This window comes from Thioalkalivibrio sp. ALJ15, from assembly GCF_000383695.1.
Taxonomy (GTDB): Bacteria; Pseudomonadota; Gammaproteobacteria; order Ectothiorhodospirales; family Ectothiorhodospiraceae; genus Thioalkalivibrio.
Genome location: NZ_KB912058.1, coordinates 1 through 55030, shown reverse-complemented (window position 1 = coordinate 55030; position 55030 = coordinate 1). Strand labels below are relative to the sequence as shown.

Below are 55030 nucleotides of genomic sequence, written 5' to 3'. Positions count from 1 at the left end.
GATCCAGACGCGCCGGCGAGATCTGCTTGAGCGAGGCGTCCAGCGCGCTCAGGGCCTTCTCCAACAGGCGCTCGCCGAGGGCCCGGGCCTCGTCCGACTGCATCGACTTCAGGCAATGCCGGATACCAGAGCGGGCCTTTCCGGTGACGACGAAGGACAGCCAGGCAGGGTTGGGGCGCGCGCCAGGCGCGGTGACAATCTCGACCGTCTGTCCACTCTGAAGGCGTACCGAAAGCGGCGCCAGCTGGCGATCGATCTTCGCGGCCACGCAGCGGTTGCCGACATCGGAATGCACCGCATATGCGAAGTCGATCGGGGTCGCATCGCGCGGTAGAACCAGAATGTCGCCCCCGGGGGTGAAGGTGTAGACCTCGTCCGGGAACAGATCGACCTTCACGTTCTCCAGGAACTCAATGGAGTTGCCGACGCTGTTCTGGATCTCCAGCACATCCTTAAGCCACTCGCGGGCCCGGCTCTGCGCGGTTCGCGCGGACTCGCCCCCGGCCTTGTACTGCCAGTGCGCGGCGATCCCGCTCTCGGCCACGCGATCCATCTCGGTGGAGCGGATCTGCACCTCGATCGGGATGGCCTGCGGCCCGAACAGGATGGTATGCAGCGACTGGTAGCCGTTCGACTTGGGGATCGCGATGTAGTCCTTGAAGCGCCCCGGCACCGGCTTGTAGAGGTTGTGCACCACGCCCAGCGAGCGATAGCAGGTGTCGACATCGTCGACGATGATGCGGATGGCGAAAACGTCGAACACCTCCTCGAACGAGTGGTGCTTGTCGCGCATCTTGCGATAGATGCTGTACAGGCTCTTTTCGCGCCCGGAGATGCGCCCGACGATCCCCGCCGCCTCCATGCGCGAGCAGATGGCCTGCTCGATGTTCTTCATTGGCTCGCGCCGGTTGCCCCCGGCCCGCTGCACGGCGCGCTCCAGCACGGCGGCGCGCCAGGGATGCTTGGCGGAAAAGCCGAGCTGCTCCAGCTCGCGGCGGATCGCGTTCATCCCCAGGCGCTGGGCGATCGGCGCATAGATCTCCAGGGTTTCCTTGGCGATGCGGCGGCGCTTGTCCGGGCGCATCACGCCCAGGGTGCGCATATTGTGCAGGCGGTCGGCCAGCTTGATCAGGATCACCCGGATGTCGCGGGTGATCGCCAGCATCATCTTGCGGAAGTTCTCCGCCTGCGCCTCGGCCTTGGACTGGAACTGCAGGTGGGTCAGCTTGGAGACACCATCGACCAGCTCGGCCACCTCCTCGCCGAACTCGGCGTGGATGCGGTCCTTGCTGGTGGCGGTGTCCTCCATGACGTCATGGAGGATCGCGGCGCAGATGGCCTTGTGGTCCATCCGCATCTCGGCCATGGTCCGGGCCACGGCCAGCGGGTGGTAGATATACGGCTCGCCGGTCTTGCGGGTCTGGCCTTCGTGGGCCTCCGCGCCCAGCAGATAGGCGCGATAGACCTCCTCGACTTCGTCCGGCTCGAGATAGGACTCGAGCTCGGAACACAGATCGCTGATCAGGAATCGGGTCGAGTCACCGGGAACCGGCGATGCGGCCCCGGGCGCGGCTGGCTGCCCAGCGGCCATGAGTTATCGATCCCTAGCGTTCGTCGGCTTCCAGCTGCTCCAGATGGCGGATCGTGCTGAAGTCCAGCATCTGGTTCTGGGGCCGTTCATCGTGCTCGTCGAACACCTCGGTGCCGACCAGCCCCTCGGCGATCTCGCGCAGGGCGATGACCGTGGGCTTGTCGTTGTCCTCGGATACACGGGGCTCCTTGCCGTGTGCGATGTGACGGGCCCGGCGGGCCGCCATCAGCACCAGTTCGAAGCGATTGTCCACTTTTTCGAGGCAGTCCTCGACGGTGACGCGTGCCATGGGTACTCCGGTTATGAGTCGTTAATACTGCATGTTACGCCGTGCCCGGCGTGCTCGCCAACAGATTCCGTATCGTCGATGCGGAGCGTATCTCCTGCTCTACCGTGCGCAGACGGTTGGAACGGAAGATGCTGGCCAGATCACTGACCGCCCGCTCGAAATCCGAGTTGACGACCGTGTAGTCATATTCACGGAAATGCGTGCAATCAGACTCCGCGTCGCGCAGGCGCCGCTGGATAACCTCTTCGCTGTCCTGCCCGCGTCCGCGCAGGCGGCGTTCCAGCTCGTCGCGCGACGGCGGCAGAATGAAGATCGAATGCGCATCCGGCACCGCCGCACGCACCTGACGCGCACCCTGCCAGTCGATCTCCAGGATCACGTCCATGCCGGCATCCAGGCGCTCTTCGACGCTGGCGCGTGCGGTGCCATAGAAGTTGTCGAACACCTTCGCGTGTTCCAGCAGCTGGCCGTCCTCGATCATGCCGAGGAATTCCTCGGCCGAGACGAAGTGATAGTGCTCGCCGTCAACCTCGCCAGCGCGCGGCTTGCGCGTCGTATGCGAGACCGAGACCTCGACCTGCTCCACCCGCTCCAGCAAAGCGGCGACCAGGCTGGTCTTGCCTGCGCCCGATGGCGCGGAAACGATGTAGAGGGTGCCGCGAACGGCCTGGGAAGTGGCGGTCATGAACGCGTCCGCAGGAGCAGAACAGGAATGGAATCATTGGCTGGCTGCCGGCCAGATACGACCCGGCACACCAGGGAAATAGAGTTGGTCGGAGTGAAAGGATTCGAACCTTCGACCCCTGCCTCCCGAAGGCAGTGCTCTACCAAGCTGAGCTACACTCCGAACCGAGCCCGCTATTATGCCGAGCCACTCCGGGCGTGTCCATGCCCTCGGCCAACGGAATACGTGATCCGGGCAACGCCCGATGCGCTTGCGCGGCCGCGAGTGCACCGACCCGCGGCCGCGCCCGGTCAGTGATCGCGGCCTACCGCGAAGCGCGCGAGGTCGATCAGGGCCTGGCGGTGTGGCGACTCGGGGAGCACGGACACCGCGGCAATCGCTGCCTCGGTCTCCGCGGCCGCGCGTTCGCGGGCGTAGTCCAGGGCCCCGGTGGCGTGGACAACCTCGAGTACCGCATCCACCTGTTCGCGCCCGCCGTCCTCGATCGCCTGGCGCACAATGGTCTGCTGCTCCGGCGTACCGACCCGGATCGCCTGAATCAGCGGCAGCGTCGGCTTGCCCTCGGCCAGGTCATCGCCCATGCGCTTGCCGGTCACGGCATCGTCGGAGGAGTAGTCGAGCACGTCGTCGATCAGCTGGAAGGCGGTACCCAGATGCATACCATAGCGGGCGAGCGACTCTTCCTCGGCCCGCGGACGCTCGCCCAGGATGGCGCCCAGCTGGCAGGCGGCCTCGAACAGCTTGGCCGTCTTTGACTGGATCACGTTCATGTAGCGCGCCTCGTCGACATCGGCATCGTGGCAGTTCATCAACTGCATCACCTCGCCCTCGGCGATCACGTTGGTCGCGTGGGCCAGGATCTCCATCACCCGCATCGAACCGACCTCGACCATCATTTCGAACGCGCGCGAGTAGAGAAAATCGCCGACCAGCACCGCGGCCTCGTTGCCAAAGATGTGGTTCGCAGTCTCGTTGCCCCGGCGCATCTCGGAGGCATCGACCACGTCGTCATGCAGCAGGGTCGCGGTGTGGATAAATTCCACCACTGCGGCCAGCACCACCGGCTCCTCGCCCTCGACCGCGCAGGCGCGCGCCGACAGGGTCGCCAGCAGGGGCCGCAGGCGCTTGCCCCCGGAGTGGATAATGTAGTGACCCAGCTGGTTGATCAGCACCACCGGCGAACTGAGCCGGTCACGGATGCACTGGTCGACCGCCTGCATGTCGTCTGCAGCCAGCTCTCGGATTGCGTTGATGGACATGCGGGTAGGCGCGCCAGTAGGAGGAAGTTGGTAGGCGCTGGCATGCTAGGAAGGCCCCGGTGGGGTGTCAAGCGCGCACCGCCGAATGGCATTGACCCGAACGCGACTCGCTGCTAGCATTTCCGCCCTTTCGCGAGACCGGTCTTCAGTTCCAGACTTTACGGGCCGGTCCACACAGGTATCGCAACGGAGTCCCAGGGAAATGTACGCGATCATCGCAACAGGTGGTAAACAGTACCGCGTCGCCGAAGGTGACGTGATCCGCATCGAAAAGCTTGAGGCCGAAGCCGGCTCCGAGGTCGAGTTCGACCAGGTGCTGATGGTCGGTTCGGGCGACGATGTTCGCGTCGGGGCCCCGCTGGTCGACGGCGGCAAGGTGACCGCGAAGGTCGAGGACCATGGCCGTGCCAAGAAGGTCCACATCATGAAATTCCGGCGCCGCAAGCATTCGCAGAAGCAGATGGGGCACCGCCAGCACTACACCACCGTGCGCATCACCGGCATCGCCGGCTGACGCGCCGGCGCACTTTTTCAGGAGAACGAATCCATGGCACATAAAAAGGCAGGCGGGAGTACCCGCAACGGGCGCGATTCCGAGAGCAAACGCCTGGGCGTAAAGCGCTTTGGCGGCCAGGTCGTGCGCGCCGGCAACATCCTCGTCCGTCAGCGCGGGACGCAGTATCATCCCGGCGAGAACGTGGGTTGTGGCAAGGACCACACGCTGTTCGCGAAGGTGGACGGCCAGGTCGTGTTCAAGGTCGGTGGGCCGAACAACCGGCGCTTTGTGAGCGTGCAGCCGCAGCAGTAAGCGGACACGCCACTGGTAGCGCCAAAAGCCCCGTTCCGCGGGGCTTTTTTATTGTGCGCATCAAGAACGGGAACCAGGAAGAAGCGGCATGAAGTTCATCGACGAGGCAACCATTACCGTGAAGGCCGGCGACGGCGGGAACGGCTGCGTGAGCTTTCGCCGCGAGAAGTTCATCCCGTTTGGCGGGCCGGACGGCGGTGACGGGGGCGATGGCGGCTCTGTGTGGCTGGTCGGCGACGAGGGGCTCAACACCCTGGCCGACTTCCGCTACCAGCGCCGCTTCGACGCCCAGCGTGGCGAGAACGGCATGGGGCGCCAGCGCACCGGTGCCTCCGGCGCGGACCTGGAGATCCCGGTCCCGGTCGGCACCCAGGTCCGTGACGCCGATACCGACGAGGTCCTGGGCGATATCACCCGCGACGGCGAGCGCCTGCTGGTCGCCCAGGGCGGCTTTCACGGGCTCGGCAACACCCGCTACAAGTCCTCTACCAATCAGGCCCCGCGCCAGAGCAAGCCCGGCACGCCGGGCGAGCTGCGAAAGCTGGCGCTTGAGCTGATGGTACTGGCTGACGTGGGGCTCCTGGGCCTGCCGAATGCCGGCAAGTCCACCCTGCTCTCGCGCGCCTCGGCCGCACGCCCGAAGATCGCGGATTACCCGTTCACCACCCTGATCCCGCAGCTGGGCGTGGTGCGCATCGGACCGAACCAGAGTTTCGTGATGGCCGATATCCCCGGCCTGATCGAGGGCGCGGCAGAGGGCGCCGGGCTAGGCACCCGCTTTCTCAAGCACCTGGCGCGCACCCGTTTGCTCCTGCACGTGGTCGACGTGGCCCCGCCCGACCCCGAGGCCGATCCGGTCGCAGACATGCAGACCGCGCTGGGCGAGCTCGAACGCCACAGCGATGAACTGGCCGGCCGTCCGCGCTGGATCGTGCTGAACAAGAAGGAACTGCTGGACGCCGAGGCCCTCGAGACCCTGATCACGAGGGTGCGCGAGGTGGCGGGCGGCGAGCGCCCGGTGTTCACCATCTCCGCCGCCACCGGCGACGGGGTGGACGCGCTGATGCAGGCCGTCATGCGCCACATCGAAGCGGCCAACCAGGAGCCCGCCACGGCCCCCACGGCGACCGGCGAGGCCGGGGAGGATCACGCGTGAGCACCCGCGCCCTGCGCGAACTCCCGGCCATCCGCCGCGTGGTGGTCAAGATCGGCTCCGCGCTGATCACCGCCGATGGCGCGGGCCTGGATCGCCCGGCGCTGGAATCCTGGGCTCACCAGATCGCCGCGCTGCGGCGCAAGGGGCTGGAGGTCATCCTGGTCTCCAGTGGCGCCGTGGCCGAGGGCATGCGCCGGCTCGGGATGAGCGAGCGCCCGCACCAGCTGCATCGCCTGCAGGCCGCCGCGGCCGTGGGGCAGATGGGTCTGGTGCAGGCCTACGAGCGGGAGTTCGCAAGCCACGACCTGCACGCGGCACAGGTCCTGCTGACGCATGACGACCTCGCCGATCGCTCGCGCTACCTGAATGCCCGTTCGACCATGCAGGCCCTGCTGGAGATGGGGACCATCCCCGTGGTGAACGAGAACGACACGGTCGCCTACGAGGAGATTCGGCTGGGGGACAACGACACCCTGGCGGCCCTGGTCGCCAACCTCGTGGTCGCAGACCTGCTGCTGATCCTGACCGACCAGGACGGCCTGTTCGACCGTGATCCGCGCCAGCACGCCGACGCAGAGCTGATCCACGAGGGCCGCGCCACGGATACCGAACTGCACCGCTTCGTGGCTGCCGATTTCGGGCGCCTGGGGCGCGGCGGCATGGCCACCAAGCTCAAGGCCGCGGAGCGCGCCGCGCGCTCCGGCACGCATACCGTGATCGCCTCCGGGCGCGAGGCCCAGGTGATTGGCCGCGTGCTGAAGAACGAGCGCCTGGGCACCTGGCTAAAGCCCGACCGCGAGCCGCTGGCCGCGCGCAAGCGCTGGCTGGCCGACCAGCTGCATTCGCGCGGCGAACTCCTGCTGGATGCCGGCGCAGCACGCGTACTGCGCGAGTCGGGCCGCAGCCTGCTGCCGGTGGGCGTGGTGGGCCTGCGCGGCGACTTTCGCCGCGGCGAGGTCGTGACCTGCGTCGACCCGGACGGCCGCCCGGTCGCGCGCGGGCTGACCAACTACGCCTCCAGCGAGGTGGAACGCATCCGCGGCCTGCGCGCGGACCATGTCGAGGCGGAGCTTGGCTACCTCCTGGAACCCGAGCTCATTCACCGCGACAATCTCGTTCTCTTGTAGATGCATTGCCCCGGCGATCCCACCGCTCGACGAATGCGGTAAGGTGCCCGCATCCCGAATCACCGACCCGAGCCAAGGAGCCCGCATGTCGCGCGAAATCATCCAGACCGAAAATGCCCCGGCCGCGATCGGCCCCTACTCCCAGGCCGTGCGTGCCGGCGACACCCTGTACCTGTCCGGCCAGATCCCGCTGGACCCGGCCACGATGGAGCTGGTCGACGGCGGCATCGAAGACCAGATCCACCGCGTGTTCGACAACCTGAAGGCCGTGCTGGAGGCCGCCGGTGCGGATTTCTCCGACATCGCCAAGCTGAACATCTTCCTGATCGACCTGACCCACTTCCCGCTGGTCAACAAGATCATGAGCGAGGTCTTCGCCGAGCCGTACCCGGCCCGCGCCGCAATCGGCGTAGCCGCCCTGCCCAAGGGTGCGCAGGTGGAGATGGACGCCATCGCCTGGTGCCCGCGCGGCTGATCCGCGCGCGGCGACCGCGGTGGACCTGCAGGCACCGCTGACGGGGTTCAAGGGCGTCGGCCCCGCAGTGGCCGAGCGTCTGGCCCGCCTGGGCCTGGAACAGGCCCGCGACCTCCTCCTGCACCTGCCGCTGCGCTTCGAGGACCGTACCCGGCTGACCCCGATCCGCGCCCTGCGCCCGGGACTCCCCGCCCTGTTCGAGGGCCGGGTTACCCATGCCGAGGTCGTCCATCGCCGCCGACGCATGCTGGTGGTCACGCTGGAAGAGGACGGCGCGTCCATCCTGCTGCGATTCTTCCATTTCGGCAGTGGTCAGCAACGCCGCCTGAGCCCGGGCACGCGCATTCGCGCCTTTGGCGAGCCCCGCGGTATGCCCGGCGCAATGGAGTGCGTGCACCCGGAACTCCAGGTGGTGGGCACGAAACCGCCCGTGTTGGAGACCCACCTCACTCCGATCTATCCCACCACCGAGGGCATCTCGCAGAAGCTCCTGCGCCAGCTGGTAACCGAGGTCCTGCCGACGACCGGGCAGCTGCCCGACCTGCTCCCGGAGCTGAACCAGCGCCAGCTGCCCGGGCTGCACACGGCCCTGCAGCAGCTGCACCACCCGCCGGCGCGGGCCGAGGCCCTGGATGCACTGGACACCGCCGAGCAGCGCGGGCCCGCACGCACCCGCCTGGCCCTGGAGGAGTTGACCGCCCACCAGCTCGCCCGCATGGAACAAAGCCGCGCCCCGCAGGATACGCGCCGCGCGCCGGTCATCCGCCCCGAGGGCGCACTGTGGCGACAACTGCGCGACCAGCTCCCGTTCGAGCCCACCGGCGCACAGGACCGCGTGATCCACGAGGTGCGCGAGGACCTGGCCCGCCCGGCTCCGATGAACCGGCTGGTGCAAGGCGACGTCGGCTCCGGCAAGACCCTGGTCGCAGTCGCGGCCGCCCTGGCGGCGGTGGAGGCGGGCCATCAGGTGGCATTCATGGCCCCCACCGAGCTGCTCGCCCGTCAGCATGGGCGCAATCTCGCCATGTGGCTGGAACCGCTGGGCGTGTCGGTGGCGTGGCTGGGCGGACGCCAGGGCGCCAGCGAGCGGAGCCAGTTGCTTTCGGAACTGGCCAGTGGTCAGCGCCAGGTCGCGATCGGCACCCACGCCCTGTTCCAGGAGGAGGTCCGCTTCCAGCGCCTGGGGCTGGCGATCATTGACGAACAGCACCGCTTTGGCGTGCACCAGCGCATGGCCCTGCGCGACAAGGGCAACGGCCAGACGCCGCATCAACTGATCATGACCGCGACCCCGATCCCGCGCACCCTGGCCATGGCCCTGTACGCCGATCTGGACAGCTCGGTCATCGACGAGCGTCCACCGGGGCGCACACCCGTGCGCACCGCACTGATCAGCCACGAGCGCCGCGACGAGGTGATCGAGCGCATCCGCGCCGCCTGCGGCTCCGGCACCCAGGCCTACTGGGTATGCCCGCTGGTGGAGGAATCGGAACAACTGGAGGCAGAGTCCGCGGAGGCGACCGCCGAACGCCTGCGCGAAGCGCTGCCGGAGCTGAACATCGGGCTGGCCCATGGGCGCATGAAGGGGCCCGAGCGCGATACGGTGATGGAACGCTTCCGCGCCGGCGCGCTCGATCTGCTGGTCGCGACCACGGTGATCGAGGTCGGCGTGGATGTCCCCAACGCCAGCCTGATGATCATCGAGAACGCCGAACGCATGGGGCTGTCGCAGCTGCACCAGTTGCGTGGACGTGTCGGGCGCGGCAACACCGCCTCCGCCTGCGTGCTGCTCTACCGCCCGCCGCTGGGCGAGACCGCCCGCGAGCGCCTCGAGGCGATGCGCCGCACCGACGACGGCTTCGAGATCGCGGAGGTGGACCTCCGGTTGCGCGGCCCTGGCGAGCTGCTGGGCACACGCCAGACGGGCGACCGCAGCTTCCGCGTGGCCGACTGGTCACGCGATCAGGACCTGCTGGAGGAGGCCACGGAACTGGCCCTGCGCGTGCGCGAGGACCGGCCGCGTGCTGCGGCCCTGATCGAGCGCTGGCTGGGCAGCGCCACGCGCTATGCCACCGTCGGCTGAATCCGGGCCGCACGGAACGCCCGTCCCCGTCATCCATCAGACAAGAGAGCAAAGGAGTACTCAATGCCCGTTGAATCACTGTTATTGCTGCTGCTGGTCGGCGGCATCGCCGGCTGGCTCGCGGGTTTGCTGGTCCACGGCGCCGGCCAGGGCATCCTGCTGAACATCGTGATCGGGGTCATTGGGGCGGTGCTGGGTGGCTGGCTGTTCACCCAGCTGGGGGTACCGACGGCCGGCCTGATCGGGACCCTGGTGGCGGCCACCGTCGGGGCGATTCTGCTGCTGGCGCTGCTGCGTCTGATCGCACCACGCAAGTGGTAAACGAACCGCATGGAGGGAGACGCGATGATCCAGATCCTCGGCATTGTCCTGCTGGTCGGTGGCCTGATCGCGGCCATCGTCGGACTGCAGGACAGCTTCGGCCTGCGTGAACGGGCCGCCCGCCTGTTCTTCGGCCGCTTCACCCGGCGCACGCTTGCCCTGCTGATCGGGGGCGTCACCGCCGCGGTCGTGGGGCTTGCCCTACTGCTCTGACTCCCCCGCAGTCATCCCCCAGCGTATGACTTTTCCAATGCTCTCACCCCGAAAAAAGGTTGGCGCATATCGTCCAACCCGGTAGGGTCCGGACCGGGAGCAGGCGGTCACCCCGGGACGGGGGGCACGCCCTGCCCCGACCATAACAAGACCCCGGGGGACCGCATGACGCACTATTCCACGCGCCGACTGGCGCTCAGTGTGGCCGTCGCCGGCGCCGTGTTCGCCGCGCCGGCCACCCTGCTCGCAGCGGGGTTCTACATCCAGGAACAGGGTGTCACCGGCCTTGGCCGAGCCTATGCCGGCGAGGCCGCCGCCGCCAATGACGCCAGCACCATCTACTTCAACCCGGCCGGCATGACGCGTCTGCAAAGCGGCGAGTTTCAGGCCAACGTGCACCTGCTGATGCCGCGCACACGCATGAGCGACCGGGGCTCCTCGGCCACCGGCGCCTTCGGCGAACAGGCCACCGACGGTGGCAACGGCGGCAACCCGTACGAGCCGACCCCCGTCCCGAACCTCTACTGGGCCGAGCGCTATGGCGAGCGCCTGTGGCTGGGCGTGGGGCTGACCGCACCCTATGGCCTGGCCAACGACTACGACGACGACTTCTTCGGCCGCTACGACTCCACCGAGACCGACCTGAAGGTGATCAACCTGCACCCGTCGATGGCCTTCGAATTGAGCGAGCGCGTCTCCATCGGCGGCGGCCTGGACCTGCACTACGCGAACGCCACGCTGCGCAGCGCCATCCCCTCGCCCGCGGGACCGGATCCGGACACCGATGGCGAATTCAAGCTGGAGGGCGACAGCTGGGATGTCGGTTTCAACCTGGGCCTGCAGGCCGACCTGACCGACGCGACCCGGCTGGGCCTGCACTACCGCCACGGGGTCAGCCAGAACCTGCGTGGCACCGCAACGATCACGCCCCCGGCCGGGACCGGTGCGGATACCAACACCATGTCCGCGCAGGCCGAACTGAAACTGCCGGATATCGCGAGCGTCGCCCTGTCGCACGAGTTCGATGCCCGCTGGACCGGGCTTGTGCAGTACACCTGGTTTCGCTGGTCGAACTTCGACGAGATCGATGTTCGCGGCAGCGGTGGCGGTTCCATCCAGACCCTGGATCAGAACTATCGCGACAGCTATACGATCGCCCTGGGCGCAGAATATCAGGCCAACCCGCAGTGGACGCTGCGCGCCGGAATCCAGTACGACCGCACACCGACCCGCGACGGATTTCGCAGCACGCGCACACCGGATGGCGACCGCACCTGGTACACGGTCGGCGCCAGCTTCCGCGCCAGCGATCGCTTCAGTTTCGACTTCGGCTATGCCTATATCGACGTTGGCAGCGAGTCGATCGAGCTCGAATCGGAGTTTGCCAATGTCGGGGTAACCACCGAGACTCGCGGGCGCACGCGGGGCGATGTACACGTCCTGTCGGCCGGATTGCGCTACCGCTTCTGATGCCTGCCGGGGCGAGGGATCGCGCCCCGGCCCTTCACGGCTTCACCAGCTCCACCCCGCACGACTCCACCAGCGCGGCACGATCCGCCGCGGCCAGGTCCTCGCGGCCCGCGTTCGCGGGGCCCAGCTCCGCGTGCATGACCGCGGCGGGGTCATCGACGTGCCCGATCCCCAGCGCATGGCCGAGCTCGTGTGCCAGCGTCAGGCGCAGTTCGTCAAAGTCGCTCGCCTTGTAGACCGTGATGCTGCGACGGTTGCCCTGCTGCTGGTAGATCGCCATGTCGAAACCGCTGCCCGCAGCCGCTGTCCGGTTGAACTGATCGACCTGCTCATTGAAGGCGGCGATCTCGCGTTCCAGGTCGCGACCGGCCGCGTTCAGATCCGACCGGCGATCCTCCAGCCCGCGGCGGCGCTCTTCCAGTCGTTCGTGCTCCTCGCGCAGCTCTCGCGCTTCCCGTTCCAGACGCTCGCGGGCCTGCGCACTGCGCTCCCCGCGCCCCGCATTCCAGTCGGCGACCCGGCCTTCGTGCGCACGGCGGCGCTCGTCGAACCCGCGCACACCGCGTTCGTACAGCTCGACGTCGGCGTTCAGCGCCGAGCGATGGCGGTCCAGGCGCTCCCGGGCATCGTCGATATCCGCCTGTGCCTGATCCAGCTGCGCACGCGAGCGCTCCCGCGCCATGGCGCCGGCCTGACGTTCGTCGAACACCAGCCGCACGGCCATCCCTTCACCGTCGCGGGCGGTAAACAGCCGTTCTTCGGTATGGGTCTCCCACATCGCCACCGCGGCATCGAGTGCGCGGCGCACTTCGTCGGGCTCCAGCTCGAAGCGCGGGTCGATCTCGCCCAGATGCATCTCCACCGGAATCGCACAGCCGGGAGCGGCCGGATGCCCGCCGCCCGCCAGGAAATCGCGCGGATCCCCGTCCAGCAGCACGGCGCCGCCCAGCACCACGGCACCCGCACCGCCCAACACCCATAATGGTATGGCCATGCATCCCCTCCGAGACCCCCAACCGCAACATGCCACCGATCAGAGACATTCGCCAATTTGCTCCCCTGCAAGCGCCAAGGCACCATGAACCGCACACATTTCGCAGGGAGAGCCCCATCATGATGCCTCGTTCCAGCCTTTACAGCCTGCTGGCCGCCGTCCCGTTCGCGTTCCTGCCACTGGTGGCCCAGGCCGAAACACCGAATATCCAGCCGGGCGAGTGGGAGTACACGAACACCACCACCATGGACGGCGCGCACCAGATGCCGGAGCAGACCGAGACCTACACCGAGTGCGTGACCGAGGACGACCTCGCGCGCGGCGAGGAGATGATCGAGGCACCGGACGGCTGCAGCGTGGACAGCATGGACATGCGCGCGGACGGTGTGGACTACACCATGACCTGCACCGATCCCGACGGCACCAGCATGGACATGCAGGGCTCAATGCAGTTCATGGGGGATCGAGCGGAGGGCGAGATGAGCAGCGAGATCGACTCGCCGATGGGTCCCATGTCCGTGCGAATCTCGGTTGAAGGCCAGCGCATCGGCGACTGCTAGGGGGGGCGCCTGCTGACCGTATCTGACCGGCCCAGGCGATACCGGGCCGGCATTCTCAGCGCCTGACGGTCGCGCGCAATGCCAGGCGCACCAGCGTCTCTACCGAATCGGCCTGATCGCGCACGGCGGCGACCATCTTCTCCGCGCTGGCGCGCTGATAACCCAGCGACTCGAGCGCCGCCAGGGCCTCGCCGTCCATCGCGGCGGCCGGGGCATCGACCCCTGCGCCGGCGTCACCCGGCGTGGCCGCGAATCCCATCTCGGCCAGTCGCTCGCCGAGCTCCAGCACCACCCGTTCGGCCGTGCGCTTGCCGATCCCCGGGACCTTGGCCAGTCCGGTCACGTCACCGCCGCTGATCAGGCCGGCCAGTTCATCGCCCGCGTAGGTCGAGAGCATCGCCAGCGCGAGCTTGGCCCCGATCCCGTTGACCCGGATCAGACGCCGGAACAGATCGCGGTCGCGCTTGTGCATGAACCCGAATAGCTGGTGCGCATCCTCGCGTACCACGAGGTGCGTGGTCAGCACGACACTGCCGCCCGGCTCCGGCAGGGCCGCCAGCGTGGAGAGCGGAACCTCGACCTCGTAGCCCACGCCACCCGCATCAATCACCACGCCATTCACCTCGCGGCTGATCAGCGTCCCCTCCAGCCGGGCAATCATGGGCGCCCCCCGATCACGGCCGAGGCGGCCCCTGCCAGACGCGCCTGGTGCTGGGCGGTATGGGCATGGCACAGCGCGACGGCCAGGGCATCGGCGGCATCGCTGCTGGCCGGTTCGGTCAGACGTAACAGTTGCTGCATCATGTGCTGGACCTGCTCCTTGTCCGCGCTGCCCACGCCGACCACCGCCATCTTGATCGCACGCGGCGCATATTCATGTACCGGGAGCCCGGCCTGGGTCGCCGCGCAGATGGCGGCCCCCCGGGCGTGCCCCAGCTTGATCGCCGACTGCGCATTGCGCGCGACGAACACCGTTTCGATCGCCAGCACGTCGGGCTTGAGTTCGCTGATCACCTCAACGACACCGGCGAAGATCTCGCCCAGGCGCTCGGGAAACCCCTTGGATCTGGGCCGGATCACGCCATGGCCGCGGGAACGGCCCTGGCCTTTGGCATACTCGATCACCGCAAAGCCCGTAATCCGCGAGCCGGGATCGATACCAAGGATACGCATCGTTGTTTGTCCAGAGAGGCGCGGATTACGGCGCGCAGCAGCGCGGCATCACTGCCCCACGCCTTCCGGGAAATCGGCGTTGGTAAAGACGTTCTGCACGTCGTCCAGGTCGTCCAGCATCTCCAGGAGCTTCAGCACGGACTCGGCGGTCTCCGCATCCAGTGGCGACAGGGTCTCCGGGCGCCAGGTGACCTCGGAGCTCTCCGGCTCCAGTCCGCGGTCCAGCAGCGCCTGGCGCACGTCCTGATAGGCATCGGGCTCGGTAATCACCTCGATTGCGCCGTCGTCCTCGACCTGCACATCCTCGGCGCCGCCCTCCAGCGCGGCCTCCATGACCGTCTCGTCGTCCAGACCGGGCGCAAAGCGGACCACGCCCTTGTTCTGGAACAGATAGGCCACCGAGCCATCGGTCCCCAGGTTGCCACCCATCTTGGAGAAGGCGTGGCGGACCTCGGCCACTGTCCGGTTGCGATTGTCGGTCATGCAGTCGACCAGGATCGCCGCACCGCCCGGGCCATAACCCTCGTAGCGAATCTCCTCCATCGCGGCCCCGTCGGACTCACCGGCGCCGCGCTTGGCCGCGCGCTCGATGGTATCCCGCGTCATGTTGGCGCCAAGCGCCTTGTCGATCGCCAGGCGCAGGCGCGGATTGGTCTCGGGGTCGGACCCGCCCTGCCGGGCAGCGACGGTGATCTCGCGGATCAGCTTGGTAAAGAGTTTGCCGCGCTTGGCGTCCTGGGCGTTCTTGCGATGCTGGATGTTCGCCCACTTGCTGTGGCCTGCCATTCGGTCACGACTCCTTGGGTTGGGTTCGTTGGGCGCGGCCAGGCGACCGCGAGACCCGCACAGTCTAATCGACTGGGGCCGTCGGGTTCATGCCAGGATGCAAAGGGACGCTGGATGGAGCCGCGCAGGGCGTGCACGGGGAGCAGGAAAGGTCTGCCTTGCTAAGGACGTAGCAACGGCCCCTCGACGGCCTCGCGGGCCTCGCGCCCGGCCAGCTGCTCGATCAGCGTCAGGGCAAAGTCCATCGCCGCCCCCGGACCACGTCCGGTGATGATGCGCTCGTCGACTTCCACGAGCCCCCCGGTAGAGGGGATACCCGATTCGTCCAGTGCCCCGGTAAACGAGGTCACGCGGCGACCTTCCAGCACACCCGCCTGCGCCAGCGCCTTGGGCCCGGCGCAGATCGCGCCCAGCCAGCCGTCGCGCTCGGCCTGTGCCCGCAGCATTGCCTGCACCCGTGGATCGTCGCGCAGGTGATCGGCGCCCGGCAGCCCACCGGGCAGCACGATCAGGTCGAAGGCATCGTCCTGAACTGCTTCCAGCGTGGCGTCCGGCTGGATCACCGTCCCGCGGGAACAGCGCACGGGGCCCTGTTCGAGCCCCGCGACCGTGACCTCGAAGCGCGCGCGGCGCAACAAGTCGATGATGGTGACGGCCTCCAGCTCCTCGGCCCCGGCCGCCAGCGGCACCAGGACACGCGGTGTTTCCTGCGTCATGGCCACCTCCGATCAGCGCTGGCTGTAGATGTTCAGCCCCTTGAGCAGATTCAGGGCCTCGCTCAGGCCGTAGTCGCGCTCGGCCAGGCTCTCGCCATTGTCGTCATCATCCTCCGGCACGTCCTCGCCCTGCAGCTCCCGCTGCATGCGCACCTGGGCGTCGCGGCCATTGCCGTCATCGGCACGCGAGACCGTCAGATTCTCCAGCCGGATATCGGGCTCTACGCCGTCTTCCTCGATGTTGCGGCCGTCCGGCGTGAAATAACGCGCGGTGGTCAGCTTGATACCGGTGTTCTCGGTCAGCGGCAGGATCGTCTGCACCGAACCCTTGCCAAAGGTGTTCTGGCCCATGACCACCGCACGCTTGTGGTCCTGCAGGGCGCCGGCCACGATCTCGGAAGCCGAGGCCGAACCCCGGTTCACCAGTACCACCATCGGGGCACCGCCGAGCACATCACCCGGCGAGGCCTGGTAGCGGAACTGCGAGTCCTCCAGCCGGCCCTCGGTGTAGACAATCAGCCCTTCCTCCAGGAACGCATCGGACACACCGACCGCACCGTTCAGAATGCCGCCCGGGTTGTTGCGCAGGTCCAGCACCAGGCCGCGCAGATCACCCTCTTCCTTCAGCTCTTCGACGGCTCGCACGACGTCACGCGCGGTGCGCTGCTGGAAGTTGCTGATACGCAGGTAGCCATACCCGTCTTCGAGGATCTCGGATCGCACGCTCTGGACCTGGATACGGTCACGGGTCAGCGTGATCTCCTTCGGCTGGTCCTCGCCCTCGCGGACGATGGTCAGGGTAATGTCGGAGCCCTTCTCTCCACGCATCTTGGAGACGGCATCGGACAGCGTCATGCCCTGCACCGATTCACCGTCCAGGCGAATAATCAGGTCACCCGCCTGGATGCCGGCCTTGCTCGCCGGGGTGTCGTCGATCGGGGCAATGACCTTGACGAAGCCATCCTCCATGCCGACCTCGATCCCCAGACCACCGAACTCGCCGGAGGTCCCGACCTGCATGTCCTCGAAGTCCTGCTCGTCGAGATAGGCCGAATGCGGGTCCAGCCCGGAGAGCATCCCCTGGATGGCGTTATCCAGCAGCTCCTTGTCGTCCACCTCGGTGACGTAATTGCGCTTGATGCGCATATACACCTCGGTAAACCGCTGCAGGTCCTCCACCGGCAAGGCATTCTGTGCGCCATTCTCGCGATCGGCATACACCGCCACCGACACGCTGAGCATGACACCGACAACCAAACCCACCACCAGGGCGTACCCAGTGCGACAAGACTTCTTCATTACCGATCCTCTAGAAACGGAGGTATTTACCGGACCGATGGTAGCACCGGGAATCTGACCCATGCCTGAACGCCCGACTGCGTCTGCTGTTTTCGCCCGACAAATCCTTCAAACACGGTCACGATTATTTCGTGACGCTCGTCATTGAGATAGCCACCAGTCCTCAGGGTTCAACGGATCGCCATTTCGCCGAATCTCGAAGTAGAGTCCCGGTGCGATCGCCTCGCGCCCGGCGCCGGCCAGGGCCATCCGCGTGCCGCCCTCGACCTCCTCGCCCTCGGCGACCAGGATTTCCTCCAGGTTGCTGTACAGCGTCAGGTAACCGCTCCCGTGGTCGAGGATCACCAGAAAACCGTAGCCCTGCATCCAGTCGGCGTAGACCACACGACCAAAATGGACGGCGTGCACCGACTCGCCGTTGTCAACCTCCAGCACGGTTCCGCGCCAGCGTGACTGCAGACGACTGCCGCGCGGCTCGTTGAAGCGCCGAACGACCGAGCCGTCCGCCGGCATCGGAAGCTCGCCCTGGAGGTCAGCAAAGGCGACATCGGAACGAACGGGCGCACGCTCGGGTGGGGGATCGCCCCGCGCAGCACGCTCTTCGCGTTCAGCCGCATCGCGCTCCACCTCGCGAATCAGGTCTTCCAGCGTCTCGGCATTGCGCTCCAGCCGCGCCAGCTCCAGCGCTTCGTCCGCGATCGCGCGTTCCAGCTCGTCCATCGCCACACGCTGCCGCTCCTCCTCGCGTTCGAGATCCGCCACCACCTCGCGCAGCGCCGCCTCCTGCTCGGCCAGCACCGCCTGCTCGCGTTCCAGGTCGTCGCGCGCGGCGCGCAGCACCTCGAGCTGTTCACCCAGGGCCGCCAGCGCCTCGGCCCGCGCCTCGCGCAGGCGCGCGGCGATCTCCGGGTGCAACCGGCTCAGCTCGCCCTCGCCTCCGGTGCCGGGTACGCGTCCCGGGTGCCGGTCGCGCTGCCACTGGTCGCGCAGCAGGCGCCCCGCCTGCACGCGTTCCTCGCGCAGCCGTTCCTCTTCCTGCTCAACGCGCGCCTCGTGCTCGGCGATCACCTCGGATTGTTGCTCGCGCTGGGCCTCCAGTTCGCGCAGTTCGCGCCGCGACTCGCTGCTGCCCCGCGCCGCGCGCTCGAGCTCATCCTCCAGACGTTCGAGCGCGGCCTGGCGCTCCTCCTGACTGCGCTCCAGGTCACGGATCGCCTCCAGCGTCTCCTCCAGTTCGGCCTCCGGTTCAAACGCCGACAGGCTGCCTGCGGGCGCCAGCAAAAATGCCGCCAGAACAAGCAGTAAGGGGTATCGGGAAGTCAAGATTGCGCAAATTCGCATATCGGGGTACGTTTAGGTACTTATATTCTCACCCGGTTACGGGCTTGCTGTTTCGCAAAACAATAAAGAGGCATGCCGTGAGCAACGAAGCGGTCGAAGAAGAAAAGATGGTCGAAGAAGAACTGATGTCTCAGGACGAGGACATTGAACGGGCCTCGCGCTCGCTCAAGGCCATGTCCCACCCCCTGCGGCTCAAGATCCTCTGCATTCTCGGCGATCGCGAGATCAGCGTACAGGAAATCGTCGATCAGGTCGGGACCTCGCAGAGCAACATTTCGCAGCACCTGGGCATCCTGCGCGACAAGGGCATCCTGGCGACCCGCAAGGATGCGAACCGTGTCTACTACCGAGTGGGGGACTCCCGCACGCTGCGCCTGATCGGTATGATGCAGGACGTTTTCTGCAGCTCCTGACATCTCCCTGACCGACGCGGCGGCCTGAATGCTCGAAAGACTCCCTGAATTCCTGTCCAATCATCCGATCCTGACCGGTGCCCTGCTGGCGGTTGTCGGGATGATCCTGTTCACCGAGTTCCGCCGCCTGACCCGCAAGTACCGCACCCTCTCGCCGAGCGAGGCCGTGCGCGTGATCAATCAGGACGACAGCCTGGTGCTGGATGTGCGCGAGGACAACGAGATCGCCTCCGGCCGCATTGGTGGGGCCAAGCACATCCCGGTGGGCAGCCTGCAAAAGCGCATGGACGACATCGCCAAGTACAAGGACAAGCCCGTAGTGGTGTACTGCCGCAGCGGTAACCGCTCCGCGATGGCCGCCTCACAGCTGACCGCTGCGGGGTTCCAGGATGTCGTGAACCTCCAGGGCGGCATCCAGGCCTGGCAATCCGCGGGCATGCCGATCAAGAAGAAGTAATGCGCTTCGAGGTCTATGGCACGGTCCGCTGCCCGTTCTGTCTGCTGGCCCGCCGGCTGCTGATCCACCACGGTTACCCCTTCGACGACCACCCGGTGGATCGCGAACCCGGGGCGCGCGCGGAGATGGAACAGCGGGCCGGCCGCAGCTCGGTGCCGCAGATTTTCCTGGGTGACACCCATATCGGCGGATACGACGAGCTGCAGGCGCTGGATCGCTCCGGTGAACTGCAACGCATGGCCGAAGCGGCCGGCATCGCGCGCACCAGCGACGCCTGAGCCCCCAGGACGACGGGAAAACTCACCCGCCTCTTGACTCCTATCCGGCGCCACATTCCTTTACGATTCCCGCACACAAATCCCATTCTCCACGACTCGGAACAACATCATGGCTGAAGAAACCTCCAACACCAGCGGTAACGGCGCGGGCGCGCAGGGCAACTCCCAGGACAACCCCGGCTTCTCCATCCAGAAGGTGTTCATCAAGGACATCTCGTTCGAGTCGCCGGACGCCCCCGAGATCTTTCTGAACGAGTGGAAGGGCGACACCAACATTCAGCTGAACACCAACGCCCGCCCGATTCGCGAAGAAGAAGGCGTGTTCGAGGTCGAGCTGAAACTGACCGTGACCACCGAGTCCAACGGCAAGACCGCCTACCTGGTCGAGATCAACCAGGCCGGGGTCTTCATCGTCCGCGGCTTCCCCCGCGACCAGCTCAACCAGCTGCTGGGCTCCTACTGCCCGAACCTGCTGTTCCCGTTCGCCCGCGAAACGGTCGCGGACCTGGTACTCAAGGGCGGCTTCCCGCAGCTGCTGCTGCAGCCGGTCAACTTCGAGGCGCTGTACCAGCAACACCTGGAAGACCAGAAAAAGGCATCCGGCGACTCGCAGGCGGCCGCGCCGGAGTCGACCTCCCAGGCCTGATCCGGGGCTCGCACCCGTGCGCATCGCACTCCTGGGTGGCGGTTCCTGGGGCACCGCGCTGGCGATCCACGCCGCGCGTCTGCACCAGGACGTCGTGCTCTGGGTCCGCAAGGACGAGGCCGCCGAGCGGCTGAGCCGCGCGCGCGAGAACGCCCGCTATCTGCCCGGCATCCCCTTCCCGGAAACCCTCTCCATCAGCGCCGACCCCGGTGTGATCGACGATGTCGACCTGGTGCTGATCGCAGTCCCGTCCGGGGCCTTTCGCGAGACCCTGCGCTGGATGCAGCCGCGCCTGCGTGAAGGGCAGACGGTCGCCTGGGCCACCAAGGGACTGGAGACATCCAGCGGGGCCTGGCTGCACGAGATCGCCGAGGAAGAACTGGGCTCCGGCTTCCCGCCCGCGCTGATCTCCGGACCCTCCTTCGCCGCAGAGGTGGCCCGCGGCCAGCCCACCGCACTGACGGCGGCCTCGCAGAGCGAACACAGCCTGGACCGCCTGACTGGCGCACTGCATGGCAACGCCCTGCGCATCTATCGCAATCACGACGTGATTGGTGTGGAGCTGGGCGGAGCCCTGAAGAACGTCCTCGCGGTCGCGACCGGGATCGCCGACGGCGCGGGCTACGGCGGCAATGCCCGCGCCGCGCTGATGACGCGCGGTCTGGCCGAGATGCAGCGCCTGGGCGAGGCGGTCGGGGCCCAGCCGGGCACGCTGACCGGGCTTTCCGGTCTCGGCGATCTGATCCTCACCTGCACCGATGACCAGTCGCGCAACCGGCGCCTGGGGCGCCTGCTGGGTCAGGGCTATGACCTGGAGACGGCCCGCGCCCGTATCGGCCAGTCGGTCGAGGGGGTCGAGACCGCGCGCCAGATCAGCACGCGCGCCGAGGCCCTGTCGGTGGACATGCCCATCTCCGCGGAGGTCCACGCCGTGCTTTACCAGGGGCGACCGGTACGCGAGGCCGCCCGCCGCCTGCTGGAACGCGATCCGACCCACGAGAACCCGACCGGGTAACCCCGAGCCGAACCCGAACAATCGCGCATGCCGGCACAGTTCGTTACCGTGCACGGACGATTGTCCACAGCTGGGAGGCACCCATGCGCAAGGCGTGGAAGGAACTGGATCTCGAGGGCGGCGGCCTGCAGGCGATCAACGCGAAACTCGCGGCCGAGATGCGCGCGCGCCCGCCCGCCTACGTCGCCTGGGTCCTGTTTCCGCTGGGACTGCACCGTTTCTATCTGCGCGAACCTTTGGGGGGCGCGGGCTACATTGGCCTGAGTGCGGCAATCCTGATCGTGGCCTGGCTAGTGGCTGGCTGGTGGTGGCTGATCCCGACGGGTGCCATGGTGGCCTGGGCGGCGTTTGATCTGATCTGGATCGACCGCCGCGTGACCGACTACAACAAGGAACTGCGCAAGCAGGTGTTCCTGCGCAAGGGCCACAAGCCGCCGCAGGATTATCGCGGCCGCTACACCAGCGACGAGGACGCCCAGCGCGAACTGACTGAATACCAGTCGATCAAGGAAGGCGAGCGCGCCGGGCACCCGGGCCCCGCCGGGGCGAATGAGCGCGATCGCGACGTGGGCGGCAAGCGCCGCATGCCAAGCTTCAACGAGCAGGAAGCCATGCTGCGCCAGATGCGCTCACGCAAGAAGGGCGAGGCCGGGGACGACTGAGCCCCAGCCTCCGGCTTCATGCCCGCAATCAGGCGGGCAAACGGACTTTAGTTATCGCCCGGGCGCCAGACGCCACTGGCCTCCTGCGGCGGCGGGGCGGCCTGCTTGCGGCTCTCCATATCCACGAACACCGACTCGGTGAACTGCGAGAGCTGCTTCAGATACTCCTTGCGCTCGTTCACCGACTCCGGCATCTGCGCCACCAGAAAACCAGTGATCGCGCTCAGATACTGCACGGCCACGATGGGCTGCTGGGCCTTGGGATCGGTCTCGACCAGAACGTCCTGGATCTTCTGGATCAGGTCGCCGGACAGCTGCAGGGTATCGTCGCTCATGGTGCTCTCTCGGTTATCGAATGTGTGAACAGGCTAAGGCAAGGTCGCCGCGTCCAAAAGTGAACGCAAAGCCGGCGGGACTTTCCATCACGACCGGCGAATCGCCCGACCCTCACCACGGCCGCGGCGGTGGCCCCTGATCTTCCGGATTATCGTCGTCCGGACCGGATTCTGGGGCATCATCCTCAGTGTCATAATCCTCGCTAACGCGATCCGCCGGCACCTGCCAGGGCTCGCTGGGCAGGATCGACCGCTCGCCCGGGCGCGGTGCCCAGCGCTCCTGCTCCAGCCCCCGGATCAGCCCCACGATCATCATCAGGATCACCAGCGAAAACGGCAGGGCCGCCAGGATCACCGCGCTTTGCAGGACCTCCAGCCCGCCCGCCAGCAGCAGCACCGCGGTGATCAGGCCGATCAGCGCACCCCAGATGGTCAGGTGCCGCTTGCGGTGCTCTGTGGAACCGTGGGCCAGCAGGGTATTGATCACGACGATCCCGGCGTTGGCGGAGGTCAGCAGGTAGGTCGCGATCAGGATTGTGATCAGCCCGCCACCGACCTTGGCCACCAGCCAGGGTTCCAGCGTATCCATGGTCGCGAAGGTGGCCATGGTCAGGTCTTCGGAGACCTTGTCGGCAATATCCGCGATCCCCTCGACCTCGGCATGCAGCGCGGTACCGCCCAGCATCGCGAGCCAGAAAAAGGTGATGACCGTAGGCACCAGCAGCACGCCCAGGACAAATTCGCGCAGCGTGCGCCCGCGCGAGATGCGCGCAATGAACAGCCCGACAAACGGCGCCCAGGCCAGCCACCAACCCCAGTAGAACACCGTCCAGTCGGAATGCCAGGGATCCGTCTGGTGGGCGTGGGTGTACAGCGAGAGCCCCAGCAGGTTCTGCAGGTAACTGCCAGAGGACTGCACGAACAGCGCCAGCAGGTACTGGGTCGGCCCCCAGATCAGCAGCAGGCCCATCAGCGCCACGCTCAGCCACATATTGGCCTGGGAAATCCGCTGTACACCGACCTGGACACCGGTAATGACCGAAATGATCGCAATGACAGTGAGCAGGGCTGCCAGGAACAGCTGCCCGTTCTCGCCACCGGAAATCCCCAGGGTATGCACCAACCCGGTATCCAGCTGCTGAATACCCAGCCCCAGGGTGGTCGCGATCCCGAACACCGTGGCGAGGATGGCCAGCAGGTCGACGATGTCGCCGGGCCAGCCGTGGCTGTATTTCCCGATCAGCGGATGCAGCGCGGAGCGCAGCGCCAGCGGCTGCCCCCTGCGAAAGCCGAAATAGGCCAGGATCAGCGCCAGCAGCGCGAACACCGCCCAGGCATTCAGACCCCAGTGAAAATAGGTCAGCACCATGGACATGTCGGCGGCCTCGGCCGTCTCGCCGTTGTCCAGCAGGAACGGGTTGCCCCCGTAGTGACTGAGCGGCTCGGCCACCGCCCAGAACAGGAGGCCCACTCCCATGCCGGCGGCAAACAGCATGGCCAGCCACGAGACAGTGGTGAACTCCGGCACCTCGTCATCCCGCCCGAGACGGACGTCCTTGTAACGGCCGACCCCCAGCCAGATCACGATGGCCAGGAACACGGCCATCGCGACCACGTAGTACCACTCGAGGAAAGGCGTCAGAAAGGTGCGGGCGTCCGAGACCACCCGCTCGAGTTCATCCGTGCGGTAGATCGCAAACAGCGCGATCAGCACCACCAGCAGCAGCGCGATCGGGGCTACGCGCGGGTTCAGTCCCTTGAACGGTCCTCGGGTCGCGACGTTGTACATCCGCTTCCTCCCTGAAGTGTCCGGCCCTCAGACGCGATGCGTGTGCAGCAGTTCCCGCTCGCCTGCGGAACGGTTACCGGTACGAAAATCCTGGATGACCCGATGCACGAAGCCCAGCTTCGAGATCGCCTCCGGTGTCAAGACGAATGGATAGACATGGGCATGCCCCATACTGCGGTTCAGGCTGTTCAGGGCTGCGGCCAGCGGCAGCCAGTGCGCGACCAGGGCATCCGGATCGTCGGTGGCGTAGGCATCGAAATGCGATTGCCCGCCCTGCGGCCCAAGCCTCGCCGCCTCTCCAACACTGGGCGCGACATCCATGCCATAGGCCGCCGCCGTATCGAGGGCGTCGACGATATGCAGGTAATGCGCCCAGGTCTCGGCCCAGTCCTCCCAGGGATGGGAGCTTGCATAGGCGGACACGAAATGGTTCTGCCAGTCGCTGGGCGGCCCATCCTCGTAATGGCGGCGCAACGCCTCGTCGTAGTCGATGCGTTCATCGCCGAAGCGGCCACGGAAGTACTCGTGCCAGCGCGTCCCCCGGATCAGACGGTCCCAGTAGTAATGCGCCGATTCATGACGAAAGTGTCCGAGGATGGTGCGGTAGGGCTCGGCCATGGCCTCGCGCATGCTCTCGCGCACGGACGGGTCCGCCTCCGCGATGTTGAGTGTAATCACGCCGTTCGCATGCCCGGTTACCACGCCGCCGCCCTCGTGGAAATCAGGGTTCGGGTCGGCCAGAAAATCGAACGCCACGCCGGCGGAGTCCGTCTGCTTGGACACAACGGGTAACCCCAGGCGCAACAGGCTGTAGACCAGGCGCCGCTTTTCCGTCTCCATCCGTTCCCACAGGCGCGCATTGCCCGGCACGCTCAGATCGGGGATGGTGCGGTTCAGCCGGCACGCGCGGCAATAGCCCTCCGGGTCATCGTGGCGCACCATCCAGTTACAGACCGCGTCCACCGCGTAGTGGCGGCACTGGCGATAAAGCGGCCCATCGGGTTCGCCCGCGACACGCCACAGCCCGCCCGGGATCGGCTCCCCGGAGGAGAAAAGCGCATCCCCGGCCATCTCCAGCGCCGACAGCTCCAGGCGATCGGGCAGGAAGCCCAGCCGCCGTCCACAACCATTGCAGTAGGTATTGTCGAAATAAATGACACTACCGCAGCCTTCACACTCGAACAGCTGCATTACGACCTCCCGAAAAGCCGTGCCGCGGCGATTCGCGGCACGGCTTTCAGCCTACGCCAAAACCGCTGCATGCGTCGCGCACGTTCTGGCCCTCAAGGCCCACTCAGGGGTCTGGTTCGAGCAGCATTTGTACCCGCTTCAGCGCCAGCGGGTCTGTCAGAATCCCCGCATGCGTGGTGTTCACGCCGTAGATGCTGCTCGCCATTCCCTGTATCGGGGGGTACAGCATGGTCGACAGCGTGAGTACGCCATCCGTCCCTGCGCGTCCTCCGCTATCCGGACGGCGAAAGCTGAATAGCAGGTGCAGCTCCGTCTCCCCCGACAGTTCCGATTCGAACAGTCGGCGCTGATACTCGCTGCCGGGTGCCATGTCACGCCAAACCGGGATCACCACCGGCGAACGATCGACCCCCGACTGCGCGGCGGCATGCCCGTGCCAGGGCGTGGACAACGCAATCATGCGTGGGATCCGGGCCGGCGCCGCCCGCCGCTCGCGCTCATGCAGAAAGCCCTTCGCCACCAGCCCCCCCATGCTGTGCGCCACGACCGGCAGGGACTCCACGTCATAGCGCAGCTCCAGCTCTTCCAGGGTCTGCGCCAGGTGGGCCGCGATGGACTGCAGGGGCAACCCGGACGGGTAGTAGTACAACCAGGGTTGGTAACGCTCGCGATCGAGCTGGTGGATGAGTTCGGCGAACCCTCGCGGCGAGCCGTTCATACCGTGTACAAACAAAACCGGGATGCGGCCGGGATCGTAGGGTTCGAGAAAATAGACCCCGGCATAGCCGGCCAGCATGAAATCCAGCGGCCGCCACTGGCTCCCGCGCGCGACATCGTCGTCGAAACGCGGGTCATCCAGCGTAGTCACTTCCCCGAACGCCGTGACCCCACCGACGCTGAAGGGGCCGCCCTCCGGACCCCGCTCGCGCGCGGGCGACAACGCGATCGCATGTGCCGCGACCCCTTCGCCCCCGATCCGGATCTCCATATCGCCAAAACGCGTACCCGCAGGGCATTCCAGCACGCCACCCTCGTTTGCCAGGTACACCGGGGCACCCGCCTCGTGGCGCCCGTCACGCTCGGGGTCGGCAAAGGCCAGGACCTGGTAACGCCCCGGCGCCAGGCCAAAGAACCACTCGCCACCTCCAGCGCTCACCATGTGGTCCACCGGTTCCGGCACGGCACCCTCCTCCATCGGCGCGCGGAATACCGCGACCACATAAGGTCCCGGGACCTCGTCATCCGCCACCACGGTTCCGGCAATCGTGCAGGCCTGGCCCATCATCTGCATCTGTCCGCGCGCATCCCACAGCCCGCAGCCCGTCAGCCACCACGCCACCAGCACCAGTGCGGCAATCCTTGCTCCGTCCATGTCCGCCTTCCTGCCCGCCCGGATTAGTCCAACAAGCGGCTCGTGCATCTCGCCGCCCACCTGTCCCTCTCAGGATAGCGGCGCACACGCCAGATCGCCTGCTGTTAACCGCCGCTGTGGTACCCGCCCCTGCGCGCCCCAAACAAAAAAGGCCCGCGCGGGGCGGGCCTTGTCGGTTGCGGAAGAAAGCGGGCCGAATCAGGCGGCCGCTGCGGCGCGGGTGAAGGCCAGATGCTCGCCGGCCATGTCCACCTCGATGGTGTCGCCGGGGCCGAACTCGCCAGCCAGCAGCGACTGCGCCAGCGGGTTTTCCAGCTGGGTCTGGATCGCCCGCTTGAGCGGACGCGCCCCGTAGACCGGATCGAAGCCCGCGGCCCCTAGGTGGTCCAGCGCGGCGTCGGTGATGGTCAGCCCCAGGTCGCGCTCTTCCAGACGCTTGCGCAGGTACTGCAACTGGATGTCGGCGATCGCGCGGATCTGCTCGCGCTCCAGCGGATGGAACACCACCACGTCGTCCACTCGGTTGATGAACTCGGGGCGGAAGTGCTGCCCGACGATCTCCATCACCGCGCCCTTCATCGCCGCGTAGTTCTCCTCGCCGGCCATCTCCTGGATCTGCTGCGAGCCCAGGTTGGAGGTCATCACGATCACCGTGTTGCGAAAGTCCACGGTGCGCCCGTGCCCGTCCGTCAGGCGGCCGTCATCCAGCACCTGAAGCAGCACGTTGAAGACATCCGGGTGCGCCTTCTCGACCTCGTCGAGCAGGATCACGGAGTACGGCTTGCGGCGCACGGCCTCGGTCAGGTAGCCGCCCTCCTCGTAGCCGACATAGCCCGGGGGCGCCCCGATCAGCCGCGCCACGGAGTGCTTCTCCATGAACTCGGACATGTCGATGCGCACCATCGCTTCTTCCGTGTCGAACAGGAAGCTGGCCAGCGCCTTGGTCAGCTCGGTCTTGCCCACGCCGGTCGGGCCGAGGAACAGGAACGAGCCGTTCGGGCGATTCGGGTCGGACAGGCCCGCCCGCGAGCGACGGATGGCATTGGCCACGGCATTGACCGCCTCGGACTGACCGACCACGCGGGCGCCGATCGCCTCCTCCATGCGCAGCAGCTTGTCCTTTTCCCCCTCCAGCATCTTGGAGACCGGGATGCCGGTCCAGCGTGATACGACCTCGGCGACCTCTTCGTCGGTCACCTTGGTGCGCAGCAGTTTGGTCTCCTGACTTTCCATCTCGTGGGCCATGGCCAGGGACTTCTCCAGGTCCGGGATCCGCCCGTACTGCAGCTCCGACATGCGCGAGAGATCCCCGGCGCGGCGGGCCGTCTCCAGCTCCATGCGGGCACGCTCGAGCTCTTCCTTCAGTTGCGCGGCACCGGAGACCGAGGCCTTCTCGGATTTCCACACCTCTTCCAGATCAGAGTACTCGCGCTCCAGGCGCTCGATCTCGCCCTCCAGGGTGTCGAGGCGCTTCTTCGAGGCGTCGTCGGATTCCTTCTTCAGCGCCTCGCGCTCGATCTTCAACTGGATCAGACGGCGCTCCAGGCGATCCATGGACTCCGGCTTGGAGTCGATCTCCATCTTGATGCGACTGGCCGCCTCGTCGATCAGGTCGATCGCCTTGTCCGGCAACTGGCGGTCGGTGATGTAGCGCTGCGAGAGCTGCGCGGCGGCGACGATCGCCGGGTCGGTGATCTCGATTCCGTGGTGGACCTCGTAGCGCTCTTTCAGTCCGCGCAGGATGGCGATGGTGTCTTCCTGGCTGGGTTCGTCGACCAGCACCTTCTGGAAGCGGCGCTCCAGCGCGGCGTCCTTTTCGATGTTCTGGCGGTATTCATCCAGCGTGGTCGCGCCGATGCAGTGCAGCTCACCACGCGCCAGCGCCGGCTTGAGCATGTTGCCTGCGTCCATCGCGCCCTCGGCCTTGCCGGCGCCTACAAGCGTATGGATCTCGTCGATGAACAGGATCACGCGACCCTCTTCCTGCGACAGCTCCTTGAGCACGGACTTCAGCCGTTCCTCGAAGTCACCTCGGTACTTGGCCCCGGCCAGCAGCGCACCCAGGTCCAGCGCCAGTACGCGCTTGTCCTTGAGCCCCTCGGGCACCTCGCCGTTGATAATGCGCTGCGCCAGGCCCTCGACGATCGCGGTCTTGCCAACCCCCGGCTCGCCGATCAGCACCGGGTTGTTCTTGGTGCGGCGCTGCAGCACCTGGATCGAGCGGCGGATTTCCTCGTCACGCCCGATGACCGGATCCAGCTTGCCCTGCTCGGCACGCTCGGTCAGATCGGTGGTGTATTTCTCCAGCGCCTGACGGCTCTCCTCGGCATCCGGGTTGTCCACCTGGCTGCCACCGCGAATGTCATGAATGGCCTTGTCCAGTGCGTCCTTGTTGGCGCCGGCATGGCGCAGCATCTCGCCCACGCCGCCCTTCTCGTCGACGGCGGCGAGCAGGAACAGCTCGCTGGAGATGTACTGGTCCTTGTTCTGCTGGGCCAGCTTGTCGCAGACATTCAGCAGCCGGCCCAGGTCATTGGAGACATGGACCTCGCCGGCCGCACCCTCGACGCGGGGCATGCGGTCCAGCGCCTCGCCCAGCGCCGAGCGCAGCTGGCGCACGTTGACGCCCGCGCGGTCGAGTACATGGCGCACGGTACCGCCATCCTGGTCCAGCAAGGCCAGCAGCAGGTGGGACGGTTCGATGAACTGGTGGTCGCGGCCAACGGCAAGTGACTGCGCATCGGCGATCGCGGACTGGAATTTGGTGGTCAGGCGATCCATTCGCATTGGGAAACCCCTCGGTCAAATCTTGGTGAACTGACACGAACCATGGGGGCAATGCCCGTCGCTTCAAGGATAGCCACCGAATTTAGAACACGTGGCGCGCCGTCATTCCTCGTCCAGATGTCCAATCCAGGCCAGCGTGCCCATGCGCCCGGTCTCGCCGTCTCGGCGGTAGGAGTAGAACCGCCCGACCTCCGAATAGGTGCAGCGCCCGCCGCCTGCCACCTGCACGACATCGACGCGCTCCAGCCGGTGCCGGGCCAGCGCGTAGATGTCCGCGTGGAAATGCCCGTTCGGGCCGGGACGGAAGGCGGGCGCGGCCTCGACATCGTGATCGAGGAAGGTATCACGCACCTCCGGCCCGACCTCGAAGGCCCCCGGGCCGATCGCCGCCCCCATCCAGGCGCGGATCTCCGCCTCGGGGCGAGTAATGCGCAGGGCCTCGACGGCCGCCTCGAGCACCCCGTCGGCCAGCCCGCGCCAGCCGGCATGGGCCACGGCCACCGCCTCGCCATCGTCGGTCGCCAGCACGACGGGCAGGCAGTCCGCCGTCTGCACCGCACAGACCACACCGGGCGCGTCGGTGAATACCGCATCGGCCTCGATCACCTCGCCCTGCTCCCACGCCTCCAGCAGGTCCTCGGCCCGGATGACGCGCGTGCCGTGGACCTGCCGCGGCCAGGCGACGGGCTCCGCGATCCCCAGGCTGTGTTCCAGGCGGTAGCGGTTCTCGGCGACATGTTCGGGGTCATCGCCAGTATGCAGGGCGAGATTCAGCGAGTACCAGGGGCCCGTGCTCACGCCCCCCTCCCGCGTGCTCTGTACCGCCCAGACGCCCGACGGGAGGTCGCCGAAGTCCGGTGCGAGCGTGGGGATCAGTTCAGCGGTCATTCTCGGCCTCCCGGTCGGTACGCAGGGCGACGAGCAGCGCCTCGAAATCCTCGGGCACGGGTGCCTCGAAGGCGAGCACTTCGCCACTGTCAGGATGCTCGAATTCCAGCCGCGCCGCATGCAGGGCCTGACGGCGAAAGGCCGCGAGCGCCCCCTTCGCCGCCTCGCTCATGCCACGCACCGGGCGCGGGCGCCCTCCATAGGCGGGATCGCCCACGATCGGGTGCCGGATATGCGCCATGTGCACGCGGATCTGGTGGGTACGCCCGGTCTCAAGTCGCACATTCAGCAGGGTATGAGCCGGGAAACGCTCCGCTACCCGATAGTGGGTCACCGCCGGCTTGCCACCGCCCGTGACCGCCTGGCGCTTGCGATCCACCGGATGACGGCCGATTGGCTCTTCGATGGTGGCACCGCTGATCACGCGACCCTGCACCAGTGCCCGGTACTCGCGGTGGACCGTACGCTCCTGCAACTGGCGCACCAGCGCGGTCTGCGCCTGCGGCGTACGCGCAACCACCATCAGCCCGGTGGTGTCCTTGTCCAGCCGGTGCACCACCCCGGCGCGCGGCAGCTGCGAGAGGTTCGGGTCATGGTGCAGCAGGGCATTGACCAGGGTACCGGCACGATGCCCCGCCGCCGGGTGCACAACCAGCCCGGCCGGCTTGTTGATTACCAGTACGGCGGGGTCCTCATGGACGATATCCAGCGCAATGGGCTCTGGCTCGGCCTCCAGGACCGGGGCCTCCGGGGGCTCCAGCACGACATGCTCGCCGCCCTGCACCGGCGTGCGCGGTTTCGGCTGGCCACCGTTCACAGTCAAGGCCCCTTCCTTCAGCCACTGGGTCAGCTGGCTGCGCGAATACTCCGGGAACAGCCTAGCCAGCGCGGCATCCAGCCGCTGGCCGGCCTCTTCCTCGGGGAGTTCCGCAGATCGCGGTTCGTTCATTGGCGATACTCGTCTCGATTTTCCCGCACCCGCGAACGGCCAGGCACGGCATGATGTTGTAGAATCCGCGGACACCGCTTCATCTGCGAGGCCCCATCGTGATTTCTGCTCCAAACCTGCTGCGCCTGCTCGCCGTCCTGCTCCTGGCACTTGTGATTGCCGGCTGCGCCGGACGCGAGGACCCGACGCTGGGCTGGTCCGCCAGTCAGCTCTACGGCGAGGCGAAGAACGCCCTGAACGAGGGGAACTACGATCAGGCCGTCGAATACTACGAAATCCTCGAGGCTCGCTACCCGTTCGGCCGCTATGCCCAGCAGGCGCAGATCGAGATCCCGTACGCCTACTACAAGGCGCGCGAGCCGGAGGCCGCCATCGCCGCGGTGGACCGCTTCATCCAGCTCAATCCGCGCCACCCGAACCTGGATTATGCGTACTACCTGCGCGGGCTGATCAACTTCAACCGCCAGCAGGGCTTCCTCGCCAACCTGTTCCCGCGGGATCCGGCGGAGATGGACCCGGAGCCCTTCGAGCAGGCCTTCCAGGATTTCGACCGTCTGATCCGCGAGTTCCCCGACAGCCGCTACGCGCAGGATTCCTACCTGCGGATGGTCTATATCCGCAATGCGCTGGCGGCCTACGAACTGCGCGTGGCCGAGTTCTATATGGAGCGCACCGCCTGGGTCGCGGGCGCCGAGCGCGCGCGTCACCTGCTGGCCACCTACCCCGGTGCCGAGGTCCAGCCACAGGCCCTGGGCGTGCTGTGGCGTGCCTATACCGAACTGGGGCTCGAGGACTACGCCGACGCGACGATGATGGTCCTGGAACTGAACTATCCCGACGCCGCCGTAGCCGTGCGCGCGGGCGAACCGATCGAGACCCGCGAGCAGCGCGGCGGCCTGTGGCGCGTGTTCGACCGCTTGCCGTTCTTCACGAACTGACCGGGGAGCATCCGCACTCCCCCGGCTTCGCAATCAAACCGTCATTGCGAGGAACCGAAGGCGACGCGGCAATCGGTTTCCTGAACCCGCAGGCCTGAATCCGGGGATTACCGGAGCCGGCCGATTGTCTCGTCGCTGCGCTCCTCGCAATGACGGGACAAAGCCCGAGGCCGAGGGTTACAGCGCCTCGCTACCCTCTTCGCCGGTACGGATACGCACCACGCGGGCCATGTCGGAGACAAAGATCTTGCCGTCCCCGATCTTGCCAGTGCGCGAGGCCTTCACGATCGCATCGATACAGGCGTCCACGCGGTCGTCATCCACCACCAGCTCCAGCTTTACCTTGGGCAGGAAGTCGACCACGTATTCCGCACCCCGGTAGAGCTCGGTATGGCCCTTCTGCCGGCCAAAGCCCTGGACCTCGGTCGCGGTCATGCCGGCAATGCCCATCTCGGTCAGGGCCTCGCGGACATCCTCCAGCTTGAACGGCTTGATGATCGCCTCGATCTTCTTCATGCGAATCCCTTTGGTTGTGCCCGCCGCGCGGGCGCTCGTCTTGCATCCGAAAGTGTACCAAACCGCCACCGCGGCGCCCGCGCCCCGGCTCAGCCGTTGCGTGGGCCAGAGGCGCGTGAGGGCCCTCAGCCCGGGCGGTAGCCGGAGGTGATCGGGTAGCGCCGGTCGCGGCCGAAGGCCCGTCGGCTGACGCGCACCCCGGGCGGGGCCTGGCGGCGCTTGTACTCGGCCAGGAAAACCAGCCGCGCGATGCGCTCCACGGTGGCCCGATCAAAGCCATCGGCCACGATCTCCTCCACCGAGCGCTCCTGTTCGACGAAGGCCTCCAGCACCGCATCCAGCACCTCGTAGGGGGGCAGCGAATCGGCATCCTTCTGGTCGGGCGCCAGTTCGGCGCTGGGCGGACGCTCGATCACCCGCTCGGGGATCGCCGCGCCACGCGTATTGCGCCAGCGCGCCAGGCGGTACACCCACTGCTTGGAGACATCCTTGAGTGGGGCAAAGCCGCCGTTCATGTCGCCATACAGCGTGGAATAGCCGACGGCCATCTCCGACTTGTTGCCGGTCGCCAGCAGCAGCTTGCCGCTGCGGTTCGACAGTGCCATCAGCAGCACCCCGCGGGCGCGCGACTGCAGGTTCTCCTCGGTCACATCCCCCGCATGGGCGGGCATCGCGTCGAACGCCGGTGACAGGCCCTCGAGGAAGTCCTGCACCATCGGCTCAATCGCGATCTCGTGGTACTCGATACCCAGCAGCCGGGCCTGTGCCTCGGCATCCTCGATACTCATCGACGCGGTGTAGCGATACGGCATCATCACCGCCGTCACGGCGGCCGGACCCAGGGCGTCCACCGCCAGTGCGGCCGTCAGCCCCGAGTCGATGCCGCCGGACAGGCCCAGCAGCACGCCGGGAAACCCATTCTTGGCGACATAGTCGCGGATGCCGATCATCAGGGCCTGGTAGAGGTCGCGGGCATCCGCCTCGTCCGGCTCCGGGCCGGGGTCGGTCAGCGTCGGGCGGATGCCGCAGGCGGACAGGTGCATGGTCTCGGGACGGGGCTGCAGTTCGATCCCGGACGGTCCGCGCCGGCCCTGCACCAGGGCATACCCGGTCGCCCAGGCCGGCAGCACCGCGCGCGCGCCATGCGCGGCGTCGTGCACGAAGGAGCGGCCGTCGAACACCAGCTCGTCCTGACCGCCCACCTGGTTCACGTAGACCACCGGGCAGCCGGTCTCGGCGACCCGCGCGCCCACCACCTGCAGGCGCTCCTCGGCCTTGCCGCGATGATAGGGCGAGGCATTCAGGTTCAGGATCAGTTCGGCGCCGGCCGCCTGTGCGGCAGCGGCTGGCGCCGCCTGCCAGATGTCCTCGCAGACGGTCAGGCCGATCCGCCAGCCCGCCAGCTCAACCACGCAGGCCTGATCGCCCGCGACGAAATAGCGCTGTTCGTCGAATACCGAATAGTTGGGCAGGACCTGCTTGGCATAGCGCGCGATCTCGCGACCGTCGCGCAGCCACAGCGCGGCGTTCACCAGACCCTTCTCGGTGGGAACCGGCGCGCCGAGGATCACGTCGATGCCCGCTACCGAGCGTGTAATCGCGGCCAGGGACTGCTCCACCGCGCGCAGGAAGGCCGGGCGCAGCAGCAGGTCCTCCGGGGGGTAGCCGGTCAGGGCGAGTTCGGGGAAGACCACCGCGCGCGCACCGGCGGCGCGGGCCTGTTCGATCGCGTCCTCGATCAGGTGGCGGTTCGTATCCAGCCCGCCCACGATCGGGTTGATCTGGGCCAGGGCCAGCGGCAGGTCATCGGTGGACGCCATCGCGGCGTATCAGGCGCGATCGAGCGCGGACTGCATGGCCTGGCCGAGTTCGGCCGGGCTCTCGGCCACGCTCGCCCCGGCCGCACGCAGGGCCGCCATCTTCTGTTCGGCCGTGCCCTGGCCGCCGGCGATGATCGCCCCGGCATGGCCCATGCGACGTCCGGGCGGCGCGGTGGCGCCCGCGATGTAGGCCGCCACCGGCTTGTCGAACTCGTTCTCGATATAGCGCGCGGCGCGTTCCTCGGCATCGCCGCCGATCTCGCCGACCAGCAGCACGCCGTCGGTCTCCGGGTCGTCGCGGAACAGGCGCAGGCAGTCGACGAAGTCAAGCCCCTGGATCGGGTCGCCACCGATACCGATACAGGTACTCTGGCCCAGGCCCCGATCCGAGGTCTGCTTGACGGCCTCGTAGGTCAGGGTGCCGGAACGCGAGATGATGCCGATGCGCCCGCGCTGATGGATATAGCCGGGCATGATGCCGACCTTGCAGGCATCCGGCGTGATGATGCCGGGGCAGTTCGGCCCGATCAGGCGCGTCGAACTGCCGGCCAGGACCTGCTTCACGCGGATCATGTCCTGTACCGGGATGCCCTCGGTGATGCACACGGCCAGCTCGATGCCGGCATCCGCCGCTTCGCAGATCGCATCGGCCGCGAACGGGGCCGGGACATAGATCATGCTGACGGTCGCGCCGGTCTGCGCCACCGCATCAGCGACGGTATCGAACACCGGACGGTCCAGATGCGTCTGCCCACCCTTGCCGGGCGTCACGCCCCCGACCAGACGGGTGCCGTAGGCGATCGCCTGCTCGGAGTGGAAGCTGCCCTGCTTGCCGGTAAAGCCCTGGCAGATCACCTTCGTATCGCGGTCGACGAGGATGCTCATGCCACGGCCTCCACCACGGTGCGCGCCGCGCGGTCGAGGTCCGCGGCCGGGATCACGTCCAGACCGGAGCTGGCCAGCGCCTCGCGGCCCTGTTCCGCGTTGGTACCCTCCAGCCGCACGACCACCGGCACCTGGACCTGCACCTCGCGGATCGCGGCGATGATGCCCTCGGCGATCAGGTCGCAGCGCACAATGCCGCCAAAGATATTCACCAGCACCGCCTTCACCGAGGGGTCCGACAGGATCAGCTTGAACGCGGCCGTGACCCGCTCCACCGTCGTGCCGCCGCCGACATCCAGGAAGTTGGCCGGCTCGCCACCGTGGTGCTTGATCAGGTCCATCGTGGCCATGGCCAGCCCCGCGCCGTTCACCATGCAGCCGATGGAGCCGTCCAGGCGGATGTAGTTGAGGTCGTGCTCGTGCGCCTCTTCCTCGGCCGGGTCGCGCTGGCGCGCGTCACGTTCGGCCATCAGCGCCTTCTGGCGGTAGGCGGCGGAGTCGTCCACGGTCAGCTTGGCGTCGATGGCCAGCAGCTGGTCGTCAGCGGTCAGCACCAGCGGGTTGATCTCCAGCAGCTGCGCATCCACCTGCTGGAACAGGGCATGGGCATTGGTCACCAGTTGCGCCATCGCCTTGGCCGGCTCGCCCGACAGCCCGAGGGCAAACGCGACCCGCCGTCCGTGAAACGGCATCACGCCCGTGGCCGGGTGGATCGGCAGGGTGATCACCGCCTCGGGCCGCTCGGCGGCCAGGGTTTCGATGTCCATGCCCCCCTCGGCGGAGACCACCAGCGCCAGGCGCTCGCGGGCCCGGTCCACCAGCAGGGCGAAATAGAACTCGCGGGCGATGTCCGCGGCTGGCTCCAGCAGGAGCTGATCCACCGGCAGGCCCTCGGGGCCGCTCTGCCCGGTGACCAGACGCGAGCCCAGCAGCTTCTCCGCCGCCTCGCGCGCGGCCTCGGGGGAATCCGCCATCACCACGCCACCGGCCTTGCCGCGTCCGCCGGAATGCACCTGAGCCTTGACCAGCACACGCTCGGCGCCCAGTGCCTGCCAGGCCGCGGGGAGTTCGTCAGTGTGGGTGATCACCTGTCCGTCGGGAACGGGGATGCCGGCGTCGCGAAAGCGCGCCTTGGCCTGAAATTCGTGGAGATTCATGGGTGTGGAGGATAGCGGTGCGCCCGTTGCCCTACAACTACGGGGCCCTACAACTGCAGGGGCGAACGCGAGGGGTGGTTTCTCAGGCGGCCTGCACCGGGATGCCGTGGCCGGTGCGCACGATCGCGTTGCGGGCGTCGAGATACACGAGGTTCGGGGTGAATTCGCGGGCCGCGGCGGCCTCCATCTGCGCGTAGGCGCAGATGATCACGCGGTGCCCCACCGCCGCCTTGTGCGCGGCCGCGCCATTGACCGAGATGATGCCGGAGCCCGGCTCGCCCTCGATCGCGTAGGTGGTGAAGCGCTCGCCGTTGTCCACGTTGTAGATCTGGATCTGCTCGAACGGCAGGATGCCGGCGGCTTCCAGCAGCCGCGTATCAATGGCGCACGAGCCCTCGTACTCCAGCTCACAATGAGTGACCTGGGCCTTGTGCAGCTTGCCCTTGAGCATGGTGACGTGCATCGGCGATTTTCCCGGCGATAACCTCTGGGGGCGCAAAATTATCCGCGATTGTGCCAGGCGCGGCAAATGCCCCACCCCGAATCGGGCACGGATCAGTTCGTCGGGCGGGTGCGGACGTTGTCGATCAGACGGACTTCCGCCAGCCACGCGGCGGCCAGCACGACCAGGTCCTGATCGGCCAGCGCCACGCCATGCTCCGGCTCGGCCAGGTCCTGCGCGCGGCGGATGGACAGGTATTCGGGGTCGAAGCCGGCCTCGCGGAGACGATCGCAGGCACGCCCCTCGACCTCGGGGATGCGCTCGGCATCGAATACGGTCGCGCCCCGGCAGACCGTGGCCACTTCGTCCAGCACGCGCTTGAGCTCCGGCGCGATCACCCGCGCCTCTTCGGGCAACTGGTCGTTGCGCGAGCTGCAGGCCAGGCCATCCTTCTCGCGTACCGTCGGGATGGCCTCGACCCGTACCGGGATATCCAGCCCCTGCACCATGCGCTCGACCAGCTTGAACTGCTGGTAGTCCTTCTCGCCGAACAGCGCGATATCCGGCCGCACGAGATTGAACAGCTTGGTCACCACCGTGGCCACGCCATCGAAGTGCCCCGGGCGAAAAGCCCCCTCCAGCATCTCCGACAGTCCCGGGACGACCACCCGCACTGGAGGCATGCCGTCGTCCGGGTACATATCCTCCTCCGACGGGCAGAACACCGCGTCCACACCCGCCTCGGTCAGCAGGCGCGAGTCCTCCTCCAGGGTGCGCGGATAGCGCTCCAGGTCCTCGGGGCGGTCGAACTGCATCGGATTCACGAAAATCGAAACCACCACGCGCTGCGAACGCGCCCGGGCATGCCGGATCAGCGTCATATGCCCCTCGTGCAGGTGCCCCATCGTGGGGATCAGGGCAATGGTTCCGCGGCCCTTGCGGGCCCATTCTCGATGCATGGCCACCAACTGGGGCCGGTCACGCAGGATTCTCATGGGCCAGGGGTCTCTTGGGCCGGGGTCCTCATGGACGGAAAAAAGAAAGAACTAACGGTACGTGTGCACGCCGGATTCAGGGAACGTGCGCGCACGCACCGCCTCGCAATAGGCGCGAACTGCGCCCTCCAGCGAGCCACCGTCGCCCAGAAAGTCGCGGGCGAAACGCGGCGGCTCGGGCGTCAGACCAATCACGTCCTGGATCACCAGGACCTGGCCATCGCAGCGCGGGCTGGCGCCGATCCCGATCACCGGGATATCGGTCGCGCGCACGATCGCGTTCGCCAGCTCCTCCGGTACGCTTTCCAGGAGCAGGCCCTGGGCACCCGCCGCTTCCAGGCGTGCGGCCAGCGATTCCATCTCGGCGGCGGCGTGCGGGTCACGACCCTGTACACGATAGCCACCCATGCGATGCACCGCCTGCGGCGTCAGGCCCAGATGGGCACAAACGGGAATCCCGGCGGCCACCAGGCGCTCGACGATCGGCAGCTCGGCCAGACCGCACTCGACCTTGACCATGTGCGCACCGGCACGCAGCAAGGCCCCGGACTGCTGCAACGCGGTCGGTGCATCGGCGTCGCCAAGAAACGGCAAGTCCGCCATAATCATTGCGTTATGGGTCACACGAGCAACATTTGCGACGTGATAACACATGTCGTCAATTGTCACCGGCAGCGTGGTCGGGTGCCCCTGCACCACCATGCCGAGCGAATCCCCGACCAGGATGACGTCCACGCCACAGCGATCCAGTAGCGCGGCAAAGGACGCATCATACGCCGTCAGACAGGTAATCGGTTCGCCGGCCTGCTTGCGCCTGGCCAGCGTATTGACCGTGATCGGCCGCATCAGTCTGCCTCCCGGGCGGGATCGGTCTGCCGCACGTCAGAGCGTGATCGGCAGCGGATTGAAATAGTGTCGGCCACCCTGGATCGGCTCCAGGAACTGCACCAGCTGTTCGAAATCGGCCGGATTGTTCACCCAGTCGATCTCGGTGGCGTTCACGATCACCAGTGCCGCCCCTTCGAAATGATAGAAGAATTCCGCATAGGCGGCGTTCAGGCGTTCCAGGTAATGCGCCTCGATGTGACGTTCGTACGGTCGCGCACGCTGGCGAATGCGGTCCAGCAGCACTTCCACGGGCGCCTGCAGGTAGATCACCAGATCAGGTCGTGGCAGACCCGCGCGCAGATGCCGAAACATCTCGCGGTAGATCTCCAGCTCGTCAGGGTGCAGGTTGAGCTCGGCGAACAGCGGGTCCTTGTCCATCACGTAGTCGGCCACGTGGCGCTGCTCGAACAGGCCCTTCTGGCTGACCGGCGTCAGCTGCCGCACACGCTGCACCAGAAAATGCAGCTGCGTGGCCAGGGCGTGTTTGTCCGGCTCCTGGTAGAAGCGCTCGAGGAACGGGTTCTCGTCCGGTGCTTCAAAAATTCCCTCAGCCCGCAGGTGTTCCGACAGCAGACGCGCGAGGCTGGACTTGCCCACCCCGATCGGTCCTTCCACCGCAACAAAATCGAAGTTGCTCAGACTCACCGCTGCCCTCCAGCACGGGCAACGTTCGGGTCCTCCAGCGCGACCAGCGAGGCGCCATCGAAGCGGCGGGCGAGCCGCTCGATCAGGCCCTCACCCGGAATCTTCAGACCCGGTGCCAGCTCGGCCAGCGGCAGGACCACGAAGTCGCGCTCGGCCAGGCCCGGATGGGGTACATGCAGCCCGGGCAGGTCCAGCACCTGATCCCCGTACAGCAAGATGTCCAGGTCGAGCAGGCGCGGCCCCCAGCGGGTGCCATCGCGCTCGCGGCCACAGTCGGCCTCGATCGCTTGCAGCGCATGCAGCAGCTCCAGGGGTTCGAGCCGGGTGTGCAGCCGGGCCACGGCATTCACGTAGTCCGGCTGGTCCTGCGGGCCCATCGGCGGGTTTCGGTACAGCCGCGACTGCCCCGTCAGCAGCGTCTGCGGCACGTCACCGGCCAGGCGCCGAAAGGCCTCGCGCACCTGATCCTCGGGGTCGCCAAGATTGGCGCCGATGCCCACGAACACCTGCAAACCAGCGTCGGTCATGCCGCATCCCCGCCGTCATTCGAGCTGCCGGCTTCGCCATCGCCCGTGCGTCGACGTTTTCGGCGACGCCCGCCACGGCGGGCACGGCCCTTACCCTTGCCGCCGCCCCCAGCCATCTTCTTCTGCTCGCCCTCGTCCTTCTCCTGGAACTCGGTCCACCAGCGACACAGTTCCGGGTCGGCATCGCCCGCGCGGGCGCGCAGGCAGAGAAAATCGTATCCCGCTCGGAAACGCGGATGCGTCAGCAGGCGCAGCGCGCGGCCACCCCGCGCCCGTTCCAGCCGCGCCTGCAGCTCCCAGATCTCACGCACGATCAGGCTGAAGCGCTTGGGGATCGACACCGTCTTCACCTGGCGATCCAGCACCTCGGCCATCGCCTGCTGCCAGGCCGGGATCTCCTGCTCGCCGTCCTCGATGCGCCGGGTCGCCGCCACCTGCACCGGGGCCCACAGGATCGCGGCATAAAGAAACGCCGGGTTGACCCCAAGCTCTTCGTTGATGCGCTTGTCAGTATTGAGCAACGACTCGACCAGGAACTGCCGCCGCTCGGCGCCCACATCCGGATCGGCGAAGCACTCGGCCGCCTCCGGGAACATCGGCGCGAACAGACCAAAGCGCTCCAGTTCATCCAGGCAGGTGACCGCCGCACCACTGTGGAACAGCTTGATCACCTCGTCGAACAGCCGCGCCGGGGCGACCGTCTGCATCAGGCCCGCGAGTTCGTGTATCCCGGCCTCGACCTCGGGCGCGACGCGCAGCCCCAGCTTCGCGGAGAAACGCACCGCGCGCAGCATGCGCACTGGGTCCTCGCGCAGCCGCGTCTCGACATCGTCTCCGATCAGGCGCAACACGCCCTCGCGCAGGTCCTCGACCCCGCCGGTGTAGTCGAGCACCGAGAAATCGTCGATGTCGTAGTACAGCGCGTTCACACTGAAGTCCCGCCGCACCGCGTCCTGCTCGATCGTGCCGTAGCGGTTGTCGCGCAGGATGCGCCCCTCGTCGCTCAGCGCCACCTGCCCGTCGCCGCCCTCGTCCTCGTCGTGCGGCGCTCGGAAGGTGGCGACCTCGATCACCTCGCGGCCGAACAAGACATGAGCCAGGCGGAAACGGCGCCCGATCAGGCGGCAGTTACGGAACAGCCCGCGCACCTGGTCCGGCGTGGCATCGGTCGCGATGTCGAAGTCCTTCGGCTCGCGCCCCAGCAGCAGGTCGCGCACGCCCCCGCCCACCAGACAGGCGCGGTAGCCCGCATCACGCAGGCGATAGAGCACCTTCAGGGCGTTATCGTCGATCGCGGCACGCGAGATGCCGTGCTCCTCGCGTGAATACACGCGCGGTTCGGGGATCGCGGCGGACGGGGTTGCAGGATCGGCCTGAGTCACTCGGTTCGGGTTCCGTGAACGAAAGCGCAATATGGTAACAGCAAGCCGGTTCGGGAAAGGACCGGACGGACAAACATCATGTCCCGGCTCCTCGTCCCGCCCCCGACAACTGCAGGCGCAGCGGCGCGGTTTCGCCGGTCAGGCGGTAGCGCAGATAGTCATCGAGGATACGCCGATGGTCAAAGACCAGGGGCTGGCTCTGATCGTCGGGGTCCAGCCAGGCACAGTCCGCGGCGTCATCGGCCGCATGGGCCTCGCCCGCACCGCGCGCCACGAATACGGCGCTGACGGTGTGCCCGCGCGGATCCCGCGCAGGATCGGAATAGACGCCCAGCAAGGCCTCCAGCGTGACCTCCAGACCGGTTTCCTCCAGGGCCTCGCGCACGGCGGCCAGCTCAACCGACTCGCCGACATCCACGAAGCCCCCGGGGAGGGCCCAGCCATGGGGCGGGTTGCGTCGCTCGATCACCAGGACACGGCCAGGGTGAGCGGGGTGATGGATCACCACATCCGCGGCCAGCAAGGGGGTTTGTGGTGGGCCACTCATTCGTCTTGTCCGTCCTGGCGGATGAAACGCCGGATCTGGCGGCGCTGGCGCTTGTCCGGGCGGCGAATAGGCGCGCTGTCGGCCACCGCCCGCTCCGAGCGCCGGCGCTCGGACTCGGCCTCGCGCCGGGCCGTGCTCTCGGGCGTCTCGGCATACAGCTCGCGCGCCTCGGTCGCGGGCCGACGCTGATCATTCAACGCCCGCACGTCGATGTCCCAGGTCTGCTGGCCACGATGAATCGTCAGGCGATCACCCGGGTGCACCCGGCGCGCCGGCTTGCAGCGCTCGCCATTCACATGGACCTTGCCACCACTGACGGCCTCGGTGGCCAGCGCGCGGGTCTTGAAGAAGCGCGCGGCCCACAGCCACTTGTCGATGCGCAGCCCGCCGGCGGGCGCGGCGCGCGCCTCAGCCCTGGCCAAGGAACCCTCGCACTGGAGACACTGGACTTTCCCGCCGGATCGCGGGCATGGACAATGCGCGCCTTTCCACCATCAGAGGATGGGGCCCCGCATGGGGCTTCGATACGTCATGAAACTCCCGCATCTGCACCTGATCAGCTTTGACCTTTGTCCTTTCGTTCAGCGTAGCGTGATCACGCTGAAATACAAGCAGGCGCCGTTCGAAGTGACCTATATCGATCTCGCGGACCCGCCCGACTGGTTTCGCGAACAATCTCCGCTCGGCAAGGTGCCGATCCTGAAGGTTGATCACGACACCGTGCTGTTCGAATCGGCGGTGATTAACGAATATATCGATGCGATCACCCCGCCCTCACTGATGCCGGACACGCCGCTGCAGCAGGCCCGCACGCGCGCCTGGATCGAATACCTGGGCGAGCAGACCATGACGCAGTACCGCTGGATGACGGCGGCGGACGAAGAGGCCTTCGAGATGGAACGCCATGCGGCCTCGCGCGGGCTGGAGCGACTGGAACGGGAGCTGGCAGCCGATCCGCTGCTCACGGGGCATGCCTTCACCCTGATCGATGCCACCCTCGCGCCGATCCTGCTGCGCTACGGCCTGATCGACGACATCGATAATCCCTGGGAGCCAGAGGCGTTTCCGCGCCTGGCCGCGCGCTGGGAAATGCTGCGCGACATGGACGCGGTCTCTACCTCGGTCCCCGGTGACTTTGCGGCGCGGTTGGCCGCCTACCTGCGCGCACAGAAAGGCTTCGCCCCGGCGCACATCGCCTCGCGCCTGGCCGACACGGCCTGAGGCCAGGCCTCCGGGCGCCCGGGCCCTGACGGGTTGGACGTGGCAGCAGCACACGTCTTTGTGGCTGGGCCTGGTTCGTCCTCTGGAGTTTACGGTGGCTTCGGTCCGCCGCCTGCCTGCGCTGTTTCGGCAGCGCGCCGCGCCAGTTGTTGATCAAAAACGGGCTTCTTTGCTCGTGCAAAGAAGGAACCAAGAAACACGCCCGGGATTCGCCCGGGGACCTTGCTCCGGCCGCGCCAGGCCGGCGGCGCTGAAACTCGCTGCGCTCAGACAGTCAGCGCCTCTCTTCCGGCCTGTCACGCCCTCCACAAGGGGCTCATATCGGGAGGGTAGGTCAAAACAGGCGGTATTCGAGCACCCGCTACAAGGCCGAGCTGTAGGGTGCGTTGAGCGCAGCGAAACGCACCATGCCAACGTCGGGGCAACCCTGATGCGATTCGCTGCGCTCATCACATCCTACGATGGGGTCTGGCGCCCGCTGGCGGGCGCGGCACGCCAGGGCTGCAGGCCGCGCGTACCCAGGATGTCGGAACACCTTGCCTCCATCCATTGGCACGAACGTCAGAGCGGCCGTTGTCTTGACCTTCATCCCCCGTATGAAGCCCCTTGCGGAGGGGTCCTCGGGCCGGAAGAGAGGCGCTGACTGTCTGAGCGCAGCGAGTTTCAGCGCCGCCGGCCCGAGGGTCCTGGAGCAAGGTTCCCGGGCGGAATCCGGGTGCCCTTCTTTGGATACTTTCTTGGGCAAGCAAGAAAGTACCTCGGGGCGCGCTGCCGAAACAGCGCAGGCAGGCGGCGGACCGAAGGCACCGTAAACTCCAGAGGACGAACCAGGCCCAGCCTGAAAAGCGGCTGGACTGAAAAGCCGCGCGAGGGCGCGTCAGACGGGGCGGTGGGGGCAGGCGCTGTCGTTGCAGTCGCCGTACAGGACCAGGGCGTGGTCCTTGATGGAGAAGCCGTGCTGGCGCGCGATCTCGCGCTGGCGGGTCTCGATGGTCTCGTCGAAGAATTCTTCGACACGGCCGCACTGGTTGCAGACGATGTGATCGTGGTGCCCGCCGCGCTCCAGCTCGAACACGGCCTGGTTGCCCTCCAGGTGGAGCCGGCAGACCAGCCCCGCGGCCTCGAACTGCGTCAGCACGCGGTAGACCGTGGCCAGCCCGATCTCCTCGCCCGAGTCGAGCAGCTCGCGGTAAATGGCCTCGGCCGTCAGGTGGCGCGTTTCCGAGTTCTCGAGGATCTCGAGGATCTTCATCCGTGGCAGCGTGACCTTGAGCCCCGCTTTCTTGAGATCGCTTGTTTCCATCCTTCGATTCCCGTCACCCGATTGCTTGAGAGCATCCGGACGCTTTGGTGTACCATGCGCGTTCAACGGCCCATCCGACTTCTGGGGACCCGCCGGCTCGATGATCAAGATTCTCATTTCTATTGCCGTGGCTGCAAGCCTGCTCACCGCCTGCAGTGGCTTCAATCAGTTCCGCCTCGATGTACAGCAGGGCAACGTCATCGACGCGACACAGGTCGCCCAGATCCAGCCCGGCATGACCCCGCAGCAGGTCCGCTTTCTGATGGGTACGCCGCAGATCGACGGCGCGTTCAAGCGCGAAGACCGCTGGGACTACGTCTACTATCGCCGTCCCGGGATCGGGCCGACGGAGCAGCGCCGCGTAACGGTGTTCTTCGAGAATGGCGTAGTCAGTTACGTCGACTCCGACGTGCCGCAGCCGATCGCGCTGGACCAGTACCCGGTCGAGCTCGACGACAACTGATCGCAACCGGCCGGCTCAATCGCCGGCCGAATCCTTGCCGCCCCCGGCGCCGTCCTCCGGCTTCTCGCCCGCGGGCTTTGCGGACGCCTGATCGCCGGCCTTCTGCGCGTCCCCCTTGCCGGGCTTCTTCCGGTTCTTGCCGGCCCGCTGACGACGCACTTCTTTCGGGTCGGCGATCAACGGGCGGTAGATCTCGATGCGATCCTTCGGGCGCAACACCGTGTCACGCCGGGTGAGCTTTCCGAAGATCCCCACTTTGGCGTTTTCCAGATCGATCTCCGGGAACTGGGCGTCGATCTCCGACTGGCGCAGGGCTGCGTCCACGGTCGTGCCCTCGGGCACGACCAACGGCAGGATCACCTGGCGGTCGGGGCGTGCATAGGCGACCTCGATACGGATTGTGCCGTGCCCCGCCTCGGGGCTAACGGCATCCTGATCATCGGGCACCGTAGACCTCGCGCGCGCGCCGCACAAAGGCGTCGACAAAAGAGTTGGCGAGCTGGTGGAAGATCGGCCCGATCGCGAACGACATCAGCCGGCTGGCAAACTCGAATTCCAGCTCCAGCGCGATACGCGTCTGGCCATTGTCCAGCTCGGTAAAGCTCCAGGTGCCGTGCAGGCGACGAAACGGCCCGTCCGCCAGGCGGATGTCGATGCGCTCGGGGCGCTGCACGCGATTGCGCGTGGTGAACGACTTGTGCAGGGCGCCCTTGGCCATCTCGATGGTCCCTTCCACCTCATCCTCTCCGCACATGCGCGCACGCGAGCTGCGGCAACCCGGCAGAAATTCCGAGTAGGAATCCACGTCATTAACGAGGTCGAACATCTGCTCGCGGGAGTACGGGACCTCCGCCGAGCGCCGGACTGTCGAGGACATCAAATAAGCTCCACCGCGCGCAGGAACACAAACAGGATGGCAATCGGGGCCACGAAGCGCACCAGGAAATACCAGATCTGGTACAGACCCCCGAGTTTCATGCGCAGCTCGGACTGGACCGAGCGCTCGGTCATGCGCCAGCCTACGAATACCGCGATCAGAAACCCGCCCAGCGGGAGCAGGATGTTAGCAGTCACATAGTCCAGCAGGTCCAGGATCCCCATGTTGAACAGGGTGTAATCCGACCAGACGTTCAGCGACAGCAGCGCGCCAATTCCCATCAGCCAGGCGGCGATAGCAATGCTGGCGCTCGCGGCCACGCGCGTCATGCCGACATTCTCCACCAGATAGGCGACGGCCGGCTCGATGATGGAGATGGACGACGTCCAGGCCGCGAACACCAGCAGCACAAAGAACATCGTCCCGAAGTAGAGCCCGCCCGGCATCTCCGCGAACGACAGCGGCAGCGTGACGAAGATCAGGCCCGGCCCCTGCTCCGGCGAAAGGCCCGCGCCCAGCACGATCGGGAAGATCGCCAGCCCGGCCATGATCGCCACCAGGGTGTCGGCGCCCACCACGGCCGCCGAAGTCCTCGCGATCGAGGCATCGCTCTGCAGGTAGCTGCCGTAGATCATGATCGCGCCCATGCCGAGGCTCAGCGTGAAGAACGCCTGCCCCATCGCCAGCAGCACCGCGTTGGCCGTCAGCGCCGAGAAATCCGGGTACAGCAGGAACTCCAGCCCCGCGATAAAGTTCCCTTCCACCATCGCGTAGCCGACCATCACCACCAGCATTACGAACAGCAGCGGCATCAGGATGGTCACGGCCTTCTCCAGACCGGACTGCACGCCGCGCGCGACCACCATCGCGGTCATCACCATGAAGATCGTATGCCAGGCCAGCAGGGCCTCGGGATTGGAGAGCAGGCCGTCGAACATGGCCTCCGAGCCATCCGCATCCAGGCCCAAGAAGCCGCCCGTGCCGGACTTGAACACATAGGACAGCGACCAACCGGCCACTACGCTGTAGAACGACAGGATCAGGAACCCGGCGAGCACACCGATCCACCCGATCATGCCCCAGCCACGGCTCAGGCCCTCTTCGCGCGCCAGCGTCACCATCGTATTGATCGGGCTCTGGCGGCCGCGCCGCCCCAGCAGGATCTCCGCCATCATCACCGGCAGGCCGATCAGCAGGATGCAGCCGAGGTAAACCAGCACGAAGGCCCCGCCACCGTTATCGCCGGCGATATAGGGAAAACGCCAGATGTTGCCAAGCCCGACAGCCGACCCGGTGGCCGCGAGGATAAAGGCCAGGCGGGTCGTCCACTGACCGTGGATGGAAGTCGTGGCAGGCATCAGCGGCTCCTTGTTGGTGGTACCCGTTCCATCGTTCAGCGCAGCCAGATCGAGTTGCGGTCAACGGCGCAGGCGGCACAAGCGGGGCTTCGAGTCGCCCGGAATTGTGGGGCAGGCTTCCCACGGGCTCAACTGTACGCGGCCAACGCCGACCCGAGACGCGTCCGCGATCCTGTACGTTCGTGCGTGTTTCCTCGGCTTTCGCCCCGCGCGTGCAGTACACTGCGCGGGCCATGGGAAAGCCAAAGAAGAAAAAGGACGCCGGTTCCAACACCATCGCGCTGAACCGCAAGGCGCGCCACGATTTCTTTATCGAGGACCGCCTGGAGGCGGGGCTGGAGTTGCAGGGCTGGGAGGTCAAGTCCATGCGGGCCGGGCGCGCCCAGCTCAGCGAGGCGTACGTGCTGCTACGCAAGGGCGAGGCGTTCCTGTTCGGGGCCCACATCACCCCGCTGCCCACCGCCTCCACCCATATCAACCCGGACCCGAGCCGCACGCGCAAGCTGCTGCTGCACCGCTCGGAGATCAACCGCCTGATCGGCGCGGTGGAGCGCAAGGGCTATACCCTGGTCCCCATGGCCCTGTACTGGAAACATGGCCGCGCCAAGCTGGAGATCGGCCTGGCCAAGGGCAAGAAGGATTTCGACAAGCGCGCAGCCAAGAAGGACAAGGACTGGCAACGCGAGCGCGCGCGCATCCTCAAGAGCGGCTGAAGGAGAAACCGGGGTTCGACCTTACTCGGTCGGATGAGTCCGGCCCTTCCACCACCAGCGCCGGGTCAGCCAGCTCAGCTTCGTCACCGCCAGCACACCCGCTGTCAGTGCCTTCACGGGCCGCAGCAGGCGCAGTCCGCGCAGCTGATCGACTGCAAATCCCAGCAGGAACGCCCTGGGGATCATCTCCGGTGAACCCAGACGCTGCAGCGCGCGCCACCAGCCGGTGGCACGCACATCGTCGCGCAGTTCGTCGACCTCACCCTGCAGCCGCAGGCGCAGTTCGCGAGAACGGCCCCGCAGGCCCAGCCAGGTGCCAGCCATGAGCTACTCGGTATCCCGGCTTTCGGGCCGTGCGACCAGATTCCGTACCAGGGCGCGCGTCTCCGGGTAGGTCATGCCGTGCAGCAGCCGGCCAATGCCGCGCGCAACCAGCCACGCCAGCACGCCGGTCAGCGCCGCCACGATCACCAGCGACAACGCCGGCGACACCCCCGCATAGGCCTGCAGCAGCATCACCACGGCCGCGACCAGCGCCAGCCACACCGTGACCAGCAGCAGCCCCAGCACCACCGCAAACACGATAACCCCCACCGCATTGCGCACCAGTTGTCGGGTCTCGGTCCCCAGCAACTCGCGCGAATCACCCAGGATTCGGCCGAGGTCCTGCATCACGTCCCCGGGGTCGGCGGTATCGGAGTCCGGTCGCTCGCGCGCCGGCCCGTCGTCCTGCGCGGCCATGGCCTACTTGCGGCGGGTCAAGGCCGAGAACAGGGTCCCCGCCACAAAGGCCAGGCCGATCGCGGTCAGCGGGTTGTCGCGTACGTAGTTGCCGACCACGCGCAAGACGTCCTCGGAACTCTGACGCGCCTTCTCCGCCCGCTCGCGAACCTCTTCATCCGCATGCGAAAGGCCCTCGCGGATGCGTTCCTCGGCCGTACCGGCATGCTCCGCCACGCGGTCCACGGCCTCGTGGGCCTGGGCCGCCACACGTTCAGTGGTGGAGGCGTCATGTTCCGCTTCGTCCTGTTTCTTCGCACTACTGCTTTTCGTCGTTGCCATTACACGCACTCCCTATCGCGGGCCTGGATCATCTTCCGACCCATCCCCCGCGGAATTGGTTGCAGGGTCATCGAAACCACTCAACCCCGTCAGGATTTCCGGGTCTTCCTCGGCCACTTCCGAGGTATCCACCAGGGCCGTACTCCACTTGACCCTGAAGTGCTTCCAGAGGCTGGCCACAAACGCCGACAACGGCACAGCCAGGATCATGCCGATGATGCCACCCAGCGCCGTCCCCCAGAAGAAGATCGAGATCACGACAATCGCCGGATGCAGTCCGGAGCGATCCGCCATGATCTTCGGCGTGAGCAGCCAGCTCTCGATCAGCTGCACCAGGGCAAACACCACGAGCACCAGCGCAACCAGGGTCAATCCGCCACCCTCAGGCTGGAGATAGGCCACCGGAAGAGCCAGCGTCAAGCCGACGATCGTCCCCAGATAGGGCACGATATTGAGAAACCCCAGCATCAACCCGAACAGGATCGCCGCCTGCAGGCCGATCAGCGAGAACCCGGCGGCCAGCAGAACCCCCATGATCAGGGCGATCACCACCTGCCCCTGGAAGAACGCCGTCACGTAGCCGACAAACAGGCGGCCCAGGAACATCAGCTCGCGCTGGGTCTGGGGCCGAAAGACCGACAAGACCTCGCGCCCGCCCTCCTTCAGGCGTTCGCCGGACAGCAGCGCAAAGAACAGATACAAGGGCACAAAGGCCAGCCCGACGACTACCGTCACGTAGTGCATCAGCTGCGAGCCCACACCCTCCAGGTTGGGCATGATGCTCTGGAGATCCAGGTCCTCCAGCATCGAGGCCACCCGCTCGGTGGCGTCAGGGAAATTGCGCGAGAATGACTCATAGGCATTCTCCGCCAGCTCCGGGGCACCCTTGATGAACTCCTGAACCTGATGGCTCGCCGTGGGCACCACCAGTACGGCGACAACCACCAGCGCAATCAACACCACACCGAACAGCGAACTCACCGCCCCCATCCGCGAGAATCCCGCAATCCGCTGCAGCCAGCGCACCACCGGGTAGAGGATCAGGCTCAGCACCCCGGCCACCGACAGCGGCAAGAGCAGCGCGTAGAAAAACGACACCACCTGCCCCAGCAACCAGACCAGCAGGGCCACCAGCCCGGTCAGCACCATGAAGGCGGCGAGCACGGCGACATAGCGGAACAAGGTCCGCTCGAAGGCGCTGAATTCGATATTCGATTGCGGCTGGTTTTCCACGGAGGGCTCGCATGAGGGGGTCGTTCGACCGTAACCACCCGGCCATGATCTGCCACGGTGCGCACCATCGTTTCAGGCACTGCATCACAAAAATATGGCGCTCGACCCAGGCCCGAGTACGCGCGGCCCCTCCCGAGGGACGCTGATTCAATCAGCTAGAACAAATCCGCCCACTCCGTCAGGGCAAACCAGATCACGTATCCCCCGTAGAGAATCAGAAAGATGACGCTAAGGATCGTGATCGGGCGAAAGCCCTTCACCCGCACTTCGTAGGAAACATCCTCGCCGCGCGCCCGCCGCCGCCTCACCTCCAGCCAGCGCGATACCCGCCACCAGACAAACAGCAGGATCAGGACAACGGTCAGGAACTTCAGCATCGCGGTTCGTTTCCTCGCACTCGGCCCGGGTAGGCTCTGAACGCGACACTACCCGAGAACGCCACCCGCCGCATCGTCATCCCGCCGCCGCACCCCACTTCGCCATCCCGGCCGCAGCGCAGCGAAGAGCCGGGATCTCCGCGGCCATGCACCACCCCGACGCCCGAGATCCCGGCTAACCGCTCCGCGGTTTCCGGGATGACGACACAGAGGGTGACGCACAGCGTCCTGTGTTGCTCAAGCTCCTGTGGGAGCCTGCTTGCAGGCGAAGCCCCCGCCAGACCCGACTCTTCCTACCCGCGCCGCTTCGTATGCCGAGTCGCCGGCGCATTCCACGGGTCCTCCGGCCAGGGGTGCTTGGGATAGCGCCCCTTCAGCTCGCGGCGCACCTCTGGATAGCCGTTCTCCCAAAAGCTGGCAAGATCCTGCGTGACCTGCACCGGGCGCCGCGCCGGCGATAGCAGGTGCAGCACCAGTGCCACGCGGCCGCCCGCCACCTGGGGCGTTTTGCCCAGACCGAACAGCTCCTGCAGCTTCACCGCCAGCACCGGCGGGTCCTGGGTGTAGTCGATCCGGTGGGCGGAGCCGGAGGGGACCTCGATCCGCGCCGGGGCTTCCCGCTCCAGTTGCTGCTGATGGTCCCAATCCAGCCGCGCGCGCAGGATCGCCGCCAGATCCAGCCGCTCCAGATCCCGGCGCCGCGTGATCCCGGCCAGATACGGCCCCAGCCAGTCCTCCAGGGTCACCAGCAGCGCGGCGTCGCGCAGATCCGGAAAGCCCGCCGCGGGCATCGCGTCGTGCAGCAGCTGGATACGCGCACGCAACTGGGTCGCCGCGTCATCCCAGGGCAGCAGCGCAAGGCCCTCGCGGCGCAGCCGCTCGCACCAGCGCGGGATGGTGGCGGCGGGGTCGTCCAGCGCGACCATCTGCCGCTCCACCACCAGCGTGCCGATCCGTCGAATCCGCGCGTTCTCCAGCCGCGCGCCGTCCTCCACCCAGTCGCAGCGCGTCTCGCGGTGGAAGAGTTCCGGCGCCTCCTGCTCCAGTGCGGCCAGATCCAGCGCCACCGCACAGCGGATGCGGGCCTCGCGGTCGGCATCCGTGCAGTCCACCGCCACCAGGTAGTCGGCATGCGCCAGACGCTCGCGTTCCGGCAGCCACGCGCCGCGACCGTTCCCCATCACGAAGCGACCGGCCGCCTCGCCACGGCGGCGTGCGATGCGCTCCGGCCAGGCCAGCGCCGCCAGCACGCCCACCGCCGTGCTTTCGTCCAGTACCGCATCCATAACGGCGGGGCGGTCCCCGGCTCGCGCCAGCGCCTGCTCCAGACGCCGCAGACCGGATTGCCAGGCCCGGCCACCGGAGCGCCGCGCGCGCTCCAGGCGCGCACCCAGCTCCAGCGGAGCCCCCGGCCCGGCCACACCCGGTTCCTCCACGGCTACCGCCAGTTCGCAGGCCAGGCGTGCCAGCCCCCGCTCGCGGCCCCGCAACAGCATGTGCGCCAGCCGCGGGTGGGTCGGCAGGCGTAGCAGGGCCCGCCCATGCCCGGTCATCCGACCGGTGGCATCCACCGCACCCAGTTCCGCGAGTACCGCCCGCGCGGAGGCCAGGCCCTGCGCGGGCGGCGGCTCAAGCCAGTCCAGTTCGGCCACCGCCTCGCCCCAGCCGGCCAGTTCCAGGGCCAGCGGCAGCAGGTCCACCTGCTGCATCCCCGGCGTCGCGTAGTCCGGGCGCGCGACCTCGTCGGCCCGCGACCACAGGCGGATCGCTACACCGGGCTCGGTGCGACCGGCACGCCCGGCCCGCTGCTCGGCGGCGGCCTTCGACGCCGGTAGCGTCACCAGCCGCGACAACCCGGTCGCCGCATCGAAGCGCGGCTCGCGGGCGAGCCCCGCGTCGATCACCACACGCACGCCCTCGATGGTCAGGCTGGTCTCGGCGATGTCGGTGGCCAGCACCACCTTGCGCTCGCCCTCCAGCGCCGGGCGCACGGCCCGGGCCTGCTCCTGCGCCGACAGCCGCCCGAACAGCGGCGCGATGCGCGCGGGGCCGGAGGGCGTGCCCAGTCCCTTGCCCATCCCGTCGCCCAAACGCGCGGCCACCTCGCGGATCTCGCGCTCGCCGGGCAGGAAGACCAGGATCGAGCCCGTCTCCGCCGCCAGCGCGTCGCGAACCGCCTGCGCCACGCCGTCAGCCAGCGGGGCATCCTTCGCCGTTGGGGCGTAACGGACCTCGACCGGGAACTGCCGCCCACGCGCTCGCAGCACCGGCACGGCATCCGCCTCCGGTCCGGCCAGCAGCCGGGCCACGGCCTCGTCGTCGAGGGTCGCCGACATCACCACGATGCGCAGCTCCGGGCGCAGCAGCCGACGCACCTGCAGCGCAAAGGCCAGCGCCAGCTCGGCCTCCGGCCGGCGCAGATGGAATTCGTCGAAGACCACGGTGCCAACCCCTTCCAGCAGCGGGTCACCCTGGATGCGCCGCAGGAACAGCCCATCGGTGACCAGCTCCACCCGGGTGCGGTCCGAGACCTTCTGCTCGTCGCGCACGCGATAGCCGACCGTCTGCCCGGCCGCTTCGCCCAGCTGCGCGGCCATGAAGGTCGCCGCCATGCGCGCGGCCAGTCGACGCGGCTGCAGCACGATCACCCGGTCCTCGGGGCTGGAGGCGGCCAGATGCAGCGGGACGCGCGTGGTCTTGCCGGCGCCCGGCTCGGCCACCAGCACGGCGGCACCGCGCGTCTGCAGCGCGGCATCCAGGGGGTCCAGGAGGTCTTCCAGCGCCCGGGCCTGCGGCGCCTCATTCAACTCTTTCGCCATCTACAGCGGTCAGTTCGCGACCACGCGCGTACCGGCCTGCACGCGGTCCCCCGGGCGAGTGACCACACGCTCGCCCGCCTCCAGGCCCTCGAGGATCTGCGTGGCGAAGCCCGAGCGACGCCCCACCTCGACCTGGCGCGGCTCGGCACGGCCGTCCTCGACCACGAACACCGACCACTCGCCGCGGTCGCGGAACAGCGCGCTGGTCGGAACCTGCAGCACGTCATCCCCTTCCCACAGCAGGAACTCGGCCTCCACGCGGTAGCCCACTGCCAGCCCGGCCATGCGTGCCTCCACCGCGTCGAGGTCGAGGATCACCGGCACGCGCTGCTCGTCCACGCCCAGCGCGGAGATCCTGGTAAAGCCGAACGGCTGCACCCGGCGTACGGTGCCCTCCAGTTCGGCATCGCGGCCCCAGTCGGTCAGGCGCACGCGCATGCCCGGCACCACGCGCACCGCGTCCATGGACAGCAGATCCACCTGCACCTCGAGGTCGTCGAGATCGCCCACGACCAGCACCGGCTCGCCGGCCCCGATCGTGCCCTCGCAGCAGCGATACCGCTCCAGGATCACGCCTGCGGCGGGCGAACGAACCGTCAGGGCATCGGCCTCGGACTCCGGCATCTGTCCACTGGCAATATCCAGCACCACCCGCGCGCTCTCGACCTCGCTGCGCGCGACCTCCACCGCGGATTCGCCGGCGCGCACCGCCGAGCGCGCCCGATCGCGTGCGGTCTCCATACGCTCCACCTCGGTGGCGGAAACCGCACCCCGATCGAACAGCTCTTGATAACGGCGATATTCCGATTCCGCGAAGCGGGCCTCCGACTGCAGGTTCTCCAGATTCGCCTCGGCGCTTCGCAGCCGCGACCGAGCAGCGGCGAGATTCTCGCGCGCCTGCTCACGCGAACGTGCATCCAGCGCCGGGGTCGGCAAAGGCTCCATGCGGAAGAGCGCGTCGCCGAGCTCGACGGCATCGCCCTCTTCGAGCCGGACGCGATGCAGGAAGCCGGCGATCGGCGCCGACACCGTAAAGGTGTCGCGCAGCCGCGTGCGCCCTTCCTCGCGCACGGTCTCTTCGAACGGGCCGGCCTCGACCGTGGTCAGCGATACCGGCACCGGCTGCGGGCGCAGCGCCCATACCAGCGCGGCCACCCCTGCCAGCACGATGAGCCCAACCGTGATTCGCTTCTTCATCGCCATAGGATCAGTCTCGCAAATCCCGCCACTCCGCGCTTCCCCCCTCATCGCCCGGCACGCCGGGGCGTATGTCTGCAAGTTGCCACCCTCGGTTATCACCTGAACGGTGGTTGGCAACCAGCCGCTGTGAGGCTGGGCCTTGTTCAGCATCTGGTGTTTACGGTGCTTTCGTCCGACCGCCTGCCTGCGCTGTCTCGCCAGCGCGCCGCGAGGTACTTTCTTGCTTGCCCAAGAAAGTACCCAAAGAAGTGTGCTGGTCTAATTTTCGTGGACACCTCGATCGGTGGAATGATTGGGATCTGATCGAGGAGACGATATGGGACGCAGGAATTTTGATCCGGAGTACAAGCTTCGGGTGGCCCGGATGGTGGTGGATGAGGGCCAGAATGTGCTGCAAGTGGTGCGGGACACCGGGGTGGGCGAGACGGCCGTTCGGCGCTGGGTCGAGCAACTCAAGGCGGATCGTGCCGGGGAGGCCGGCGATGGCCGGCCTTTGACGCCGGAGCAGCGACGGATCCGGGAGCTGGAGGAAGA

At 67.2% G+C, this 55030-nt stretch carries 62 protein-coding genes and 1 tRNA gene (1 of these 63 cut by a window edge); 21 read left to right on the top strand and 42 right to left on the bottom strand.

What is annotated here, in order from left to right; genetic code table 11:
• The 5 genes from spoT to ispB form a co-directional block, all read right to left on the bottom strand.
• Positions 1-1591, bottom strand: partial view of a bifunctional GTP diphosphokinase/guanosine-3',5'-bis pyrophosphate 3'-pyrophosphohydrolase gene (gene spoT / locus G015_RS0107055; RefSeq protein WP_018138641.1) — the 5' portion only. The gene continues 581 nt to the left of window position 1, outside the view; 1591 of the gene's 2172 nt are visible here — the first part of the coding sequence; it begins with the start codon at positions 1589-1591; the stop codon falls past the left edge of the window.
• Between the two features lie 13 nt (positions 1592-1604).
• Positions 1605-1880 (bottom strand): DNA-directed RNA polymerase subunit omega, encoded by a 276-nt coding sequence (rpoZ, locus tag G015_RS0107050; protein WP_017925738.1) that lies wholly within the window; start codon positions 1878-1880, stop codon positions 1605-1607.
• A gap of 34 nt (positions 1881-1914) precedes the next feature.
• On the bottom strand, positions 1915-2565 hold the full coding sequence (gene gmk / locus G015_RS0107045; protein ID WP_018138640.1) for a guanylate kinase: 651 nt from the start codon (positions 2563-2565) through the stop codon (positions 1915-1917).
• Between the two features lie 85 nt (positions 2566-2650).
• Positions 2651-2727: transfer RNA gene (locus tag G015_RS0107040), tRNA-Pro, on the bottom strand.
• A gap of 128 nt (positions 2728-2855) precedes the next feature.
• Positions 2856-3824: an octaprenyl diphosphate synthase gene (gene ispB, locus G015_RS0107035; RefSeq protein ID WP_018175413.1), complete on the bottom strand. Its 969-nt coding sequence runs from the start codon at positions 3822-3824 to the stop codon at positions 2856-2858.
• 202 nt (positions 3825-4026) lie between these two features.
• On the opposite strand from ispB, the gene rplU reads away from it, so the two are divergent.
• The 9 genes from rplU to G015_RS0106990 all read left to right on the top strand — a co-directional run bounded on the left by rplU (position 4027) and on the right by G015_RS0106990 (position 11477).
• Positions 4027-4338: a 50S ribosomal protein L21 gene (gene rplU, locus G015_RS0107030; RefSeq protein WP_012983371.1), complete on the top strand. Its 312-nt coding sequence runs from the start codon at positions 4027-4029 to the stop codon at positions 4336-4338.
• 33 nt (positions 4339-4371) lie between these two features.
• Positions 4372-4632, top strand: a complete 261-nt coding sequence (gene rpmA / locus G015_RS0107025; RefSeq protein WP_012983372.1) for a 50S ribosomal protein L27 — start codon at positions 4372-4374, stop codon at positions 4630-4632.
• Between the two features lie 88 nt (positions 4633-4720).
• A complete protein-coding gene (gene cgtA / locus G015_RS0107020; RefSeq protein ID WP_020146365.1) occupies positions 4721-5788 on the top strand; it encodes an Obg family GTPase CgtA in 1068 nt (355 codons plus the stop codon).
• Positions 5785-6915, top strand: coding sequence for a glutamate 5-kinase (gene proB, locus G015_RS0107015; protein WP_018138637.1), 1131 nt, complete (start codon positions 5785-5787; stop codon positions 6913-6915). The genes cgtA and proB overlap by 4 nt, the downstream gene beginning before the upstream one ends.
• An 85-nt stretch (positions 6916-7000) precedes the next feature.
• Complete coding sequence (locus G015_RS0107010; RefSeq protein ID WP_019592461.1) at positions 7001-7390, top strand: RidA family protein; 390 nt, start codon at positions 7001-7003, stop codon at positions 7388-7390.
• Positions 7344-9473 (top strand): ATP-dependent DNA helicase RecG, encoded by a 2130-nt coding sequence (recG, locus tag G015_RS0107005; protein WP_081601204.1) that lies wholly within the window; start codon positions 7344-7346, stop codon positions 9471-9473. The genes G015_RS0107010 and recG overlap by 47 nt, the downstream gene beginning before the upstream one ends.
• 63 nt (positions 9474-9536) lie before the next feature.
• Positions 9537-9794 (top strand): GlsB/YeaQ/YmgE family stress response membrane protein, encoded by a 258-nt coding sequence (locus G015_RS0107000; protein WP_018138634.1) that lies wholly within the window; start codon positions 9537-9539, stop codon positions 9792-9794.
• Positions 9795-9818: 24 nt separating this feature from the next.
• Complete coding sequence (locus G015_RS0106995) at positions 9819-10007, top strand: DUF3185 family protein (protein ID WP_026296451.1); 189 nt, start codon at positions 9819-9821, stop codon at positions 10005-10007.
• Positions 10008-10172: 165 nt separating this feature from the next.
• A complete protein-coding gene (locus G015_RS0106990; RefSeq protein ID WP_020146364.1) occupies positions 10173-11477 on the top strand; it encodes an OmpP1/FadL family transporter in 1305 nt (434 codons plus the stop codon).
• Positions 11478-11511: 34 nt separating this feature from the next.
• Here G015_RS0106990 and G015_RS0106985 read toward each other — a convergent pair whose 3' ends face one another.
• Entirely contained in the window at positions 11512-12471 is a 960-nt protein-coding gene (locus tag G015_RS0106985) for a matrixin family metalloprotease (RefSeq protein ID WP_038050099.1), read from the bottom strand.
• Positions 12472-12590: 119 nt separating this feature from the next.
• On the opposite strand from G015_RS0106985, the gene G015_RS0106980 reads away from it, so the two are divergent.
• Positions 12591-13031 carry a DUF3617 family protein gene (locus G015_RS0106980; protein ID WP_018649268.1) on the top strand — a complete coding sequence of 147 codons (441 nt, stop codon included), beginning with the start codon at positions 12591-12593 and terminating at the stop codon, positions 13029-13031.
• 55 nt (positions 13032-13086) lie between these two features.
• Here G015_RS0106980 and ruvA read toward each other — a convergent pair whose 3' ends face one another.
• The 6 genes from ruvA to G015_RS0106950 form a co-directional block, all read right to left on the bottom strand.
• On the bottom strand, positions 13087-13692 hold the full coding sequence (ruvA, locus tag G015_RS0106975; protein WP_020146363.1) for a Holliday junction branch migration protein RuvA: 606 nt from the start codon (positions 13690-13692) through the stop codon (positions 13087-13089).
• Positions 13689-14204 carry a crossover junction endodeoxyribonuclease RuvC gene (gene ruvC / locus G015_RS0106970; RefSeq protein WP_018138628.1) on the bottom strand — a complete coding sequence of 172 codons (516 nt, stop codon included), beginning with the start codon at positions 14202-14204 and terminating at the stop codon, positions 13689-13691. Before ruvC ends, ruvA begins: the two co-directional genes overlap by 4 nt.
• A gap of 48 nt (positions 14205-14252) precedes the next feature.
• Complete coding sequence (locus G015_RS0106965; RefSeq protein ID WP_018138627.1) at positions 14253-14990, bottom strand: YebC/PmpR family DNA-binding transcriptional regulator; 738 nt, start codon at positions 14988-14990, stop codon at positions 14253-14255.
• Positions 14991-15151: 161 nt separating this feature from the next.
• Positions 15152-15706, bottom strand: a complete 555-nt coding sequence (locus tag G015_RS0106960; protein WP_018138626.1) for a DJ-1 family glyoxalase III — start codon at positions 15704-15706, stop codon at positions 15152-15154.
• Between the two features lie 12 nt (positions 15707-15718).
• Positions 15719-17005, bottom strand: coding sequence for a S41 family peptidase (locus G015_RS0106955; protein ID WP_018138625.1), 1287 nt, complete (start codon positions 17003-17005; stop codon positions 15719-15721).
• A gap of 141 nt (positions 17006-17146) precedes the next feature.
• Entirely contained in the window at positions 17147-18346 is a 1200-nt protein-coding gene (locus G015_RS0106950) for a peptidoglycan DD-metalloendopeptidase family protein (protein ID WP_038038402.1), read from the bottom strand.
• A gap of 77 nt (positions 18347-18423) precedes the next feature.
• On the opposite strand from G015_RS0106950, the gene G015_RS0106945 reads away from it, so the two are divergent.
• From G015_RS0106945 to G015_RS0106920, 6 genes are all read left to right on the top strand, one after another.
• Positions 18424-18759 carry a helix-turn-helix transcriptional regulator gene (locus G015_RS0106945; protein WP_017925754.1) on the top strand — a complete coding sequence of 112 codons (336 nt, stop codon included), beginning with the start codon at positions 18424-18426 and terminating at the stop codon, positions 18757-18759.
• A gap of 28 nt (positions 18760-18787) precedes the next feature.
• On the top strand, positions 18788-19216 hold the full coding sequence (locus G015_RS0106940) for a rhodanese-like domain-containing protein (RefSeq protein ID WP_018138623.1): 429 nt from the start codon (positions 18788-18790) through the stop codon (positions 19214-19216).
• Positions 19216-19494 (top strand): glutaredoxin domain-containing protein, encoded by a 279-nt coding sequence (locus G015_RS0106935; RefSeq protein ID WP_018138622.1) that lies wholly within the window; start codon positions 19216-19218, stop codon positions 19492-19494. Before G015_RS0106940 ends, G015_RS0106935 begins: the two co-directional genes overlap by 1 nt.
• A 109-nt stretch (positions 19495-19603) precedes the next feature.
• Positions 19604-20140 (top strand): protein-export chaperone SecB, encoded by a 537-nt coding sequence (gene secB, locus G015_RS0106930; RefSeq protein ID WP_017925757.1) that lies wholly within the window; start codon positions 19604-19606, stop codon positions 20138-20140.
• Positions 20141-20156: 16 nt separating this feature from the next.
• Positions 20157-21155, top strand: coding sequence for an NAD(P)H-dependent glycerol-3-phosphate dehydrogenase (locus G015_RS0106925; RefSeq protein WP_018175405.1), 999 nt, complete (start codon positions 20157-20159; stop codon positions 21153-21155).
• Positions 21156-21238: 83 nt separating this feature from the next.
• Positions 21239-21817: a hypothetical protein gene (locus G015_RS0106920; RefSeq protein ID WP_020146362.1), complete on the top strand. Its 579-nt coding sequence runs from the start codon at positions 21239-21241 to the stop codon at positions 21815-21817.
• A gap of 47 nt (positions 21818-21864) precedes the next feature.
• Here G015_RS0106920 and G015_RS0106915 read toward each other — a convergent pair whose 3' ends face one another.
• The 7 genes from G015_RS0106915 to rluD all read right to left on the bottom strand — a co-directional run bounded on the left by G015_RS0106915 (position 21865) and on the right by rluD (position 31128).
• Positions 21865-22152, bottom strand: coding sequence for a hypothetical protein (locus tag G015_RS0106915; RefSeq protein WP_017925760.1), 288 nt, complete (start codon positions 22150-22152; stop codon positions 21865-21867).
• Positions 22153-22264: 112 nt separating this feature from the next.
• Positions 22265-23941, bottom strand: a complete 1677-nt coding sequence (locus G015_RS0106910; RefSeq protein WP_020146361.1) for a BCCT family transporter — start codon at positions 23939-23941, stop codon at positions 22265-22267.
• A gap of 27 nt (positions 23942-23968) precedes the next feature.
• A complete protein-coding gene (locus tag G015_RS0106905; protein WP_018138618.1) occupies positions 23969-25132 on the bottom strand; it encodes a putative zinc-binding metallopeptidase in 1164 nt (387 codons plus the stop codon).
• A gap of 103 nt (positions 25133-25235) precedes the next feature.
• On the bottom strand, positions 25236-26504 hold the full coding sequence (locus tag G015_RS0106900) for a triacylglycerol lipase (protein WP_020146360.1): 1269 nt from the start codon (positions 26502-26504) through the stop codon (positions 25236-25238).
• Positions 26505-26702: 198 nt separating this feature from the next.
• Positions 26703-29285 (bottom strand): ATP-dependent chaperone ClpB, encoded by a 2583-nt coding sequence (gene clpB, locus G015_RS0106895; protein WP_018138616.1) that lies wholly within the window; start codon positions 29283-29285, stop codon positions 26703-26705.
• 108 nt (positions 29286-29393) lie between these two features.
• Entirely contained in the window at positions 29394-30179 is a 786-nt protein-coding gene (gene pgeF, locus G015_RS0106890) for a peptidoglycan editing factor PgeF (RefSeq protein WP_018138615.1), read from the bottom strand.
• Positions 30169-31128, bottom strand: a complete 960-nt coding sequence (rluD, locus tag G015_RS0106885; protein ID WP_020146359.1) for a 23S rRNA pseudouridine(1911/1915/1917) synthase RluD — start codon at positions 31126-31128, stop codon at positions 30169-30171. The genes pgeF and rluD overlap by 11 nt, the downstream gene beginning before the upstream one ends.
• A 98-nt stretch (positions 31129-31226) precedes the next feature.
• Here rluD and G015_RS0106880 point away from each other — a divergent pair, with 98 nt between their 5' ends.
• A complete protein-coding gene (locus G015_RS0106880) occupies positions 31227-32066 on the top strand; it encodes an outer membrane protein assembly factor BamD (RefSeq protein WP_018138613.1) in 840 nt (279 codons plus the stop codon).
• Positions 32067-32243: 177 nt separating this feature from the next.
• Here G015_RS0106880 and G015_RS0106875 read toward each other — a convergent pair whose 3' ends face one another.
• The 12 genes from G015_RS0106875 to G015_RS0106820 all read right to left on the bottom strand — a co-directional run bounded on the left by G015_RS0106875 (position 32244) and on the right by G015_RS0106820 (position 42292).
• Positions 32244-32582: a P-II family nitrogen regulator gene (locus G015_RS0106875; protein ID WP_012983402.1), complete on the bottom strand. Its 339-nt coding sequence runs from the start codon at positions 32580-32582 to the stop codon at positions 32244-32246.
• A 125-nt stretch (positions 32583-32707) separates the two neighbouring features.
• Entirely contained in the window at positions 32708-34402 is a 1695-nt protein-coding gene (locus G015_RS0106870; RefSeq protein WP_020146358.1) for an NAD+ synthase, read from the bottom strand.
• Between the two features lie 9 nt (positions 34403-34411).
• Positions 34412-35287, bottom strand: coding sequence for a succinate--CoA ligase subunit alpha (sucD, locus tag G015_RS0106865; protein ID WP_012983405.1), 876 nt, complete (start codon positions 35285-35287; stop codon positions 34412-34414).
• Entirely contained in the window at positions 35284-36444 is a 1161-nt protein-coding gene (gene sucC / locus G015_RS0106860) for an ADP-forming succinate--CoA ligase subunit beta (protein WP_012983406.1), read from the bottom strand. Before sucC ends, sucD begins: the two co-directional genes overlap by 4 nt.
• 82 nt (positions 36445-36526) lie before the next feature.
• Positions 36527-36907 (bottom strand): aspartate 1-decarboxylase, encoded by a 381-nt coding sequence (panD, locus tag G015_RS0106855; RefSeq protein WP_012983407.1) that lies wholly within the window; start codon positions 36905-36907, stop codon positions 36527-36529.
• A gap of 92 nt (positions 36908-36999) precedes the next feature.
• Complete coding sequence (gene panC / locus G015_RS0106850; protein WP_018175399.1) at positions 37000-37881, bottom strand: pantoate--beta-alanine ligase; 882 nt, start codon at positions 37879-37881, stop codon at positions 37000-37002.
• Between the two features lie 51 nt (positions 37882-37932).
• The gene (gene panB, locus G015_RS0106845) at positions 37933-38727 is read right to left on the bottom strand and encodes a 3-methyl-2-oxobutanoate hydroxymethyltransferase (RefSeq protein ID WP_012983409.1); all 795 of its coding nucleotides are present in this window, start codon (positions 38725-38727) and stop codon (positions 37933-37935) included.
• 36 nt (positions 38728-38763) lie between these two features.
• Complete coding sequence (locus G015_RS0106840) at positions 38764-39414, bottom strand: deoxynucleoside kinase (RefSeq protein ID WP_012983410.1); 651 nt, start codon at positions 39412-39414, stop codon at positions 38764-38766.
• A complete protein-coding gene (gene folK / locus G015_RS0106835; protein WP_012983411.1) occupies positions 39411-39941 on the bottom strand; it encodes a 2-amino-4-hydroxy-6-hydroxymethyldihydropteridine diphosphokinase in 531 nt (176 codons plus the stop codon). The genes G015_RS0106840 and folK overlap by 4 nt, the downstream gene beginning before the upstream one ends.
• Positions 39938-41323 carry a polynucleotide adenylyltransferase PcnB gene (pcnB, locus tag G015_RS0106830; protein WP_018138607.1) on the bottom strand — a complete coding sequence of 462 codons (1386 nt, stop codon included), beginning with the start codon at positions 41321-41323 and terminating at the stop codon, positions 39938-39940. The genes folK and pcnB overlap by 4 nt, the downstream gene beginning before the upstream one ends.
• 76 nt (positions 41324-41399) lie before the next feature.
• A complete protein-coding gene (locus G015_RS0106825; protein ID WP_018138606.1) occupies positions 41400-41846 on the bottom strand; it encodes an NUDIX hydrolase in 447 nt (148 codons plus the stop codon).
• A 20-nt stretch (positions 41847-41866) separates the two neighbouring features.
• Positions 41867-42292: an RNA-binding S4 domain-containing protein gene (locus tag G015_RS0106820; protein WP_018138605.1), complete on the bottom strand. Its 426-nt coding sequence runs from the start codon at positions 42290-42292 to the stop codon at positions 41867-41869.
• A 109-nt stretch (positions 42293-42401) separates the two neighbouring features.
• Between G015_RS0106820 and G015_RS0106815 the strand changes: the two genes are divergently transcribed.
• The gene (locus G015_RS0106815; protein ID WP_018994108.1) at positions 42402-43091 is read left to right on the top strand and encodes a glutathione S-transferase family protein; all 690 of its coding nucleotides are present in this window, start codon (positions 42402-42404) and stop codon (positions 43089-43091) included.
• Between the two features lie 877 nt (positions 43092-43968).
• Here the strand turns inward: G015_RS0106815 and fur are convergent.
• A complete protein-coding gene (fur, locus tag G015_RS0106810; protein ID WP_020146357.1) occupies positions 43969-44394 on the bottom strand; it encodes a ferric iron uptake transcriptional regulator in 426 nt (141 codons plus the stop codon).
• 100 nt (positions 44395-44494) lie between these two features.
• Here fur and G015_RS0106805 point away from each other — a divergent pair, with 100 nt between their 5' ends.
• The gene (locus tag G015_RS0106805; protein ID WP_018138066.1) at positions 44495-44857 is read left to right on the top strand and encodes an outer membrane protein assembly factor BamE; all 363 of its coding nucleotides are present in this window, start codon (positions 44495-44497) and stop codon (positions 44855-44857) included.
• Between the two features lie 15 nt (positions 44858-44872).
• Here the strand turns inward: G015_RS0106805 and G015_RS0106800 are convergent, their stop codons facing one another.
• From G015_RS0106800 to G015_RS0106790, 3 genes are read right to left on the bottom strand one after another with little or no spacing between them, the layout of a single operon-like run.
• Entirely contained in the window at positions 44873-45304 is a 432-nt protein-coding gene (locus tag G015_RS0106800) for an RnfH family protein (RefSeq protein ID WP_018138065.1), read from the bottom strand.
• A complete protein-coding gene (locus G015_RS0106795) occupies positions 45294-45734 on the bottom strand; it encodes a type II toxin-antitoxin system RatA family toxin (protein WP_018994109.1) in 441 nt (146 codons plus the stop codon). Before G015_RS0106795 ends, G015_RS0106800 begins: the two co-directional genes overlap by 11 nt.
• The gene (locus G015_RS0106790) at positions 45734-47092 is read right to left on the bottom strand and encodes a sodium-dependent transporter (RefSeq protein ID WP_018138064.1); all 1359 of its coding nucleotides are present in this window, start codon (positions 47090-47092) and stop codon (positions 45734-45736) included. The genes G015_RS0106795 and G015_RS0106790 overlap by 1 nt, the downstream gene beginning before the upstream one ends.
• Before the next feature lie 233 nt (positions 47093-47325).
• On the opposite strand from G015_RS0106790, the gene smpB reads away from it, so the two are divergent.
• Positions 47326-47805 carry an SsrA-binding protein SmpB gene (gene smpB, locus G015_RS0106785; RefSeq protein WP_018138063.1) on the top strand — a complete coding sequence of 160 codons (480 nt, stop codon included), beginning with the start codon at positions 47326-47328 and terminating at the stop codon, positions 47803-47805.
• Positions 47806-47826: 21 nt separating this feature from the next.
• Here the strand turns inward: smpB and G015_RS0106780 are convergent, their stop codons facing one another.
• The 7 genes from G015_RS0106780 to G015_RS0106750 form a co-directional block, all read right to left on the bottom strand.
• A complete protein-coding gene (locus tag G015_RS0106780; RefSeq protein ID WP_018138062.1) occupies positions 47827-48129 on the bottom strand; it encodes a hypothetical protein in 303 nt (100 codons plus the stop codon).
• A gap of 3 nt (positions 48130-48132) precedes the next feature.
• Positions 48133-48546, bottom strand: coding sequence for a phage holin family protein (locus tag G015_RS0106775; protein ID WP_018175393.1), 414 nt, complete (start codon positions 48544-48546; stop codon positions 48133-48135).
• 3 nt (positions 48547-48549) lie between these two features.
• Complete coding sequence (locus G015_RS0106770; RefSeq protein ID WP_018138060.1) at positions 48550-48867, bottom strand: YqjD family protein; 318 nt, start codon at positions 48865-48867, stop codon at positions 48550-48552.
• Between the two features lie 12 nt (positions 48868-48879).
• Positions 48880-50100 (bottom strand): AI-2E family transporter, encoded by a 1221-nt coding sequence (locus G015_RS0106765; RefSeq protein WP_018138059.1) that lies wholly within the window; start codon positions 50098-50100, stop codon positions 48880-48882.
• A gap of 155 nt (positions 50101-50255) precedes the next feature.
• Positions 50256-50477, bottom strand: a complete 222-nt coding sequence (locus tag G015_RS0106760; RefSeq protein ID WP_017925782.1) for a hypothetical protein — start codon at positions 50475-50477, stop codon at positions 50256-50258.
• Positions 50478-50770: 293 nt separating this feature from the next.
• Positions 50771-53296 carry an ATP-dependent helicase HrpB gene (hrpB, locus tag G015_RS0106755; RefSeq protein WP_020146356.1) on the bottom strand — a complete coding sequence of 842 codons (2526 nt, stop codon included), beginning with the start codon at positions 53294-53296 and terminating at the stop codon, positions 50771-50773.
• 9 nt (positions 53297-53305) lie between these two features.
• Positions 53306-54499, bottom strand: a complete 1194-nt coding sequence (locus G015_RS0106750; RefSeq protein ID WP_020146355.1) for an efflux RND transporter periplasmic adaptor subunit — start codon at positions 54497-54499, stop codon at positions 53306-53308.
• Between the two features lie 313 nt (positions 54500-54812).
• Here G015_RS0106750 and G015_RS13610 point away from each other — a divergent pair.
• Positions 54813-55030: transposase (locus G015_RS13610; protein WP_038050132.1), on the top strand; the 218-nt coding region annotated here is incomplete at its 3' end.

Bases quoted from the DNA above. Each gene is read 5' to 3' on its own strand.
- clpB (WP_018138616.1), bottom strand. From the start codon at position 29,285: ATGGATCGCCTGACCACCAAATTCCAGTCCGCGATCGCCGATGCGCAG.
- sucD (WP_012983405.1), bottom strand. From the start codon at position 35,287: ATGAGCATCCTCGTCGACCGCGATACGAAGGTGATCTGCCAGGGCTTT.
- sucC (WP_012983406.1), bottom strand. From the start codon at position 36,444: ATGAATCTCCACGAATTTCAGGCCAAGGCGCGCTTTCGCGACGCCGGC.
- G015_RS0106940 (WP_018138623.1), top strand. From the start codon at position 18,788: ATGCTCGAAAGACTCCCTGAATTCCTGTCCAATCATCCGATCCTGACC.
- panC (WP_018175399.1), bottom strand. From the start codon at position 37,881: ATGAGAATCCTGCGTGACCGGCCCCAGTTGGTGGCCATGCATCGAGAA.
- pgeF (WP_018138615.1), bottom strand. From the start codon at position 30,179: ATGACCGCTGAACTGATCCCCACGCTCGCACCGGACTTCGGCGACCTC.
- ruvA (WP_020146363.1), bottom strand. From the start codon at position 13,692: ATGATTGCCCGGCTGGAGGGGACGCTGATCAGCCGCGAGGTGAATGGC.
- G015_RS0106980 (WP_018649268.1), top strand. From the start codon at position 12,591: ATGATGCCTCGTTCCAGCCTTTACAGCCTGCTGGCCGCCGTCCCGTTC.
- G015_RS0106760 (WP_017925782.1), bottom strand. From the start codon at position 50,477: ATGCTGAAGTTCCTGACCGTTGTCCTGATCCTGCTGTTTGTCTGGTGG.
- folK (WP_012983411.1), bottom strand. From the start codon at position 39,941: ATGACCGACGCTGGTTTGCAGGTGTTCGTGGGCATCGGCGCCAATCTT.
- G015_RS0106780 (WP_018138062.1), bottom strand. From the start codon at position 48,129: ATGGCTGGCACCTGGCTGGGCCTGCGGGGCCGTTCTCGCGAACTGCGC.
- G015_RS0106815 (WP_018994108.1), top strand. From the start codon at position 42,402: ATGAAACTCCCGCATCTGCACCTGATCAGCTTTGACCTTTGTCCTTTC.
- G015_RS0106750 (WP_020146355.1), bottom strand. From the start codon at position 54,499: ATGGCGATGAAGAAGCGAATCACGGTTGGGCTCATCGTGCTGGCAGGG.
- G015_RS0106955 (WP_018138625.1), bottom strand. From the start codon at position 17,005: ATGAAGAAGTCTTGTCGCACTGGGTACGCCCTGGTGGTGGGTTTGGTT.
- G015_RS0106960 (WP_018138626.1), bottom strand. From the start codon at position 15,706: ATGACGCAGGAAACACCGCGTGTCCTGGTGCCGCTGGCGGCCGGGGCC.
- G015_RS0106790 (WP_018138064.1), bottom strand. From the start codon at position 47,092: ATGCCTGCCACGACTTCCATCCACGGTCAGTGGACGACCCGCCTGGCC.
- G015_RS0106805 (WP_018138066.1), top strand. From the start codon at position 44,495: ATGATCAAGATTCTCATTTCTATTGCCGTGGCTGCAAGCCTGCTCACC.
- ruvC (WP_018138628.1), bottom strand. From the start codon at position 14,204: ATGCGTATCCTTGGTATCGATCCCGGCTCGCGGATTACGGGCTTTGCG.
- G015_RS0106985 (WP_038050099.1), bottom strand. From the start codon at position 12,471: ATGGCCATACCATTATGGGTGTTGGGCGGTGCGGGTGCCGTGGTGCTG.
- G015_RS0106965 (WP_018138627.1), bottom strand. From the start codon at position 14,990: ATGGCAGGCCACAGCAAGTGGGCGAACATCCAGCATCGCAAGAACGCC.
- cgtA (WP_020146365.1), top strand. From the start codon at position 4,721: ATGAAGTTCATCGACGAGGCAACCATTACCGTGAAGGCCGGCGACGGC.
- ispB (WP_018175413.1), bottom strand. From the start codon at position 3,824: ATGTCCATCAACGCAATCCGAGAGCTGGCTGCAGACGACATGCAGGCG.
- G015_RS0106870 (WP_020146358.1), bottom strand. From the start codon at position 34,402: ATGGCGTCCACCGATGACCTGCCGCTGGCCCTGGCCCAGATCAACCCG.
- G015_RS0106795 (WP_018994109.1), bottom strand. From the start codon at position 45,734: ATGTCCTCGACAGTCCGGCGCTCGGCGGAGGTCCCGTACTCCCGCGAG.
- panD (WP_012983407.1), bottom strand. From the start codon at position 36,907: ATGCACGTCACCATGCTCAAGGGCAAGCTGCACAAGGCCCAGGTCACT.
- G015_RS0106950 (WP_038038402.1), bottom strand. From the start codon at position 18,346: ATGCGAATTTGCGCAATCTTGACTTCCCGATACCCCTTACTGCTTGTT.
- G015_RS0106935 (WP_018138622.1), top strand. From the start codon at position 19,216: ATGCGCTTCGAGGTCTATGGCACGGTCCGCTGCCCGTTCTGTCTGCTG.
- G015_RS0106775 (WP_018175393.1), bottom strand. From the start codon at position 48,546: ATGGCCGCGCAGGACGACGGGCCGGCGCGCGAGCGACCGGACTCCGAT.
- secB (WP_017925757.1), top strand. From the start codon at position 19,604: ATGGCTGAAGAAACCTCCAACACCAGCGGTAACGGCGCGGGCGCGCAG.
- rluD (WP_020146359.1), bottom strand. From the start codon at position 31,128: ATGAACGAACCGCGATCTGCGGAACTCCCCGAGGAAGAGGCCGGCCAG.
- hrpB (WP_020146356.1), bottom strand. From the start codon at position 53,296: ATGGCGAAAGAGTTGAATGAGGCGCCGCAGGCCCGGGCGCTGGAAGAC.
- panB (WP_012983409.1), bottom strand. From the start codon at position 38,727: ATGCGGCCGATCACGGTCAATACGCTGGCCAGGCGCAAGCAGGCCGGC.
- G015_RS0106875 (WP_012983402.1), bottom strand. From the start codon at position 32,582: ATGAAGAAGATCGAGGCGATCATCAAGCCGTTCAAGCTGGAGGATGTC.
- G015_RS0106910 (WP_020146361.1), bottom strand. From the start codon at position 23,941: ATGTACAACGTCGCGACCCGAGGACCGTTCAAGGGACTGAACCCGCGC.
- rplU (WP_012983371.1), top strand. From the start codon at position 4,027: ATGTACGCGATCATCGCAACAGGTGGTAAACAGTACCGCGTCGCCGAA.
- G015_RS0106770 (WP_018138060.1), bottom strand. From the start codon at position 48,867: ATGGCAACGACGAAAAGCAGTAGTGCGAAGAAACAGGACGAAGCGGAA.
- G015_RS0106920 (WP_020146362.1), top strand. From the start codon at position 21,239: ATGCGCAAGGCGTGGAAGGAACTGGATCTCGAGGGCGGCGGCCTGCAG.
- gmk (WP_018138640.1), bottom strand. From the start codon at position 2,565: ATGACCGCCACTTCCCAGGCCGTTCGCGGCACCCTCTACATCGTTTCC.
- G015_RS0106995 (WP_026296451.1), top strand. From the start codon at position 9,819: ATGATCCAGATCCTCGGCATTGTCCTGCTGGTCGGTGGCCTGATCGCG.
- G015_RS0106905 (WP_018138618.1), bottom strand. From the start codon at position 25,132: ATGCAGCTGTTCGAGTGTGAAGGCTGCGGTAGTGTCATTTATTTCGAC.
- G015_RS0106900 (WP_020146360.1), bottom strand. From the start codon at position 26,504: ATGGACGGAGCAAGGATTGCCGCACTGGTGCTGGTGGCGTGGTGGCTG.
- G015_RS0107010 (WP_019592461.1), top strand. From the start codon at position 7,001: ATGTCGCGCGAAATCATCCAGACCGAAAATGCCCCGGCCGCGATCGGC.
- G015_RS0106915 (WP_017925760.1), bottom strand. From the start codon at position 22,152: ATGAGCGACGATACCCTGCAGCTGTCCGGCGACCTGATCCAGAAGATC.
- smpB (WP_018138063.1), top strand. From the start codon at position 47,326: ATGGGAAAGCCAAAGAAGAAAAAGGACGCCGGTTCCAACACCATCGCG.
- rpmA (WP_012983372.1), top strand. From the start codon at position 4,372: ATGGCACATAAAAAGGCAGGCGGGAGTACCCGCAACGGGCGCGATTCC.
- rpoZ (WP_017925738.1), bottom strand. From the start codon at position 1,880: ATGGCACGCGTCACCGTCGAGGACTGCCTCGAAAAAGTGGACAATCGC.
- G015_RS0107000 (WP_018138634.1), top strand. From the start codon at position 9,537: ATGCCCGTTGAATCACTGTTATTGCTGCTGCTGGTCGGCGGCATCGCC.
- G015_RS0106990 (WP_020146364.1), top strand. From the start codon at position 10,173: ATGACGCACTATTCCACGCGCCGACTGGCGCTCAGTGTGGCCGTCGCC.
- fur (WP_020146357.1), bottom strand. From the start codon at position 44,394: ATGGAAACAAGCGATCTCAAGAAAGCGGGGCTCAAGGTCACGCTGCCA.